This is a genomic window from Curtobacterium sp. MCLR17_043, assembly GCF_003224215.1.
GTDB classification, from domain to species: domain Bacteria; phylum Actinomycetota; class Actinomycetes; order Actinomycetales; family Microbacteriaceae; genus Curtobacterium; species Curtobacterium flaccumfaciens.
On record NZ_QKLH01000013.1, the window covers coordinates 1 to 57,186 of the forward strand.

Consider the following 57,186-nt stretch of genomic DNA (forward strand, 5'->3'; position numbering starts at 1 on the left):
AGATGTGTATAAGAGACAGGTGGGACTGGGGGTCATGGGTGCGCTTCCGGATCAGGCGCGGCGGGACCTCCGCTGCCGGACCACCATACGATATACCGGTACGACATATCAAGTGTGATAATTGCAAGTGCGATGAGTTCGCACCGCAGCCCCGCCGCCGGACGCCGGTAGTGTCGTCCCGTGCGATGGAGTCGAGTGAACTGGCCCTCCGTTGGCTACGTCTCCCTCGAGGACTTCGACGGCCAGCGCGAACACGTGACCCGGTTGCTCGAGGACGCCCCGCCCACGGTCGCCGCGCTCCTGACCGTCAAGTGGACCGACTCACGGATCGAACGCTGGGTCGTGGAGTCCGCCGACGCCGTCGTCGACCCGGACGCCGACGAGGACGACGTGACGACCCCCGTCGACCTGCCGGGACACGGTGTGCCCGACCCGGTCGTCGTGCGCGCCGACATCGTGGTCCGCAACGACGAGGTCCTCGACACCCCGAGCGGCCTGTGGCGCCGCTGGAACCACGCCAGGGTGTCGCTCCGGCTCCGGGACGCCGTCATCGACCCGCCGGGTGTCGACGCCGCAGCACTGCTCGCCGGTGACGCCCACGTCGCCCGGGGCGAGCTCGAGTACCTGAACGAGCACGACGCCTGGGAACTCCGCCTACTGGTCTCCCCCGTCGGCGAGGTCGCGATCCGGTTCCGGGGCGTCCGGGTGGCGATCCGGAGCGTCGCCGAGAGCGTGTACGCCGACCTCGAGGCACGCCCGGCACGCGGCTGGCACGGCCCGGTGCCGGACGGCTGGGTCGAGTGGACGACCGAGGTGGTGCGGGCAGCGGCCTACGGTGACCTCGGCGGACTGCACCTGGCCGACGACGCGAGCGACGTCGACGACGTCGATCCCCGCTGGGGCTTCGCCCCACTGCACGCCGCCGCGTGGTTCGACCACCCCGAGATGCTCGAGGAACTCCTGCGCCGCGGCGCGACCCTGCAGCTGGAGGACACCGAGGGGCGGACACCGCTGACGCTGGCGATCGACCGCGACGCGCGACGGGCGGTCGACGTGCTGGTCGGAGCGGGTGCCGACCTGGAGGCTCGTGACGGCGACGGCAACACACCGATCGTCCGCGCTGCGTGGGGTGGGCACGCCGCGATCGTGCGTGCGCTCGCCACCGCGGGTGCGGACACCAGGGCGCGCGGGTCACGGGGGGCGACGCTGCTGATCGCGGCCGTCGACTCCGGCGACCTCGACACGGTCCGGGTCGTGCTGTCGCTCGACGTCGACCGGGACGCCGTCGACGACGAGGGCTCGAGCGCCGTGGACCGCGCGGAGCTGCTCCGCGAGACGGCCGTCGCCGACCTGCTCGCCGCGGCCTGATCGCGGCCCGCACCACGGCCCGTGCCCCGGTCAGGTGCGGGGCGCACGGAAGCGCGGCGGACGGGAGCAGGGCCTCCCGTCCGCCGCGCGCCTGCGGTGTCGACCGTCCTAGACGGTGACCTGCTCGATGGCGTTCGCCTGCGCGACCCGCCCGTACCAGCGCGCGGAGTCCTTCGGCGTGCGCTCGAAGGTCTCGCGGTCCCACGCGACCAACCCGAACGTCGGGCGGAAGCCGGAGGCCCACTCGTAGTTGTCCAGGAGCGACCAGTGCTGGTAGCCCAGGACCTCGATACCGTCCTCGATGCAGCCGTGGATGCCCTCGAGGGCGCCCTGGGTGTACGCCTGCCGGCGGGAGTCGTCAGCGGTGGCGATGCCGTTCTCGGTGATCATCAGCGGGACGCCACCGGAGAGCTCCCACGCGCTGCGGAGCCCGTCGGCCGAGGCCTCGGGGTAGAACTCCCAGCCGGTCAGGGTCGTCTCGACGTCGTCGGCGACGGGCAGGGGCCCGTCCGGACCGATGAACGTGCGGGTGTAGGCCTGCACGCCCAGGAAGTCGTCGCCGGCGGCCTGCTCGAGGTACCAGTCGTCGCGCGGGTACCCGTACTCGCGGAGCATGGCGTCCGCCCCGGGCTCGCCGGACGACTTGAAGGCCTGCGTCGCGATGGTCCACCCCGACTGGAGGCCCGACACCTGTGACAGGACCTCGCGCGACCGCTTGTGGCTGGCCAGCAGGGCGTCGGCGACCCCCAGGTCCGGGTTCGGCAGGCCGAACGCCACCAGGTTGGCGGCGTCCTCGCCGCCGGCGAGCATCGCAGCGATGTTCGGCTCGTTGATCGTGCAGACGTAGCGGACGCCGTCCTGCACCACGGGGAGCGCGGCCTCGGTGTAGCGGGCGAACAGGTCGGCGGCGTCGGGTGCCCGCCAGAAGCCGTCGCGTTCGAACCAGCGCGGCACGGTGAAGTGCATGAGGGTGACGATCGGCTCGATGCCGAACTCGTGGCAGGCATCGACCATGCGGCGGTAGTGGTCGACCTCGGCACGGCTGACGAACCCGCGCTCGGGCTCGATGCGGGCCCACTCGATGCTGAACCGGTAGGAGTTCAGCCCGAGCTCGGCCGCGATGCGGATGTCCTCGCGGTACCGGTGGTAGCTGTCCGCCGCGTCACCCGAGGGCTCGACGATGGTGGTGTCCGGCTCGTGCTCGTGCACCCACCAGTTGCTGTTGACGTTGTTGCCCTCGATCTGGTGGGCGGCGGTGGCGGCACCCCAGAGGAAGCCGTCGGGGAACTGCAGCGTGGAGATGATGGTGCCTTTCAGTGCTTGTTCGAGTCAGTGCTTGCTCAGGAAGGCGTCGAAGACGGCGACCGTCCCGAGCGGGTTCTCGACCTGGGGGCCGTGGTAGCTCGCGGGGATGACGACGTACTCGGCGCCGGTCTGCTCGGCCATCGCCCGCTGCCACGGGATCGGCCAGGCGTTGTCCCACTCGCCGTGGGCGACGAGGACCGGCAGGCCCGTAGCGCGCAGGGCGTCGGAGGCGTCGGTGTGGTCCTCGAGGATGTGGCCACCGGCGACGACGCTGAGCGGGCTCGTCGCGTCGAAGCGGTCGCGCACCATCCGGACGTCGTCGGGCAGTTCCTCGTCGGGCCGGTACGCCCAGAGCGGGTTCGTCGAGTCGAACAGCTGCCGGAGGTTCCCGCCGGTGTCGTGCAGGATCGTCAGCTCGGCGACCTTGCGGTACGGCCACCCGTGCGGCCCGGAGCAGAACTGCACGACGTCGCGGAACGCCGACGGGTCCTGGAGCGCGGCGGCCCGGACGATCACACCGCCGAGCGAGTGCCCGACCAGGTGCACGGGGGCACCGTCGTCGAGCAGGCGCGCGACCCGGACGACGTCGGCGGCTTCTTCGTCGAGGGAGTAGTCACGGGGTTCGGTCGGCGCGGCCGAGTCGGCCTGACCGCGCCGGCTGATCGCGACCGCGGTCCACCCGGCGTCGCGGAGGACGGGCAGGAAGGTCCGCCAGTCCTCCTTCGAGCCGGTGTACCCGGGGACGATGAGCACGGTGCCCTTCGACACCCCCTCGGGCACGATCCGGTAGGCCGTGAGCCGCCCGACCGGGACGTCGATCCCGACGACGTCGACGCCGTCCGGGGTGGGCAGGTGTCCGAACGGCGGGACCGTCGGGAAGTCGTGCAGGTTCGTCATGCGCGCAGGGTCCTCCGCGGGTTGGGAACGGCGTCGAGGAGGGCGATCGTGTACGGGTCCTGCGGGTCCTGCAGCACCTGGGCCGTGTGCCCCCGCTCGACCACGGCACCCTCGTGGAGCACCATGATGTCGTCCGTGATGAGCCGCGCACTCAGCAGGTCGTGCGTGATGTAGAGGAGCGAGACGCCCCACTGCTCGCGGAGGTCCTCGAGCAGCGCGAGCACACCGGCACGCAGCGTCACGTCGAGCATGGACACCGGCTCGTCGGCGATGATCACCTGCGGGTCGCTCGCGAGCGCCCGGGCGATCACCACGCGCTGCCGCTGCCCGCCGGAGAGCTGGTGCGGGAGCTTCTGGGCGAACTGCTCGACCGGGGTGAGCCCGACCGTCTCGAGCAGCTCGAGGACCCGACGCCGGGCATCGCGCCCGGTGAGCCCGGTGTAGTTCGCGATCGGCCGGGACAGCGTGTACTCGACCGTGTGCAGCGGGTTGAGCGCCGAGTACGGGTCCTGGAACACCATCTGGACCTCGGAGCGGAGGTCTCGCAGGCCGCGCTTGCCGAGGCGGGCGACGTCGAGGTCCCCGAACCAGACGGTGCCGGTGGTCGGCTTCTCGACGCCGGTGAGCAGCTTCGCGATGGTCGACTTGCCCGAACCGGACTGGCCGACCAGGGCGAGCGACTGCCCGGGCTCGAGGGTGAACGACACGTCGCGCACGGCCTGCACCGGCTGCTCACCGCGTCGGGGAGCCGGGTAGGTCTTCACGATGTGGTCGACGACGATCGGGTTGCGGGCGGCACTGCGCTCGCGGGACCCGACGGTACTGAACGACGAGGTCGTCTCCTGCCGCTTCTCGCCGGCCTCGGCACGGAGCGAGCGGTCCGGGAAGCCCGGCAACGACACCACCTCGGCGCGGGGGTCGGCGTAGTGCGACAGGAGCATCTGCGTGTACTCGTCCTGCGGGTCGCGGAGGATCTCGCGGGAGCCGCCGTCCTCGACGATCCGGCCCTCGTGCATCACGAGGACGCGCTCGGTGGCCTCGAGGACGATGCCGAGGTCGTGGCTGATCAGGATCGCCGTGAAGCCCTCGGTGCGCTGCAGCTCGATGATCGTGTCCATCACGGCGTGCTGCACGAGGACGTCGAGCGCCGTCGTCGGCTCGTCGAACACCATGAGCTGCGGCTCGAGCGAGAGTGCCAGGGCGATGGAGACGCGCTGCCGCATGCCGCCGGAGAGCTCCCCGGGGAACCGGGCGAGCATCGACGTCGGCAGCTTCACCTTCTCGATGAGCTCCTTCATCCGGGCGTCCCAGCGGTCGCGCGACACGTGGCCGTGCGCCTTGAAGACGTCGATGAAGTGGTTCCGGATGGTGCGCACCGGGTTGAGCGCGTTCATGCCGGACTGCAGCACCATCGCGAAGCCGCCCTGCCGCTGCTGGCGCAGGGCTTCGTCGTCGAGGTCGCGGATGTCCTTGCCCGCGAAGACGATGCTGCCGCCGTTCGTGCGCGCCGGCGGCTTCTGCAGCCGGGTCAGCGCGTAACCGAGCGTCGACTTGCCGGAACCGGACTCGCCGACCAGGCCGACGAACTCGCCCTTCTTCAGCTGGAACGACACGTGGTCGACGGCCTGGACGGCGCTCTGGCCGGCCGATTCGTAGACGACCGACAGGTCGCGGACGTCGAGCAGGACGGAGGCGTCGCCCTGGTCGTGACGGGCGTCGGACTGGAGGCCCGTGGCGGCGCCGGTGGGCGCCTCCAGGCCGTCTGCCGGGTGCGTTTCTGGCAAGCCGCTCATGCGCGCTTCTCCTTACGGGGCCGTGCGCCGTCGCGCAGCCGCGGGTTGGACACGGCGTCGACGCCGAAGTTGATCAGGGTGAGGCTCATCGCGAGCAGCGCGATGCAGAGACCCGGCGCGAAGAGCAGGATCCACTGCCCGGTGAGGAGCGCGTTCGAGTTCTGCGCCCAGTACAGGATCGTGCCCCAGCTGACGATCGACGAGTCGCCGAGTCCGAGGAACTCGAGGCCCGCCTCGGCGAGGATGGCGCTGGTGGCGGCCCCGAAGAAGCTGCCGACGATGAGGCTCGTCATGTTCGGCAGGATCTCGCGGAACACGATGCGGGTCGCGCCCTCACCGGAGAACTGGGCGGCGGTGACGAAGTCCCGGCCGCGCAGCGACTGCGTCTGCGAGCGGAGCACGCGAGCGCCCCACGCCCAACCGGTCACGACGATGACCGCGATGATCACCGCGATGCCGCCGTTCTGCAGGTAGGCGGCGATGACGATCATCAGGGGCAGACCCGGGATGACGAGGAACAGGTTCACGATGAACCCGATGACCTCGGCGATCCAGCCGCGGACGTAGCCCCAGCTGAGGCCGATCGCGACGGCGACGAGCGTGGACAGGATGCCCGCGACCGCGCCGACCATGACCGAGATGCGGGCGCCGTAGATGATCTGGGACAGGACGTCCTCGCCGGCGGCGGTGGTGCCCATCCAGTGGTCGGGCGTCGCGTCGGCGGACCGGGCGAAGCCGTTCTGGCTGGCGCCGTACGGGGCCAGGAGCGGGGCGAAGACCGCGACGAACACGAAGACGCCGAGGATGATGATGCCGATCCGGGCCTTCTTGTTCGACCAGACGACGCCGAACTGGCGGGCGGCGGCGCGCCACTTGGACGGCGCTGCTTGTTCTTCCGTGTCTTGCGTTCGCACGGCGATGGTTGCGTTGTTGGTCATCGACGTGCCCCCGGGTGCTTGATGTGGGCGCAGCACGCCGCCTTCGTGATGTTGTTGGTCATCGGCGCGTCCTCGGGTCCAGGACGCCGTACATGACGTCCACGATGAAGTTGGCGATGAGCACCGACACGGTGATCATCAGGAAGAGGGCCTGCATGAGCGGGTAGTCCTGCCCGATGACGGCGTTGAACAGCAGGTAGCCGATGCCCGGGTAGCCGAAGACCTGCTCGACCAGGACGGAACCGCCGACCACGCCACCGAGCGCCAGCCCGAAGCCGGTCAGGTTCGGCAGGATCGCGTTGCGGGCCGCGTAGCGGATGGCGACGGTGCGTCCGCGGAGGCCGTTGGCCTCGGCGAAGGTCACGTAGTCGTCACCGAGGGTGTTGATCATCGCGTTGCGCATGCCGATGATCCAGCCGCCGAGGCTCGTCACCAGGATCGTGACCGCCGGCAGCACCGCGTGCTGCAGTGCGTCGCCGAAGAAGGCACCGTTCAGGCCGGGCGTCGTCGTCGCCGAGTAGGCGCCCGTGGTCGGGAACCAGTGCAGCACGTAGCCGAGGAAGAACAGCAGCAGCAGGGCGGTCCAGAAGTACGGGAACGTCGACATGAAGCTGCCCGACAGGGTGGGCAGTGAGTCGAGCCAGGTCCCGCGCTTCCACGCCGCCGCGACACCGATCAGGGTGCCGAGGACGAAGGCCAGGATCGTGACGACCCCGACGAGGATCAGCGTGTAGGGCAGGGCCTTCGACACGAGGTCACCGACGGGCTGCGGGTAGAACGTGTAGCTCGTGCCGAAGTCGAGGGTGATGACCTGGTGCAGGTAGCTGACGTACTGGTCCCAGAGGTTGCCGGTCGGCACCCCGAGCTGGGCCTCGATGGCCTTCTTGGTGGCGTCGGTGACCGGACCGTTCTGGCTGAGCTTCGCGAGTGCGGCGTCGGCCGGGCTGCCGGGCATCAGGCGCGGGAGCACGAAGTTCAGCGTGACCGCGGCCCAGAGGGTCAGGACGAAGAGGACGAGTTTCTGGAGGATGTACTTCACTTCTGGTCCTCCTGCTGCGCGGCGTCCTGCTCCTGCAGGATCTGCTTGCCGGCGGCGCTGTCGCGGAGCCGGAGCTTGGTGAAGATGAGCAGCGGTGCCGAGTCGTAGTTCTGCGGTGCCATGTAGGGGTCCTTCGCACTCGGCCAGCCGACGAACTTGCCGGTGTTGAACAGGCCCCAGAGCCCGCCGTAGTACATGCCGATGACGGGGAGCTCGTCGTAGACGGTCTGCTGCAGCTGGTCGAGGATCTCCTGCTGCTTCGCGGTGTCCGTCGTCGCCTTGTACTCGTCGAGGAGCTTCTGGGTGTCGGCGTCCTTGTACCGCTCGTAGTTGTTCACGGTCGACTTGCCGACGGGCTGGTAGAACTCGCTGCTGAGCAGGGAGTTGAACGCCTGGTAGACGTCGCCGTTGCCCATGCCGCCCATCGCCATGTCGAACGTGCCGTTGTTGATGTTCTGCTGGTACCCGGCGGGCTGCGGCGCCTGGATCGTCACCTTGATGCCGATGGCCGTCAGCTCGCGGCGGACCTCCTGCGCGGCGCGGAGCCAGTCGGAGTAACCGTTCGCGGTCATGATCGTGATGGCGAGCTGCTTGCCGTCCTTGACGACCTTGCCGCCCTGCACGGTGTAGCCGGACTTCCCGAGGTTGGCGAGCGCCGCCTTCGTGTCCTGCGTGATCATGCCCTTGTCGGGGATGTCCGGGTTGAGGTAGCGCTCCTGGTTCGGCAGGATCAGGCCGGTCTGGCCCGCCGCCGACAGGTTGCCCTCGGACGCGGTCTCGGCGATGGCGTCACGGTCCAGCGCGAGCGAGATGCCCCGGCGGACGTTGACGTCGTTGTACGGCGCCTTCGTGAGGTTCGGGATGAGGCCGATCACACCGCCGGCCGGGAACCACCACTCGTTCGTCTTCGACGCGGCGCCCCAGGTGCCCTTGACGTCGGAGATGAACGAGTACGCCCAGTCGTAGCCGCGGGTGACGGTGTCGAGCTGCGTGTTCGTCGCCGGCAGGATGAGGTGCTTGATGGCGATCTTGTCGGCCTGCCAGTACTTCGGGTTCTTGTTCATCGAGTACTGCTGGTCGGTGTAGTTGCCGAGGACGAACGGCCCGGTGCCGACCGGGTTCGGGTCGCGCCAGGTCGTCGGGTCCTTCACGCCGCCCCAGTGGTCCTCGCCGAGGATGTACGTCTGCCCGATGATCGTCAGGCTCGGGACGTCCTCGCTCTTGAGGTGGAAGACGACGTGGTCGCCGTCCTGCTCGATGCTCTTGATGTGCTGCCAGGCGCCCTTGACGTCCATGGCGGGGAACTTCTTGAGCAGGTCGAAGGTGAAGACGACGTCCTTCGCGCTGAACGGCGACCCGTCGGACCACTCGACACCCGAGCGGATCGTCATGTCGATCGTCTTCGCGTCGGGCTGGCTCCACGCGCTGGCGAGCCACGGGTTGCGCTTGCCGTCGAGGGGGTTCACCTCGATGAGGGGCTCGTACATCCACTTGGAGGCCGTGCGGGCGTTCGCGATGTACGGGTTGAAGTTGCGGTCGAACAGCGGGTTGCCGCGGTCCGCGTTGATGAGCATCGTGTCCTTGCCGATGGTGGGATCGGGTTCGGATCGGACCTGGATGCTGCAGCCGGTGGCCACGAGGGCCACTGCGGCGAGGCCTGCGATGGCCGCGACGAGGCGGCCTCGACGGCGGGGGCCTGGGTCACGCGTGCCGCGCGTGCGCTGTGGGGGAAGCGTCATTGCTCGGTCGACCTCCATGTCGATTCGGTACGTACTCAATGTATGCGCTTACATCGCGACGTGCAACTGCGGGTGTTGTTTCGCGGGGCGGCACGGTGCGAGGTGCGCCGACTGGTGCGAGGTTGCGGTCCTGAGGGAGGGCGGCGCACGGTGCAAGGTGCGCCGACTGGTGCGAGGTTGCCCGCTCTGTGCACTGCTACGGACTCGCATGGGGCGCGGAAGGTCGCACGGGATGCGGAAGGCTGCACGGTGCGGCCTCGCGACGGCACGCACGCCTACAGCGCGGGCGGGCAGCTCTCGCGCAGCAGCACCTCGACGGGCAGGCGCACGGCGCGCGGCGGCCCCTCGCGGCGTTCGAGCCGGTCGACGATCGCCAGGACGGCAGCACGGCCGAGCGCCCCCATCGGCTGGTGCACGGTCGTCAGGCGCGGCGACGAGAACCGACCGGCGTCGATGCCGTCGAACCCGGTCACGACGAGGTCCTCGGGCACGCGGAGCCCCCGAGCAGCGGCGGCGTCGAGCACCCCGAGCGCGGACTGGTCGTTCGAGCAGACGACGGCGCGTGGGACGTCGTCGGCCAGCAGCGACACCGCGAGCTCCCGCGCCCGAGCCCGCCCGAAGTCGCCGTGCACGGTGCGCACCGTCGAGGCCGGCACCCCGTGGTCGGCCAGCGCCGCGCGGAACCCCGCCGAGCGCTCCATGTCGTCGGGCGAGTCGATCGGCCCCGCCACGTACGCGAGGGACCGGATCCCCAGGCGCCCGATCACGTGCGACGCCAGGGTCCGCATGCCCGCGGCGTTGTCCACGCTCACCGAGTCGAACCCGTGCGAGCGCCGGTCGTCGGCGAGCACCACGACGGGGATGCGGCGGGCGACGTGCTCGAGCAGGTCGTCGGGCACGGTCTGCGCCAGCACGGCGAGCCCGTCGACCCGGCCGGCGACGTCGTTCACGATCACGTCGCGCGACGAGCCCCGCCCGGCGGCGACCATGAGCGCGAGCCCCCGCTGCCAGGCCTCGGTCTCGGCACCGCGCAGGACCTCGTCGAAGTACAGGTTGGACGAGAACGGCTGCGTCACGTGCCGCCGGTCGTCGACCACGCGGACGCCGCCGTCGGTGACCAGGTCCGGCCGCTCGTCGGGCACCACGTCGAACCCGGGCAGCAGCAGTCCGACGACGCCGGTGCGCTTGCCGGCGAGGGCACGGGCGTTGCCGGACGGGACGTAGCCGAGGCTCCGGATCGCCGCCTGCACGCGGTCCCGAGTGCCCTCGCGGACGGCGTCGGGTGTGCGGAGCACGCGCGAGACGGTGGCGATGGAGACGCCGGCCGCAGAGGCGACGTCGTAGACCGTGGGAGGTGCGGTGCGCTGGTCGGCCAACCCGTGCCTCCCCTTCGACGTCCGCTGGTGCCGCGCCTCGCGCTGTGCGGCCGGACCATCCTAGGCATGCCGTGTGCCGGGAGTTCTCCACACGGTGCCGGAAACGCTTGCGGGACAGCGGGGGTCGCGCGACACTGTTCCGACCTCAGTACGTCCCGTGAGGAAGCGCACCAGCGGGCCGCGTGCCCGCACCGATCAGGTTGCCCACACACAGGGGAAGGACACGACATGTCACAGTCGACACGTTCCGGGAGCAAGCTCGCACTCCGCGCGAGCCACGACGAGGCCGAGGTGCGCGACGCGCTGCTCGAACGCACGGATTCGATCCGCACGTTCGACGACCTCGACGCACCGCAGGAGACGACGGACCTGCGCTAGCGGCTCGCGCCCGGCCTCCCCCCGGACACGGCCAGGAGGCCCGGGCAGGCGCCCGCAGACCGCTCACGTCAGCGCGCACTCAGCGCTCGGCCGCGCCCACGATCGTCATGCCTGCCCCGCGCAGGCGTCGGCGCTCCTGCGCGATCCAGCTGAGGAGCCGGTCGTTCGTGCCGGCGACGTGGGCGGCGACGAGGTCCGCTGCGCGGTCCGCGTCACCGTCGCGCACGGCGTCGATGATGGCGCTGTGCTCGTCCCAGGCGGCGTCGCGCGCCTCGGGCGTGCGGACCTCGATCCAGCGCGTGCGCTCGAGCCGCGTCAGGGCGTCGGCGATGGCGTCGGTGACGAACCGGTTGCCCCCGAGCGCGGCGAGGTCGAGGTGGAACGTCGACCCCATGCGGATGCCGGCCTGCTGGTCGGGGGTGGGCTGGAGCGCGTCGAGGTGCCCGCGGACCTCGGCCAGCTGCTCGGGGGTGGCACGCTGGACGGCCAACCGGACGGCAGCGGGCTCGAGGATGCCGCGGAGTTCGGCGAGCGAGGCGATCTCGTCGAGGTCGATCGGGGTGACCGTCCACGAGCGGCCCTCGTGCAGGATGAGTCCCTCGCGCTCGAGCCGCGACAGTGCGGCGCGGACCGGCGTGCGCGAGGCGTGGAACCGTGCCTCGAGCCCCCGCTCCGAGATGCGCTCCCCCGGTGCGATGTCGAGGGTCAGGATGGCCGCGCGCAGGTTGTCGTAGAGCTGGGCCGTCTGCGACACGGGCGCGGCGTCGGTCGTGTCGGTCACGGCGGACAAGCCTAGCGGCGTGACGGCGGGAATGGTATACCGTTCTGGTATACCAATCCGTTCCGCGATGGAACGACGACGAACGGCCGAGACGCATGCCCACGACCGACGCCCCGCAGCGATCCACCACGACGACGCCGGTCTCCGCCCGCGCCTGGACGATGCTCGCCCTCGGGGTTGCGGCCCAGGCGGCGGGGACGCTCGTCGTGTCCGCGCCGGCGCTCCTCATCCCCCACCTGCTCAGCCGCGGCACGTCCCTGCCGGCCGCCGGGCTGCTCGCGGCCGCCCCGACCTTCGGCATGGTGCTGACGCTCATCGCCTGGGGCGCGATCACCGACCGGTTCGGCGAGCGCGTCGTCATCGCCGGCGGTCTCGTGCTCACCACGCTGGCCGTGGTGGGCGCCTGGCTCGCTGCGGGCGACCCGGTGCTGCTCGGGTTGGCGTTCCTGGCCGGTGGGATGACGAGTGCCTCGACGAACGCCGCGAGCGGTCGGGTCGTGGTGGGGTGGTTCCCGAAGGAGCGCCGGGGGCTCGCGATGGGCATCCGGCAGATGTCGCAGCCGCTCGGCGTGACGCTCGCGGCGGTCACGGTGCCGCAGCTCGCCGAGGGCTCCGGGATCCGCACGGCCCTGGTCCTGCCGATCGTGCTGTGCGCCGTGCTCGCCGTCTGCTGCGCGATCGGGATCACCGACCCGCCACGCCCTGCCCGGGCCACGGTGGCGACGACGGCGACCGCGAACCCCTACCGCTCGAGCGGCTTCCTGTGGCGGGTGCACGCGGTGTCGGTCCTGCTCGTGGTGCCGCAGTTCACCCTGTCGACGTACGGGCTCGTCTGGCTCGTCGGCCTCGGCTGGTCGACACCGGCGGCCGGGCTGCTCGTCGGCGCCGCGCAGTTCGTCGGGGCGATCGGCCGGATCCTGGTCGGTGGCTGGAGCGACCGTGCCGGATCGCGCGTCGGCCCCCTGCGCATCGTGGCGGTGAGCGCCGCGGTGGTGATGGCGGTGCTCGCGGTCGTCGACGCGACGCACCTGGCCGGGGCCGCGGTGTTCCTGGTGCTCGCGACGAGCGTGACGGTCGCCGACAACGGGCTGGCGTACACGTCGGTCGCCGAGGCGGCGGGGCCGTTCTGGTCCGGCCGGGCGCTCGGGGCGCAGAACACCGGGCAGTTCATCGCGGCGAGCGCCGTCGGTCCGGGCATCGGGGCGCTGGTCGGTGCGCTCGGGTTCGCGGCGTCGTTCGGCATCGTGGCGGTGCTCCCGCTGCTCGCGGTCCCGCTGGTGCCCCGACGCGACCGCTCGCACGACTGACCGTCCGCAGGACTGACTGCGAACGGCCCCGTCGGTCGGCTCCGCCCGTCGCGCCCGTCACCCCTGTTCGTGGTCCGCACGCTCGGGGTCGTCCTGGGAGTCCCGGCGGCGGTCCTGCATGAGCTCCTTCGTCCGGAGCAGGCGCAAGGCCGTCACGAGCACCAGCCCGCCGAGGACGTTGAACAGCAGCGTGTAGCCGAACCAGCCGAGCCACTGCCCGTAGGTGATGTCCGCGCCCGACTGGATCGCACCGAAGACGAGCAGCGAGTCGAGGATCGAGTGGAAGAGCTGCAGCCCGGCGAGCAGGAAGCCTCCGGCGACGGCGGCGACGAGCTTCGCGGGGTCCGAGTCGGTGCCCTGCTGCATCCGCGTCATCAGGGTGATGGTGCTGCCGCCCAGGACCGCCAGCACGATGCTCTGCAGTCCGAACGGCGCGTCGACGTAGTGGTGCGCCGACTCCGAGAGCGTGGCGTGCCACTGCGGGAACGCCTGGACGACGAGCCACATGAACACCCATCCCCCGGCCAGGTTCGCCACGAGGGTGCCGCCCCACAGTCGCACGAGCTGCAGCACGGTCCCCTCGCGGGCGACCACGGCCGCGACCGGCATCAGGAAGTTCTCGGTGAAGAGTTCGCTGTGCGCCAGGTGCAGTGCGATGAACCCGATGCCGAAGGCCAGCCCGGCGAGCAGGTGGCTGTCGGTCTCGGTGAGCACCGCGAGGTACGCCATCACCCCGAGACCGACCTCGAGGCCGCCGAAGAACCCCGTGACGATGACGGCCCGGGTCGTCCGTTGCAGCCGCTCCGCGCCCTCCTCGATGGTCGCGTCGAAGGACTCCGCGAGTTCGTCCTCCACGGGTGCGTCACTGGTGCCGAGCTCACGTCGGCGGTCGTCGGTCATGGCCGGGACGCTATACGCGGCCGTCGTGGCGGCCCGCAGGATCGCGCCGAGACGGACGGGAGGCCCGGTGCCAGCCGGCACCGGGCCTCCCGTCCGTCGTCCGGTCACCACTCAGGCGGCCGGCACCGCCGGTCCCACCGGCCACCGCAGCAACGCCGCGGCTGGCGCGCCGTTCGGGAGCGACGCGGCGTTCACGAGCAGCAGCTCCGCGTCGGTGAGGGCGACCGCCCGGACGATCGCGCACACGGCCGGGACCGGTCCGATGACCGGTGCACCCGCCGCCTGCTCGGGTGCCGTGGCGATCCACGGCACCGCGCCCAGCGCGAGCAGGGTGCGGTCGCCGATCGCGGCGGCGTCGATCGCGACGACCGAGGCCTGCGCCTGCTGCAGCGCCTCGACGACGGACCCGAGGCCGGTGACCGTCTGGTTGTCCCCGCGGCCGACGTGCGTGCGGAGCAGGTCCTCGAAGTCGTGCCGACGGGTCGCGATGACCCGGGCGAGCGCGATGTCGACGTGCTCGACGAGCGCGGTCTCCGACGCATCCGAAGCCCGGGTGTCGACCGGGACCTCGGAGACGACGGCGCGTGCCTCGGTGGACAGCTGGTCGAGCAGGAGCCCCCGTGCGCGGATGTCCCCCGCGACCACGATGAGCTTCGGCTGCAGCCGCCGGAACGCCTCGTCGACGGCCGTGGCGACCTCGTTCTGGTTGTCGCGCCAGATCTCCTCGGTGTGGTGCTGCCACCGCAGGTGCGACCAGCCGCCGCCCTGGAACTTGTGGAGCGTGTCGGTGCGGCCCTGCACGCGCTGCTCGTCGCGACGGTCCGGCACGTCGGCGTGGCCCAGGCGGTAGGCGCGGTAGCCACCACCTTCGCGACCGACCTCGACGATCAGGAACGGCAGGTCGAGCGGCCGGTGTGCCAGGAGCGGCAGCAGGTCGGGCACGGGGTCGTGGCCGATCGACGTCGGGGCGTGCATCGCCCCGGGCAGGACCTCGCTGAGCACGAGTTCGCCGTCGTGCACGAGCACGTACCGGCTGACCGGCGCCGGCACCCCGGGCGTCTCCTCGAGTTCGGCCATCACGGTGTCGATGACCTCGGCGTCCGCCCCGGCCGACCGCAGCACGTCCTCGGCCTTCCGGCGCTGCAGGGCGGCGAGGTGCTGCGGGTCCTCACGGTCACCGGACGCGTCGACGTAGGCCCACGTCCACGTGCCCCCGCGCTTCAGGCGTTCGGCGATGCCGGACTGCAGGTGCGGCGCGTCATTCTGCGTCAGAGCCATCGGTGCTGCCCTCCCCGGTCTCGGTGCGGTACACGGTCGCGTCGGCTCCGTCGCCGTCGCCGGTGGGCAACGGGTCGGCACGGTCGGCGTCGTCCTCGGGGAGCACGTCGGTGGTGTCGTCCTGCAGCTCGCCCTCGAGCTCGCCGTCGTAGCCCGACGCGGCGAGGGTCTCCGGGCCGTCGGTGTCGTCGGGGACCGGCTCGGACTGCCGGAACTCCTCGACGTGGGCGTTGCTGCCGTGCCCCTGGACGATGCTCTGCGCCTCGTGCGCCAGCTGCTCGTCGAGTTCGGGGCGATGGGTGGTGTTCCCGCGTTCGGTCATCGCTTCTCCTCCCGGTCGTGCCACCGGCGGCCTTCGCCGTCCGGGGCGTCGGTGTCTGCTCTGTGACCCCACGGTCCGCGCCCGGGCCTGGGGCCGTTCCAAGGTGCGCCGGGAACGCGCAGTGTCGGTACGGTCACGAAACCACAACGGCGTTCGGTTCTGTGATTGGGTGTCGACAACCCCGATCAACGACGAACGGAGTGCGGCAATGGCGCCACGACCACGACCCATCACGAGACGACACCTGTTGGGCTTCGGCCTCGGCACCGCGGCGGCGGGACTCCTCGCCGGCTGTGCGGTCCCGGGCTCGACCAACGTCAACAAGGCGGCCCTCGTGCCCGCCGCGGCCTCGGGTGAGACCGTCCAGCTCACCTACTGGGCCTGGCTCAAGGACCTGCAGAAGGTCTGCGACGTCTGGAACAGGACACATCCGGACATCCAGGTGTCGGCGAACTGGATCCCCGGCGGCAACAGCGGCGGGTACCAGAAGATGTACTCCGCGCTCGCGGCCGGCGGCGGCCCGGACATCGGGCAGGTCGAGCTCCGGCAGATCCCCGAGTTCATGCTCGCGAACGGCCTGGTCGACCTGGCCCGGTACGGCGCGAAGGACTTCGAGTCGAAGTACGACGAGGCTGCGTGGGCGCAGGTGTCGTTCGTCGACGGCATCTACGGCATCCCGCAGGACACCGGCCCGATGGGGTTCTACTACCAGACCGCGATCCTCGAGCAGGCCGGTGGCGAACCCCCGACGACCTGGGACGAGTGGCGTGACCTGGCCGACAAGGTCCGGAGCACCGGGAAGCAGAACTACCTCGAGGTGTTCCCGGTCGCCGACGCGTCGCCGTTCGCCGCGTACGCACAGCAGGCCGGCGCGCGCTGGTTCAAGGTCGACGGCGACGAGTGGGTCGTCGACATGACCGACGACAAGACCCTGATGGTCGCGGACTTCTTCGACGGCGTGATCGACGACAAGCTCGTCGACACGAGTGCCGGCGCGTACTCCCCCGGGTGGTACGCCGCGGCCGCGAGCGGCAAGATCGCCGCGGTCACGAGCGCGAGCTGGGGTGACGCCCTGATCGAGTCGGTGCAGGGCGGCGAGGGCAAGTGGAAGGTCGCCCCGATGCAGAAGTGGGGCGCCGACGGCTTCGGCTCGAGCGCCATCGGCGGTTCGACGGCCGCGGTGCTGGCGAACGCGAAGCACCCGAAGGAGGCGCTCGAGTTCATCACGTGGATGACCACCTCGAAGGAGGGCATCGACGCGATGATCAAGCACTGCGGCATCGGCTGGTCGCCCGCCGTCGACTACATCGGGGCGCAGCGCGAGAAGCCGTCGAAGTGGTTCTCCGGCCAGAACTACAACGAGCACGTCTTCGTGCCGGCCTCGAAGGAGCAGAACATCGACTGGTCGTGGTCCCCGGTGACCCAGTCGGCCTTCACCAGCCTGCAGAACCAGTTCCGCCGCAAGCTCACCTCGGGCCTGAAGCTCAGTGACGCCGTGGAGCTCGCACAGCGGGAGATCGTCCAGTCCTTCAAGGACAAGGGCCTCAGCGTCAGGACGGCACGATGACCCAGCAGACCACCACCAGGCAGTCCACCGGCCGACCGGCCGGCGGGACGCCCGCGTTCCGCACGAGCACGAAGGCCACGAGCGCGCAGAAGCGTGCCCCGTGGATCCTGCTCGCCCCGTTCCTGGCCCTGTTCCTGCTGACGTTCGTCATCCCGATCATCAGCGCCCTGTTCCAGTCGTTCACCACCGTCGACCGTGAGGGCCTGTTCGGCGAGGACGGTGTGGTCGGCCGGTTCGCCGGGTTCGACAACTACGCGATCGCCCTGCAGGACAGCGGGTTCGTCGCCTCGATCGGCCGCATGCTGCTGTTCGGCATCGTCCAGGTCCCGGTGATGATCATCGCCTGCACGATCCTCGCGCTGCTGCTCGAGTCGGCGAGCGCCCGCTGGCCGGGCTTCTTCCGGGCGATCTACTTCATGCCCTACGGCGTCCCGGGCGTCATCGCCACGATCCTGTGGTCGTTCCTGTACGTGCCCGGTCTGTCGCCGATCGTGTCGCTGCTGCAGTCGATGGGGCTGCAGCCGGACTTCCTCGGCGCCAACAGTGTGCTGTGGTCGATCGCGAACATCGTCACGTGGACGTACACCGGCTACAACATGCTCATCATCGTGGCGCAGCTGAAGTCCATCCCCGGCGAGGTCTACGAGGCCGCCAAGGTCGACGGCGCGAACGCGTTCCAGGTCGCGTGGCGGATCCAGATCCCGCTCATCGCGCCGGCCCTGGTGCTCACGACGGTGTTCTCGATCATCGGCACCCTGCAGCTCTTCGCGGAGCCGCAGATCCTGTCGACCGTCGCCCCGGCGATCGACACCGAGTACACGCCGAACTACGCCGCCTACACGAACGCGTTCGCGTTCAACGAGTACGGCGTCGCGAGTGCGCAGGCGGTCATCATCGCGCTGGCCGCGTTCATCCTGTCGTTCACGTTCCTCGCGCTGACGAACCGACCACCCAAGGACGAACGCGACCGCCGCAAGCGCGCACGGCGCGACGGCCGGGAGGCCCGCACCGCGCTCCAGACGCGCGCTGCGGCGGGCAGCACGGTCACCACCCAAGCCGACCCGGGCCTCTCCCCAACGGCACGGCCGGAACGTCGCTCCGCAAGCTCCGCGACGCTCCGGAACCGGCCACCGGGGGCCCAGGCCGGTCGCGTCGCGACCACCGAAGGGACTGACCGATGACCAGCGAAGCCATCGAAGCGCCGGCCACGGCGAAGACCGCCGTCCCCGTCGACACCACGTCGATCAGTGCGCACCAGCGCCGCAAGCTCGACCGGTCGACGCGCTCGCAGATCGTCGTCACGGGGATCCTCGTCGTCGTCGCGCTGTACTTCATCGTCCCGCTGTACTGGGTCGTCATCGCCGCGACGAAGACCACGGGCGCGCTGTTCTCGACCAACGGGTTCTGGTTCGGCGGCGAGTTCGCGCTCTGGAGCAACCTGCAGCAGGTGTTCACCTACGACGGCGGCATCTTCGTCCGGTGGATCGCGAACAGCATCCTGTACTCCGGCGTCGGTGCGGTCCTGGCCACCTACTTCGCCGCGGCCGGCGGGTACGCGCTGGCGAAGTACGACTTCCGGGGGCGCCAGTTCGTGTTCGGCACGATCCTCGGCGGCGTGCTCGTGCCCGGGACCGCGACGGCACTGCCGCTGTTCCTGCTGTTCTCGTCGATGGGCCTGACGGACACGTACTGGAGCGTGCTCATCCCGAGCCTGGTGTCGCCGTTCGGCCTGTTCCTGTGCCGGGTGTACGCCGCCGCGTCGGTGGACACCACCCTGCTCGAACAGGCTCGCATCGACGGTGCCGGTGAACTGCGGATCTTCCACACCGTGGTGCTCCGGCAGATGACCCCGGCGCTCGTCACCGTGTTCCTGTTCCAGGTGGTCGGGATCTGGAACAACTTCTTCCTGCCGCTCATCATGCTGGCAGACCAGAAGCTGTACCCGATAACACTGGGTCTGAACAACTGGCGCTCGCAGGTCGACCGCCTGCCGGAGTTCTACCAGCTCACCACCGGCGGGGTGCTCGTCTCGGTCATCCCGCTCGTCATCGCCATCATCGTCCTCCAGCGCTTCTGGCGTGGAGGCCTCACGGAAGGATCGGTCAAGGGTTGACCCGCTCCGCACTCTCGTCCACCGCACCCGGCTCCGACTCGCGGCTGGCACCTCGTGCCTGGCTGCACACCGATGCCCCGTCCCTGTCACTGAACGGGGACTGGCGGTTCCGGTGGTCGCCCGTCGCCTCGGTCTCCGAGGACTTCGCGACCGAGGGTGGGGAGGACGACGACCCGGCCTGGGGCGAGCTCCCGGTGCCGTCGCACTGGGTGCTGCACGGCCACGGCGCTCCGAGCTACACGAACCTGCAGTACCCGTTCCCGATCGACCCACCGCACCCGCCAGAGGAGAACCCGACCGGTGACCACCGCCGCACGTTCGAGCTGCCGTCGTCGTTCGACGGTGCCGGCCGGGTCCTGCTGCGGTTCGACGGGGTCGAGTCGCACTTCCGGGTGTGGCTGAACGGGACGCTCGTGGGGTGGTCGACGGGCTCCCGCCTGGCGACCGAGTTCGACGTCACCGAGCTGGTGCGCCCGGGAGCGAACGAGCTCGCGGTCCGGGTGCACCAGTGGTCGGCGGCGTCCTACCTGGAGGACCAGGACCAGTGGTGGCTGCCCGGCATCTTCCGCGACGTCACCCTGCTCGCCCGACCCACGGCGCCGATCGACGACGCGTTCGTGCGCGCCGGTTGGCGGGCGACGCTCGGCACGGCTGCCTCGTCCGGCACCGCGGCGTCGGGACGGCCGGAGACGGGGACCGGCACGATCACGTTCCCGACGCTCGACGCGGTGTTCCCGGTGCGGTTCGCGGTGCCCGACCTGGGCGTCGACGTGACCTGGGCCACGGCGGACGACGTCGCGCCGGTCGAGGTCGAGGGCGTCGAGCCGTGGAGCGCCGAGCTGCCGAAGCTGTACGACGCGACGCTGTCGACCGGCTCCGCGGCGGCCGGCGCGTCCGTTGGCTCCGACGGGGAGACCGTCTCGCTCCGGCTCGGGTTCCGCACCGTGTCGATCGTCGGCGACCGGTTCCTGGTGAACGGCGAGCGCGTGGTGTTCCACGGCGTGAACCGGCACGAGACCCACCCCGTGCGCGGCCGGGTGTTCGACGAGGAGCACGCCCGCGCCGACATGGCGCTGATGAAGCGCAACAACGTCAACGCCATCCGCACCTCGCACTACCCGCCGCACCCCCGTGTGCTCGACCTGGCCGACGAGCTCGGGTTCTGGGTGATCCTGGAGTGCGACCTGGAGACCCACGGGTTCCTGTTCACCGACTGGGTCGGCAACCCCTCCGACGACCCGGCGTGGGCCGAGGCCTACCTCGACCGCATCGCCCGCACCGTCGAGCGCGACAAGAACCACGCATCGATCGTGATGTGGTCGCTCGGCAACGAGTCCGGCACCGGCCGGAACCTCGCGGCGATGTCGCAGTGGGTGCACGACCGCGACGCCGAGCGCCCCGTGCACTACGAGGGCGACTACACGGGCGAGTACACCGACGTCTACTCGCGGATGTACCCGACGCTGCAGGAGACCGAGTCGATCGGCGGCGGCACCCCGACGCCCCTGCTCGGCTGCGGCCCGGCCGAGGCCGCACGGCAGCGGTCGAAGCCCTTCATCCACTGCGAGTACGTGCACGCGATGGGCAACGGCCCGGGGCAGATCGCCGAGTACGAGGCCCTGGTCGACCGGTACCCGCGGCTGCACGGCGGGTTCGTGTGGGAGTGGCGGGACCACGGCCTGCTCGCGAAGACGCCCGCCGGCGAGGACTACTACGCCTACGGCGGGGACTTCGGCGAGGTCGTGCACGACGGCAACTTCGTGATGGACGGCCTGGTGCTGCCCGACGACACCCCGACGCCGGGGCTCGCCGAGTTCGCCGCCGTCGTGGCCCCGATCCGGCTCGCGGTCTCGGACACCACGGTGCTGGTCGAGAACCGGTACCACTCGGCCTCGACCGCCGGGCTCCGGCTGTGCTGGACCCTGTCGCGGAACGGCGTCGTCGAGGCCTCGGGGCGCCTGTCCACGGGCATCGTCGCCGCCCGGGAGTCGGCGACGGTCCCGGTGCCCTCCGAGGTGCTCGCCGCGGCCACGTCCGAACTCGCACCCGGCGACGAGCTCTGGTTCGACCTGACCGTGGAACTGGCGGGGCCGACCGCGTGGGCGGACACCGGCCACGTCGTCGCCCGCACCCAGCGGCTCGTCGTAGCGCGCGCGGCGGACGCACCACGGGCCTCCCGGCAGGGGTGGGACGGCGACCACCTGGGTGACGGCACCTTCAGTGCCCGCGGTGACCTGGTGTCCTGGAAGGGCCACGAGGTCGCCGGGCCCCGTCTGGAGCTGTGGCGTGCACCGACGGACAACGACAGCCTGGCGTCACAGGGCGGCTACGAGACCGCGGACCCGGTGCTCACGCACGGGGTCGGCGACCCGACCGCTCCCCCGTCGGCGACGCGCTGGCGCGACCGAGGGCTGGACCGGCTGACGCACCGGCTGGTGTCGGTGTCGCGCACCGACTCCGGTCTGGAGCAGCGTGTCCGCGTCGCGGCGGCGAACAGCGGGTGGGGGCTCGAGGTCACGCACCGCTGGACCCTGACGTCCGACGGGCTCGTGCTGCAGACCGACGCCGTGCCGTTCGGCGCCTGGGACGTCACGTGGCCGCGGATCGGGGTGCGGTTCGACCTGCCTGCGTCGCTGGCGGATGCGGACGCGACCTGGTTCGGGACCGGACCGCTGGAGTCGTACGCCGATTCCTCGCACGCTGCCCGTGTCGGCCGGTTCACCGCGCCGGTGCGGTCGCTCGGGGTGGCGTACTCGCGGCCGCAGGAGACCGGGCACCGGCCCGACCTGCGGGAGCTGTCGGTCGGGCCGTTCACCGTGTCGACGGTCGGGTCGCACCGTGCCGGGTTCACCCTGTCGCCGTGGACCGCACAGCAGATCGACCGCTCGGAGCACCCGTACGAGCTGCCCATGTCGGACCACCTGTACCTGTACCTCGACGCCGCGCAGCACGGGCTCGGCAGCCGGGCGTGCGGGCTCGACGTCCTGCCGGAGCACCAGCTCTGGCCGCAGGCGTTCAGTTGGAGCGTCGCGCTGGCGTAGGTCGGGGCGAGCAGCCCGCGGGTCGGCTCCGCGAGCTGGCCCGCGGGCTGCGCCCCGCTGCGGTCATCGCGCCCCGTCTCTTCGGGGCGCGATGACCGGGGCGGGGCGCGGCGCGGGCCGCGGCGCGCCGTGCACAACCGAAGTGCTCCTGAACCGCGGATCAACGCGGTTCGAGGTGGCTTTGGTTGTGCGGAGCGCGACGCCTACGCGCCGGCGGCCAGGGCGCGCAGGGCCTCGGGGTCGCTCGCGTTCAGGAAGTCGGTCAGGCGCTCGGCCTCGCCCGGCTCCTCGATCGCCTCGGCCGCACGCCGCAGGGCGAACAGCGCCCGCAGCACGCCACGGTTGGGCTCGTGTGACCACGGCACCGGGCCGACACCGCGCCAGCCGGCCTTGCGCAGGGCATCGAGCCCACGGTGGTACCCGACACGGGCGTACGCGTACGACTCGAGGGTCGCGCCACGCGCCCACGCCTCGTCGGCGAGCAGCGCCCACGCCAGGCTCGACGACGGGTAGGACACCACCACGCTGGCGACGGGGGCCTCCGCCTCGATCGCGGCGGTCACCTCCGGCTCGGCGGGCAGCAGGGTCTCGGGGTTCGACGACGGGGTCGGCAACAGGTTCTCCGGCATGCCCCCAGCCTGTCATCCCTTGCGGGTGCCCGTGTCACGGGATTACCGTAGAGGTCACCTCGTCGTCATCGCGGGGCCGCCGGGGCGGGAGACCGACCGGCGGAACGGATGGCGGACACGGGGGTCCCCCGACGGAAGCAGACGGATTGCTGTCGATCACCGGTACCGCTCAGCCCACGCGCTGACACCGTGATCGCGCGCCCCGTCGGGCGCTCCACCGCACCGCGGTGGCCTCGGTGTCGTGCGCCCAGCATCGACACCGGGAGACACCCCCATGCCCACCAGTCCGTCCGTCGTCCTGCACGACGTCACCTTCGCCTGGCCCGACGGCACCGTCGCGCTCGACCACCTCACCGCCGCCTTCGGACGTGGCCGGACCGGGCTGGTCGGGAGGAACGGGGCCGGCAAGTCCACGCTGGTCCGGCTCGCGACCGGCCGGCTCCACCCCACGTCGGGCAGCATCGCGACGTCGGGTCCCGTCGACCACCTGCCGCAGCGCCTTGCAACGGGGATCGACGACACCGTCGCCGACCTGCTCGGCATCCGGCCCACGCTCACCGCGCTCCGGGCCGTCCTGGCCGGCGACGCCACGGCCGCACAGCTCGAGGCAGTCGGCGACGACTGGGACCTGGAGGAACGGGCCGCCGCGGTGCTCGACCGGGTCGGGCTCGACGGCACCGACCTCGACCGGCCGGTGTCGACGCTGTCCGGCGGGCAGTCGGTGCTCGTCGCCGTCGCCGGGGTGCGGTTGCGCGCCCGGCCGATCGTGTTCCTGGACGAGCCGACGAACAACCTGGACCGCCGGGCCCGCGGGCTGCTCCTCGACCTGGTCGACGACTGGCGCGGAACCCTGGTGGTCGTCAGCCACGACCGGGAACTCCTGGAGCACGTCGACGAGACCGTGGAGCTCCGCGCCGGGTCGATGACGGTGTTCGGTGGGACGTTCAGCGCGTTCGAGGAGCACCTGGCCGTACAGCAAGCGGCCGTCGAGCGCGAGGTCCGGGTCGCCGACCAGCGGCACCGCACCGAGAAGCGGCAGCGCATCGAGGCGGAGACGAAGATCGCCCGACGTGCGAAGGCCGGCGAGAAGGCGGGCCGCTCGATGCCGAAGATCCTGGCGAACGAGCAGCGGAAGAAGGCGCAGGAGACCGCCGGTCGACTGCGCGTCGGGTACGCGGACGACGAAGCCGCCGCACTCGCCACCAAGCGCGAGGCCGAGCTCCGCCTGCGCGACGACGAATCGATCCACGTCACCCTGCCCGACCCGGACGTGCCGGCATCGCGTCGGATCGCCACCGTGACCGTCCGCGGACGGGACGTCATCGTGCAGGGGCCGGAACGGATCGCCGTCACCGGGGACAACGGCGTCGGCAAGTCCACCCTGCTCGAGCAGCTCGTCGGCGACTCCGCCGCGCGGGAGCACCCGCTGCCCGAGACCACGGCCGTCGCCCACGTCGACCGGATCGCGTACCTGCCGCAGCGGAAGGACAGTCTGGACGACACCGCCACGGTGCTCGACAACATGCGCCGGGACGCCCCGCACGTGCCCGTCGCCGAGGTCCGCAACCGGCTGGCGAAGTTCCTGGTGCGCGGGGACACCGTCGACCGCCCGGCCGGGGACCTGTCCGGCGGGGAGCGGTTCCGGGTGGCGCTGGCGGCCCTGGTGCTCGCCGACCCACCACCGCAGCTGCTCGTGCTCGACGAGCCGACGAACGACCTCGACCTGACGAGCGTCGACCAGCTCGTGGACGCGCTGCGGGCCTACCGGGGAGCAGTCGTCGTGGTGAGCCACGACGAGACGTTCCTGGAACGGCTCGAGCTCGACGACCGGATCGAGCTGCGGTAGCCGATGGTCGCCGTCAGCGTGTCAGCGCCGTCCGAACATCAGCGCCGTCGGGTCGGTCGGATCGCGAGCGACTCGACGGTGCCGCGCTCGGGCATGTCGACGACGGTGCGGACCGCGGCGGCCACGTCCTCCGGCGCCAGGTAGTAGTCCGTGTCGTAGGACTCCCCGAGCTTCGCCACGAGCTGCCGCTGCATGTCCGAGTCGGTCCGGCCCGGGTGCACGCTCGACACCCGCACGCCGTTCGCCCGCTCCTCTTCGCGCAGGGCGTCGGCGAAGGCCCGCAGCGCGAACTTCGACGCCGCGTACACGCCACCGCCGGGGCCCGAGTGGAACCCGGAGCCGCTGTTGATCGGCACGACGATGCCCCGCGCCGCCCGCAGTGCCGGGAGCGCCAGCCGGGTGAGCTCGGCGACCGCGAACACGTTCGTCGCGAAGACCTGCTCCCACACCGCGCGCGGGGTGTCGGCGACGGTGGTGCCCTGCTCGACACCGGCCGAGTGCACCAGGACGTCGAGCCGATCCGGCAGCGCGGGGACCTCGCCCGCGCCCAGGTCACCGACGAACGGCGCCGCGCTCGGCAGCTCCTGGACGAGGGCGTCCACGGCGTCGGCGGACCGGCCGCCGACGAGCACGTGATGGGTGCGGCCGAGGTCGGCGGCGATCGCGCGCCCGATGCCGCGGGTGGCTCCGGTCACCAGGGCGACCGGACGGTTCTGGAGCTGGTCTGTCGTCACGGAGGCCAGCCTACGGAAGCCGAGCCGGGCCTCCTGTGCGGTCGCGGCGACGACGCAGGACCGTCAGCGCGACGCCGGCGACGACCACCAGGCCCACGAGCGCCGCGATGCCCCACGGCGAGCCGGCGAGCGCCGCGACGACCGCCCAGAACACGGCGAGCCCGACCGTCGCGTACAGGAACGCCCAGGCCACGCACCCCGGCACCATCGCGATCGTGTACCGCCACCAGGCGACCCGTGCCAGCCCCGCTGCGGCGTTCATCACCGTCTGCAGGCCGACCACGACGAAGCTCACCGTCACGACGGGTAGCCCCCAGCGATCGAGCAGTGCAGAACCGCGACGGACAGCCGGCGAGCGCAGCCAGCCGCCCCACCGCGATCGGGACGCCCCCGTCACCGCGAGCCGCGCGACCCAGTACGTGGCCTGCGCACGGCAGAACACGATCACGAAGAGCGCGAGGACGAGCCACCGGAACGGGAGCCCCTCGAGGAAGGACGGCACGCTCGCACCGTAGCGCCCCGACCCGGAGAGCGCCCGTCAGCGGTGGTCGGACGAACCGCGGTCAGTCGTTGTCGACGCCCTGGCGGATGCGGATGCCCTCGAGCACGTCCTGCGCCCGCTTCTCGTCCTGCTTCTCGATCTGGCGGGTGTCGCGCTCGGGGAGCTGGATGTCCTCCTCCGCGCGGATGCCGGCCTGCAGCTCGCGGCCCCGCTCGATCTCGGCGTCGAACTCGGCACCGAAGAGCAGGGCGTTGTTCGTGATCCAGATCCACAGCAGGAACACGATGACCCCACCCAGGGAGCCGTACGTGGCGTTGTAGTTCGAGAAGTTCCCGACGTAGAACCCGAAGCCGACGCTCGCGATGATCCAGATGAGGAGCGCCAGGATCGAGCCGCCGCTGACCCAGGTGAACTTCGGCTGCTTGACGTTCGGCGACCAGTAGTAGAGCACTGCGACGACGATGATCGCGATGACGAGCAGGATCGGCCACTGCACGATCGACAGGACGGTGACGGCCACGTCGCCGAGGCCGATGACGTCGCCGAAGCTGCGGGCGAGCGGAGCGCTCACCAGCACCAGCAGACCGACCACGAGCAGGACGACGGTGGTGACGGTCACGCCGAGCATGGTCGGGCGGAGCTTCCAGATCGGGCGGCCCTCGCGGACGTTGTAGATCCGGTTCATGGCACGGCCGAACGCGCCGACGTAGCCGGAGGCCGACCAGAGGGCACCGAGGATACCGACGATGAACGTGATGGGGGCGGCGGGCGAGCGGACGAGCCCCTCGACCGGGTCGCGGATCAGTTCGACGACCTGCTGCGACCCGATGTTGCCGATGATCTCGAGGAGCGTGTCGATCGTCTTCTTCGGATCCGACACCAGGCCGAGGATCGACACGACCGCCAGCAGCCCGGGGAACAGCGCGAGCACGGAGTAGTACGTCAGGCTCGCCGCCAGGTCGGTGCACTGGTCGCTCGTGAACTCGCGCAGCGTCTTCTTCAGCGTGTAGACGAGCGTCGGCTTCTTGAGGTCGGTGGGGCTGTCGGGCTTCCGGGCGTCGTCCGGGTCCGGCTTGTGCTCTTCGTGCGCCATGTGCCTACCCTCTCGCCTTCACGGCCTGCTTCGACCGCTTGACCGCCTGCTTGCGGTTCTTGTTCGCCCGTCGCTGCACCGCCGCGATGCCGACCTGCTGCTTCACGCGGGCGCGGTGCGCCGGGTCCTGCTCGAGGGCTTCCTCGGCCGCCTTGGCACGCGCCTTCCGGCCCTTGCGGCCTGCCTGCGCCTGCTCCTTCGCCGAGGGGGCGTCGCCACGCGCGCCGAACGGCAGCAACGCGGTGAAGGCCGAGTTCGCCGGCGGCTGGGCCAGGTGCCCGGCGGGGCGGTTCCGCAGTGCGATGCCGAGGACGATCGCCGCGACACCGGTCAGCCCGGTGATGCCCATCGCCACCAGCGGCGTGGGGTCGCGGTGCCACCGCTGCTTCGTCTTGGCGACCGCGAGCCGCGTGCGGGCGGGCAGGTCCGCGCGTCGCTTCAGCTCCGTCACGGTGTCCGTGATGCCCTCACGGGTGCGCACGTTGGCGAGTTCGAGCTCGGGCAGACTGTCCTTGGCCATTCCCCATTTCGTACACGTCCCACCCGGGATCGTGCCCAGCAGGCCGCGTCTACCGTGCCGCACATGCTCTTCCGGGACGCCGCCGAGGGGATCCACCGCCTCGAGATCGCACACACCAACACGTACCTCGTCGAGACCGGCGATCGGTTGCTCGTCGTCGACGCGGGGTTGCCCGCCGCGTGGCCGCACCTGCAGCTCGCCGTGCACGACCTGGGCTACACGCCCGACCAGGTCGAGGGGCTCCTGCTCACGCACGGGCACTTCGACCACGTCGGCACCGCAGCACGGATGCACCGCGACTGGGGCACGCCCGTGTTCGTCCACCCGGGCGATCGGCACCTCGCCGCGCACCCGTACTCGTACCGGCCGCAGACGAACCGGTTCGGGTTCGTCGCGCTCCACCCGGGTGGTCTGCGCCCCCTGGGCCGGATGCTGCTGGCCGGTGCGGTCACCGTCGACGGCATCGCGGACACCGAACCGATGGAGAGCCGCGCCGACGTGCCGGGCAACCCGTGGATCATCGAGACTCCGGGGCACACCGACGGCCACGTGGCACTGCACTTCGCCGACCGTGACGCCGTGATCGCCGGGGACGCGCTCGTCACCTTCGACCCGTACACGGGCGGGATCGGACCGCGGATCGTCGCACCCGCGGCGACCTCCGACGTCGACACTGCGGTCGCGTCGCTCGACCGGCTCGCGGACACCGAGGCGAAGCACGTGCTGCCCGGCCACGGGCCGGGCTGGTCGCTCGGCGTGCGGCGGGCCGTCGCGCAGGCGCGGCGGGCGGCCGGCACCGCCTGACGCGCGAGCGACAGATCAGGCGGACCGCACCGGGTCTGGTTCGCCAAAGCGACAGTATGCCGCGAACGTTCCGCAACCCACTGTCGCTTTGACGCGGTGGGCGCGACCAGAGCCGGCTTGGAGGCGCGGTGCGGGCCCGCCCCGCGCCTCCAGGCCGTGGGTGGGTGCGGTCAGGACGGGACGACGACGTCCTCGGGCAGGCCGGACGCCGCGGAGCGGCCGGCGGCCTCCATCAGCGCGAGGCTCCGCAGGTTGTCACGACCGCTCGTCTCGGGGGCGGGGCCGCCCTGCACCGAGCGGGCGAACGCCTGCAGCCCGCCCTGGCGGTCGGTGTGCGCGAGCACGGGGAGCTCGACCGGCTCGGCGACGTCGTCCTGCGTGCGGCGGACGGTGACCCGGTCGCCGTCGACCGCGTTCGGCTCACCGTCACGGCTCGTGAACCAGAGCTCGCCGTCCTCGCCCTCGATGCTCCACTCCCCGGCCCAGGCGGTGCGCGGGCCACGGCTCAGCCAGCTGCCGCGGTAGTTGACCACCGTGCCGCCGTCGAGCTCGATGATCATCGAGGCGACCGCTTCGTCCTGGTACTTGCTGTAGGCGGGGTAGCTGGCCTTGGCGAAGACCCGGACGGCCTCTTGCCCGGTGATCATCCGGAGCAGGTCGAAGTGGTGGATCGCCATGTCGTTGATCATCGCGTGCGGGAACCGGTAGTGCGGGTACGTCTCGGCGGGCTGGTCGTTGTCCCACTGCCGGAAGTCGACGTTGATCGCGGAGACCTCGCCGACGACGTCCGCCTCGAGCATCTCCTGCACGACCCGCGGTGCCGGGTACCAGCGGTAGTTCTGGCTGACCTGCAGCACCAGGCCGAGCTCCTCGGCGCGACGGACCGCGGTGACGGCCTCGTCGGTGGTGTTGGCGAACGGCTTCTCGACCAGGACGTGCTTGCCGGCGTCGAGGGCCTCGAGCGCGAGCGGCACGTGCGTCACGGCCGGGGCGGTGATGACGACGGCGTCGGCCTCGACCGCGGCGAGCGCCTCGGTCAGGGACCCGAACGCCGCGGAGGCCGGGAGCCCGAGGTCGGTCCGCACGGCCTCGAGCGTCGGCGCCGACGGGTCGACGATCCCGACCACCTGCACTTCCGACACCTCTGGGATGGCGGTGCGGGCCCAGTTGCCGCCCCACCCTCCGAGACCGACGTGGATGATCCGGACGCTCATGCGCGCACTCCTTCGTGACTGCCGTCGTGACTGGTGACGCACCACGGACGCCGCGGTGCGTGCGTCCAGTCTGTCAGTGCGTGAAGGCGTACGCGATGAGTGCCATCGTGACGATGAAGCCCGCCAGGTAGTTGATCCAGAGGAAGCGCTTCCACCCGGCGTTCGCGGCCTCGGCACCCTGGTCCGTGATGTTCCACCACGGCAGCACGTTGAGCGCGTACGGGATGACCACGATCGCGGCGATCGGCCCGGGGAACGCCGAGAACAGCAGCGCGACGCCGGCGACCAGGTAGGCGACGAAGGCCAGGCGGACGGTGGCCCGGGCGCCGATCACGGTCGCGACGGAGCCGATGCCACCGGCACGGTCGGCCAGGACGTCCTGCACGGCACCGAACGCGTGCGAGGCCACGCCCCACAGGAAGAACGCGATGCACACGGCGACGAGTTCACCGGTCCAGTGCGGACCGGCGAGGGCGAGGCCGTAGATCGCCGGCGAGACGAAGTGGGTGCTCGACGTGAGCGAGTCGAGGAACGGCTTCTCCTTGAACCGCAGCCCCGGTGCCGAGTACGCGATGACCGCGAAGACGCTGATCGCCAGGACGAGCCACGACCACGGCCCGTTGCCGCTGACGGCGCCGAGCACCACGAGCGCGACGAGGAAGGGGACGTTCGTGACGACGACGGCCCACAGCGTGGTGCGGTGGACGCTCTTGTCGAGCAGGGCGCCCTCGACGCCGCCCTTGCGCGGGTTGCGCAGGTCGGACTCGTAGTCGAAGACGTCGTTGATGCCGTACATCGCCAGGTTGTAGGGCACCAAGAAGTACACGACACCGACCAGGAACGCGACGAGCGAGAACCCGCCGCCGCCCTCGACGCCGACCCCGCTGCCGAGCAGGTACGCGGCGCCGAACGGGTAGGCGGTGTTCACCCAGCTGATCGGGCGCGACGACACGAACAGGGCGCGCAGGGTCGACGGCCTGGAGGCGGTGCTGGCGTTCACTTCATGTCCTCTGCTGGTGCTGTGGTCGGGCCGAGCGCGGGGCGCGCGCCGGTCCGGTCGAACAGGACCCACAGGCTGGGCAGCAGCACGATGGCGGACATCGCGTAGGCGAGGTCCTCGACCGGGATCGCACCGATCTTCACACCGCTGATGAGCGAGGGGTCGTAGGCGACGATCCGCAGCGTGACGATGACGTTGTCGAACACCATCGTCATCACCAGCAGCGCGACGCCGGCGATCACGGACGTGAGCACCGCGACCCGTCGCCCGACCGCAGGCCGTCGACCCGCCGCACGGGCCCGGCGTGCGGCGACGACGCCGGCGACCACGGCCACGACGGCCGTGACGCCGAAGAACGGCAGGGCCAGGAGCGCGTAGGCCCCGGTGCCGTTCACGCGCGCCGCCGATCGGTCGCCCGCTGCACCAGGGGCCGGACGAAGCCGATCAGGTCCATCGTCGAGTAGCAGAGCAGCAGCAGGAAGAAGAGCTCCTCGAGCGGGACCTCGGGCGCCAGGAGCACCCCGGTGAGCAGGTTCTGCGGCCCGATGAAGAAGATGCCGGCAGCGACACCGGCGACGTCCCACACCATGAAGAACGCGACGCCGACGACCATCACGGCTGCCGCCCGCCAGGGTGCCCGCCAGAAGAACAGCCGGAAGCGGGCGTCCAGCACGGTCATGCCGACCAGGGACACCACCAGGCCGGCGAGGTAGACCCCGGGCATCAGGCGGTCTCGGTCCGGTCCCGCGGAGCCCCGAGGGGCGTCGGCAGCGGCTCGGTGCTCCGGTCGCCGTGGATGCGCTTGAGCAGGACCTCGGCGCTGATCAGGCACATCGGCAGACCGATGCCCGGGATCGTCGAGGCGCCGACGTAGTACAGCCCCTCGACCTTCTTCGACGCGTTCTTCTCGCGGAAGAACGCGCTCTGCTTCAGGGTGTGCGCCGGGCCGAGCATCGAGCCGTTCCAGGCGTTCAGGTCGTCGGCGAAGTCGCGCGGTCCGATCGTGCGTCGGACCCGGATGCGGTCGCGCAGGTCCGGCACCCCGGCGCGCTCGGCCAGCACGTCGATGGCACGGTCGGCGATCTGCTCGACCTGGTAGTCACCGGCACCGTCGATGCCGCCCTTGCCGATCGACAGGTCGGCGGGCAGGGGCACCAGGATGAACAGGTTGCTGGTGCCAGGCGGGGAGACGCTCGGGTCGGTCTCGGACGGGGCGCAGACGTAGATCGAGGCGGGGTCCGGCACGTGCCGGTCGTCGCCGAAGATCGCGCCGAAGTTCGCCCTCCAGTCCGCGGTGAACATCAGGGTGTGGTGCAGCAGGCCCGGCGTCGGACCGTCGATGCCGAGGTACACGAGCACCGCGCTCGGCCCCGGGTCCCGCTTCTTCCAGTGGTCGGCGCCGTGGGTGCGGTGCTCACGCTCGAGCAGCTGCATCTCGGTGTGCTGCATGTCGGCAGCGCTGACCACGAGGTCGGCGGGGGCCGTGTGCTGCACGCCGTCGCGGTCGCGGTGGACGACCCCGGTGGCGACGCCGTCCTCGACGACGATCCGCTCGACCTTCGCACCGGCGATGATCTTCGCGCCCTCGGCCCGGGCGACCCGCTCGACGGCGGAGATCACCTCGGTGATGCCGCCCTTCGGGTAGAGCACGCCGTCGGCCAGGTCGAGGTGGCTCATCAGGTGGTACATGCTCGGTGCCGCGTACGGGCTCGTGCCGAGGAACACCGCCGGGTAGCCGAGGATCTGCCACAGGCGACGGTCCCGCACGGCGGTCTCGGCGAAGGTGGAGAGCGGCTCGAGCAGCAGGCGCGCGAGCTTGGGCAGACGACGCAGGACGTCGGGTGCGGCGAGCTTCGTGAGGTCCTGGAAGCTCGTGTAGAGGAACCGGCGCACGGCCATCGTGTAGGTGTCCTCGGCCGACGCGAGGTACTTCCGCATCCGCTCGCCGGCACCGGGCTCGATGGACTCGAACAACGCGATGTTGGCCTCGGCGTCGGCGCGCAGGTCGATCGGCTCGTCGTGGCCCTCGCTGTAGACGCGGTAACCGGGGTCGAGCTTCACCAGGTCGAGTTCGGCCTCGGCCGACGTTCCCAGCAGCTGGAAGAAGTGGTCGAAGACCTCGGGCATGAGGTACCACGACGGCCCGGTGTCGAACCGGAACCCGTCCTGCTCCCACGAGCCGGCACGGCCGCCGAGCTGCGTGCGCTGCTCGAGCACCGTCACCGAGAAGCCGTCGCGTGCGAGCAGCGCGGCGGCCGCCAGGCCGCTGATGCCGCCGCCGATGACGACCGCGCGGCGCGCGGGCACCTTGCGCCGGGTGGTGGTGGCGACCGTCGTCGGTCGGGAGGCGCGGGGCGGGGTCATGAGGAGCCTCCCGGCCGGTGGGTGGTGACGCGCGACCGGAGCGGTGCGCGTCCGGCGAGGACCTGCGCCGCGAGGCGCACCTTCACCGGGTTGGGGACGCGCACGCGCGTCGTGACGAGGCGGCTCGCCGGGGTGCGCGCGAGTCGGTCGTTGAGTTCCTGGAACAGCGCGTGTGCGAGTCCGACGGCGTTGCGGGCGTCGGCCGGCAGCAGCCGGATCGTGCGTGCTGCGTGGTCGAGGTCGGCCTGCACGTCGGCGACCAGGCGGTCCTTCGTGGCCTCGTCGAACGACCGGATGTCGACGCCCGGGAAGTACGAGCGACCGAGCACCTCGAAGTCGGCGTGCAGGTCACGCAGGAAGTTCACCTTCTGGAACGCGGCACCGAGCGCACGTGCACCGGCGACGAGTTCGGCCTGGTCGAACGTCGGCCGACCGGCGCGGTACACGAACGCGCGCAGGCACATCAGGCCGACGACCTCGGCTGAGCCGTACACGTACGCGTCGAACGAGGCGTCGTCGTGCTCGGTGCGGTCGAGGTCCATGCGCATCGAGGCGAAGAACGGGGCGGTGAGCTCGGCGCCGAAGCCGGTGACGCGGGCGGTGCGGGCGAAGGCGTGGACGACCGGGTTCACCGAGAAGCCGAGCGCGATGGCCCGTTCGGTGTCGGCCTCGAGCTCGTCGAGCACCGTGCGGGCGAGCTCGCGGTCGAGCCCGGCCTCGGTCGCGGGGCCGTCGACGACCTCGTCGGCGACGCGGACCAGCGCGTAGACGTTCCGGATGTGCTCGCGCGTGTCGCGGGCGAGCATGCGGCTCGCCAGTCCGAACGACGTGGAGTACCGGTCGATGACGACACCCGAGGCAGCCTCGGCCGTGGCGTCGTAGAGCTGGAGGCGAGCCGGACGGGATCCGGTCGCCGTGGTGGTGCTGTGGGTCACCGGGCGCGCTCCACGAGTTCGGTCACGAGGGCCTCCAGGCGGTCGGCGAGGTCGTACGGCAGCCGGGCGAGCTCGGCCCGGGCGAGTGCGGTGTGGTCGGCGACGCGTTCTTCCGCGGCGCCGCGCGCACCGCAGGACACCAGGGTCGCACGGACCTCGTCCGCGCGGGCCTCGGTCAGGTCCGGGTCGCCCAGGTACGGCTCGAGGTCCGGCCAGCAGTCCGTGGTCGCCGCGTAGGCGATGAGCATCGTGCGCTTGCCCTCGCGCAGGTCGCCCAGCACGGTCTTGCCGGTCATGGTCTCGTCGCCGAACACCCCGAGCAGGTCGTCGACGATCTGGTAGGCGATGCCGATCTCGCGACCGAAGGCCCCGAGGGCGGTGACGATCTCCTCGTCGGCGCCGGCCAGCACGGCCCCGGACTGCAGCGGCGCCTCGAACGAGTACACGCTCGTCTTCGCCCGCTCCATCGCCAGGACCTCGTCCACCGTCGGCATCACGCCGAGTGCCAGGTCGACGTCGGTCATCTCGCCGGCAGCGCTCGCGAACACGGCCTCGTCGAGCAGTTCGAGCAGACGCTCGCGCCGGATGCCGTCGACGCCCGCGGCCTCGATGAACCGGGGCGCACCGGCGAGCGCCAAGTCACCGGCGATCACGGCGGCACTCATCCCCCGGTGCTCGGCGGTCGGCAGCGGCAGGCCGCCCGTCGTCCCGTTGTCACGGAAGGACCCGGCGACGTTCGGCTGACCACGGCGCGACCAGTCGCGGTCGATGACGTCGTCGTGCACCACGAGTGCGGTGTGCAGGAGTTCGTACGCTGCCGCGACGTTGGCTGCGGCGTGCACGTCGGTGCCGCCCATGCCGGCGTACGCGGTCATGACCATGCGGGGCCGGAAGCGCTTGCCGCCCATGCTCGCCTTGCGGAGCACGCGCCACAGTTCTTCGGACGGTCGGCCGTAGCGCTCGGCGCGTGCCGACGACACGGCGAAGAAGCGCTCGAGGCAGTCGTCGACGAGCGCGAGGTCGATGTGCGGCACGGTGGTCGCTTCCTCGCTCATTGGCCTAACCTATCGACACAGATGAACGCTTTCCCTGAATCCGTGGTGCTCCTGGCCGACGACCGTACCCCGATCGGCACGGCGGACAAGTTCACGGTGCACACAGCCCACACGCCCCTGCACCTGGCGTTCTCGTGCCACGTCCGGAACACCGACGGTGACGTCCTGGTGACCCGACGAGCACTGTCGAAGAAGACCTGGCCGGGGGTGTGGACGAACACCTTCTGCGGCCACCCCGGTCCGGACGAGTCCTTCGAGGACGCCATCGGCCGTCGGGCCTCTCGCGAGCTCGGCATCACCGTGCGCGACGTCGAGGTCGTGCTGCCGGAGTTCCGGTACCGCGCGGTCGACGCCTCGGGCATCGTGGAGAACGAGGTCTGCCCCGTCTTCCGTGCCGTCACCGACGACACCCCGGCACCCGCCGACGACGAGGTCGCCGAGTGGGCCTGGGTGTCCGAGGACTCTCTCAGGCAGGCCGTCGCCGGTGCTCCGTTCGCCTGGAGCCCGTGGCTCGGGTGGCAGCTCGCCGAGCTCGAGACCGCCGGGCTGCACGTCACGCGCTGACGCGCCTGCTCCTGCGCCTGTCGCGACGGGTTGTCCGACCCGCGCCTCGTCCGACCCGCGCCTCGTCCGACCCGCGTCTTGTCCGACCCGCGTCTTGTCCGACCCGCGCCTTGTCCGACCCGCGCCGCAGGCGTACGCTCGACGGTCGGCAGCGCTCTGGGCGCCGCCAGGACGAGACGAGAAGGGCAGGTGAGGCGCGATGTCGGGTGACCATCCTCGATCGGGCCGGCCGCCCGTGTCGGTCGTCGCGCCCGCTCGCTGACCCTTCCCCGCCCCGGATCGTCTTCGGAGCGCCATCGCGCCCGCCTGCTCCCCACCGAAGGAGCACGCACATGGCACTGATCGACAACGCGATCTACGTCCGGGGACGCCGCGTGGAGTCTCCGTCGACCCTGTCGCGCCCGGCTCGTGGCGACCTGACGTGGATCGGGCTGCTCCGGCCCGACCCGCACGAGCTCGAGGCCGTCGCCACCGAGTTCGACCTGCACGAGAACGCCGTCGAGGACGCCCGCAAGGGACACCAGCGCGCCAAGCTCGAGCGCTACGGCGACACCCTGTTCCTGGTGCTCCGGCCGGCCTGGTTCGACCAGGCCTCGGGCACCGTGGAGTTCGGCGAGGTGCACCTGTTCGTCGGCGACCACTTCGTGGTGAGCGTCCGGCACGCCGCCCGACCCGACCTGGCGGCGCTGCGGGCACAGGTCGAGGCGGACCCGGAGTTCCTGGCGAAGGGGTCCGAGGCCGTGACCGCAGCCGTGCTCGACGAGGTCGTGGACGGGTACGGCCCCGTCGTCCAGGTCCTGCAGGAGCAGATCGACGCCATCGAGGACCAGCTGTTCGCCGGGCACGTCGACCCCGGGGTCTCGAAGCGCATCTACCAGCTGCTCAGCGAGGTCCTGGCGTTCCAGCGGGCCACCACCCCGGTGCCGGCGATGGTCACGGGGCTGCTCCGCGGTGCCGACAAGTACGGCGTGGACGACGACGTGCAGCACCGCCTCCGCAACGTGCACGACCACGCGCTCCGTGTCACCGAGCGGGTCGACTCGTTCCGCGCCCTGCTCGAGAACGCCCTGACCCTGCACACCACCCTGGTGTCGCAGGAGCAGAACGAGGCGATGCGCCGGATGACGAGCGCGAGCCTGGCCCAGGGCGAGGAGAGCCGGCAACTCGCCCGGGCAGCACACCGCCAGGGCGAGGAGGTCAAGAAGATCTCGTCGTGGGCGGCGATCCTGTTCGCACCCGGCCTGATCGCCGGTGTCTACGGGATGAACTTCGACCACATGCCCGAGCTGCACTGGCACTACGGCTACCCGGTCGCGATCCTCGGCATGCTCCTGCTGATGGGCGTGCTCTGGGCGATCTTCCGCAAGCGCAACTGGCTCTGAGCGGACGGCGGATCGGCGCACAGGTGGCGTCGATCCGCCGGACGTGCATAATGATCTGGCCCGGAATGTGAACGTGCACATCGATGTGCCACGACGCCCGGGCGGAAACGAGCAGCAATGGCGTCATCGCGGACACAGCAACCGCGTTCGCCCAGCATCCGTGACGTCGCACGGATCGCGGGCGTCTCGCACCAGACCGTCTCGCGGGTGCTGAACAACTCGGATGCGATCCGGGCCGAGACACGCGACAAGGTCCTGGCGGCCATGGAGCAGCTGCAGTACCGGCCGAACCGGGCCGCACGCGCCCTGGTCACGAGCCGGACCCACACGATCGGCGTCCTGACGGCCCGCCGCGCCCACTACGGTCCCGCCGTCGCGCTGCAGGCGATCGAGGACGCCGCGATGCTCCGGGGCTACTCGGTCACGACGGCGAACATCGCCGAGGCGACCGACGCCGCCGTGCGTGAAGGACTCGGACACCTGCTCGACCTCGACGTCGAGGGCATCGTCGTCATCGCACCCCAGCAGCGGGTCTTCGACCTGATCGCGGAACTCGGCATCCGCACCCCCTACGTCACCATGCGCGCCAGTGTCGGCGAGGACCCGACGGCCCTGTGGGTGGACCAGATGGAGGGCGCCCGGCTCGCGACCGCACACCTGCTCGACCTGGGGCACGAGTACGTGCGGCACATCGCCGGACCACAGGACTGGATCGAGGCCGACGCCCGCATGCAGGGGTTCCTGCGCGAGATGTCCGACCGCGACATGGCCGTCGCGCCGCCGATCCTGGGCGACTGGACCGCCGACTTCGGCTACCACGCCGGCCGTGAGCTGCTGCGGTGGCGGGACTGCACCGCGATCTTCTGCTCGAACGACCAGATGGCGCTCGGCGTGATGCACGCAGCGCGCTCGTACGGGCTCGACGTCCCGGGTGACCTGTCCGTGGTCGGCTACGACGACATCCCCGAGGCGAAGCACTTCTGGCCGCCGCTCACCACGGTGCAGGTCGACTTCGCCGAGCTCGGGCGTCGCTGCGTGGACCTGCTGCTGCCGAGTGAGGGCGAGCTGCTCCGCCCGATCGACATCGTCCCGCAGCTGGTCGTGCGGGCCTCCACGAGCGCGCCCCGCACGCGCTGACGGACCTCCGGCCTCGGCGCCCCCGGAGTACCTGCCACGAACTTCCGACCAGGTACGCCCGGAACCACCCGGTATGCCCGGAACCACCCGGCACCCCCGGAACCACCCGGCCGCCCCGGAGTACCTGCCACGAACGGGCGTACCTGCCACGAAGTTCCGACCAGGTACGCCCGGAACCACCCGGTACGCCCGGAACCACCCGGCCGCCCCGGAGTACCTGCCACGAACGGGCGTACCTGCCACGAAGTTCCGACCAGGTACGCCCGGAACCACCCGGTACGCCCGGAACCACCCGGCCGCCCCGGAGTACCTGCCACGAACGGGCGTACCTGCCACGAAGTTCCGACCAGGTACGCCCGAAACGTCCCGGTACGCCCGGAACCACCCGGCCGCCCCGGAGTACCTGTCACGAACGGGCGTACCTGGCACGAAGTTCCGACCAGGTACGCCCGGAACGACCAGGTATGCCCGGCACCACCCGGCGACCCGGGAGTATCTGCCACGAACTTCCGACCAGGTACGCCCGAAGACACCCGGTACGCCCGGAACCACCCGGCCGCCCCGGAGTACCTGCCAGGAACGGGCATACCTGCCACGAACTTCCGACCAGGTACGCCCGGAAGCACCAGCCAAGCCCGCTCCGACAAGGCGAGCGCGGCTCCGGACGCGACCACGAGGCGGACGGGAGGCCCGTGGCGGGCCTGCCACGGGCCTCCCGTCCGCGCATGCGGTTCCGCGCAACGAAACGCGCGCTCCGGAGTCCCCTGGCCCCAACCCGGGGGACGTTCCCTCCGGATCACGCACGCCGTTACGAAAACGCGACCAATCCGAATTGACAGCCGCACCGAGGCTGTGCGTAAATTGCCTCCGTCCAGCCGATGTGACCGTTCACATGAGCGTCACACCGAGCCGGATCCGGACGCGACAACGAAGTCCACACAGGCCCCCTGTGCTTTCGCTGCCGCAGCAGAACCACCCGAACACACTGCCGCACCGAAGCGGCAGAAGGAGATGCACTGTGGCGTCAACCCCGATCGACACCGGCCTCGAGACCCGGTCGATCACCGCACCCGAGACGATCCTCGAGATGCGCTCGATCACCAAGGAGTTCCCTGGTGTGAAGGCGCTGGCCGACGTCTCCCTCAGCGTCCGCGCCGGCGAGATCCACGCGATCTGCGGCGAGAACGGCGCCGGCAAGTCGACCCTGATGAAGGTCCTGTCGGGCGTCTACCCGTACGGCACCTACAGCGGCGAGATCGTCTACGAGGGCGAGGAAGTCCGCTTCTCGAACATCAAGCAGTCCGAGCAGGCCGGCATCGTCATCATCCACCAGGAGCTGGCGCTCGTCCCGGAGCTCTCGATCACCGAGAACCTGTTCCTGGGCAACGAGCCGAGCCGCGGTGGCGTCATCAACTGGACCGCCGCACAGCTCCGTGCGCAGGACCTGCTCGCCCGCGTCGGCCTGGCCGACGACCCGGACACGCAGATCAAGAACATCGGTGTCGGCAAGCAGCAGCTCGTCGAGATCGCGAAGGCCCTGCACAAGGACGTCAAGCTCCTGATCCTCGACGAGCCGACCGCCGCGCTCAACGAGAACGACTCGCAGCACCTGCTCGACCTGATCGTCGGGCTGAAGGCCAAGGGCATCGCGAGCATCATCATCAGCCACAAGCTCAACGAGATCGAGCAGATCGCGGACGAGATCACGATCATCCGCGACGGCAAGGCCATCGAGACGCTCAACGTCAAGGCGGACGGCGTCAACGAGGACCGCATCATCCGCGGCATGGTGGGCCGCTCGCTCGAGTCGCGCTTCCCGGACCGCACCCCGAAGATCGGCGAGACCTTCTTCGAGGTCCGCAACTGGACGGTGCAGCACCCGATCGACCCGTCGCGTCTGGTCTGCAAGGCATCGAACTTCCACGTCCGCAAGGGCGAGATCGTCGGCTTCGCCGGCCTGATGGGCGCCGGACGCACCGAGCTGGCGATGAGCCTGTTCGGTCGCTCCTACGGCACCTGGCTCGACGGCCAGATCATCAAGGACGGCCGCGAGATCAAGGTCACGAACGTCCAGCAGGCGATCGAGAACGGCATGGGCTACGTCTCCGAGGACCGCAAGGCACTCGGCCTGAACCTCCTCGACACCGTGAAGCGCTCGACGGTCGCCGCCGACCTGCAGAAGATCTCGAAGGCCGGCGTCGTCGACTCGCTCGAGGAGTACTCGGTCGCCGAGAAGTACCGCAAGATGCTCCGCACGAAGGTGCCGAGCGTCGAGGACAACGTCGGCAAGCTGTCCGGAGGCAACCAGCAGAAGGTCGTCCTGTCCAAGTGGATGTTCACCGACCCGGACATCCTGATCCTCGACGAGCCCACCCGCGGCATCGACGTGGGCGCCAAGTTCGAGATCTACGGGATCATCCAGCAGCTCGCCGCCGAGGGGAAGGGCATCATCCTCATCTCGTCCGAGCTCCCCGAACTCCTCGGTCTCTCCGACCGGATCTACACCATCTTCGAGGGCCAGATCACCGCTGACCTCCCGGCCGACCAGGCCGATCCCGAATCGCTCATGCGCAGCATGACCTCCGCGCGGAAGGGCGCCACCGCCTCATGAACAACCTGAAACTGCTCTTCGGCAAGGGCAACAGCATCGGCCAGTACGGCATGATCATCGCGCTCATCGTGCTGCTGATCTTCTTCTCGGTCACGACGAACGGGCTCATCCTCGAGCCGACCAACGTCATCAACCTGTTCCTGCAGTACTCCTACATCCTGATCCTGGCGCTCGGCATGGTCATGGTCATCATCGCGGGGCACATCGACCTGTCGGTGGGGTCGGTCGCAGCGGTCGTCGGCATCGTCGTGGCGCAGTCCATGGCCGTGTGGGACTTCCCGGTGTGGGCAGCCATCATCCTGGGTCTCGCGTGCGGTGCCCTGATCGGCGCGTGGCAGGGCTTCTGGGTTGCGTTCGTGAAGGTCCCGGCCTTCATCGTGACGCTGGCCGGTCAGCTCATCTTCCGTGGTGTGAACCAGATCATCGGCAACTCGACGTCGGTCCCCGTCCCGGACGCCTTCACCCCGATCGGCGCCGGCTTCCTCGGTGACTTCGGCCCCGACTTCGGCTTCAGCAACGGCACGCTGCTCATCGGCCTCGTCACGATCCTCGCGCTCATCATCATCGAGGCCCGTGGCCGTGCCCGCCGTCGGAAGATGCAGGCCGAGGTCCCGCCGCTGTGGGTCTCGATCGTCCGCACCGGCATCCTGGTCGCCGTCACGCTCGTCGCCACGTACCTGTTCGGTGCCGGCCCGGTCGGCACCTCGGTCCCGATCGTCGCGATCATCCTCGGTGTCCTGACCATCGTCTACGGCTTCGTCACGAAGAACACGATCTTCGGTCGCCAGGTCTACGCCGTCGGTGGCAACGCGAACGCCGCCGTCCTGTCCGGTGTCTCCGCGAAGAAGGTCAACTTCTTCGTCATGATGAACATGTCGGTCCTCGCCGCGATCGCCGGCATGGTGTTCGTCGCCTACTCCGGTGCCTCGGGCCCCGCGGACGGCACCGGCTGGGAGCTCGACGCGATCGCCGCCGTGTTCGTCGGTGGTGCAGCGGTCGCCGGTGGTGTCGGCACGATCTCCGGCTCGATCATCGGTGGTCTCGTGATGGCGCTGCTGTCGAACGGCCTGCAGCTGATGGGCCTCGAGTCCAACCAGGTGCAGATCATCCGCGGTCTCGTCCTGCTCGTCGCCGTCGCCTTCGACGTCTACTCGAAGTCGCAGGGACGCCCGTCGCTGATCGGCGGCATGATGCGGCAGTTCCAGCGGAAGGACACCGAGCAGAACACGGTGGCCGCCCAGCAGCCGCGGTCCATCGAGGACCAGCCGGACAAGATCACCCTCCCCTAGTCCCAACTCCCCACACCGGGGCCTCGGCCCCACACCTCCTCAACGAAGAGAAAGCAATCACATGCGCAAGAAGATCGTCGCCGGCCTCAGCCTGGCGCTCATCGCGGGCCTCGCCCTCAGCGGTTGCTCGGCACGCGGCTCGTCCGACGACGCCGGCAGCACCAGCACCATCAAGAAGGGCGACCTCATCGGCGTCGCCCTGCCGGCCAAGACCTCGCAGAACTGGGTCCTCGCGGGCGCCGCGTTCAAGAAGTCGATCGAGGACGCCGGCTTCAAGGCCGACATCCAGTACGCCAACGCCGGCAACCCGGTCCCCGACCAGCAGTCGCAGATCTCGGGCATGATCACCAAGGGCGCCAAGGCCGTCATCATCGGTGCCGCCGACGGTTCGCAGCTGACCGCGCAGGTCAAGTCCGCCAAGGACCGCGGCGCCGTCGTCATCGCCTGGGACCGCAACATCCTGAACACGAAGAACGTCGACTACTACGTGGCGTTCAACAACTTCAAGGTCGGCCAGCTCCAGGCCGAGGCGCTGCTCAAGGGCCTCGAGGAGAAGAAGGGCGACAAGCCGTACAACGTCGAGCTCTTCGCCGGTTCGCCGGACGACGCCAACGCGACCGTGTTCTTCAACGGTGCGATGGACGTCCTCCAGCCGAAGATCGACGACGGCACCATCAAGGTCGTCTCCGGTCAGACCACGTTCCAGAAGGTCGTCACGCAGGGCTGGCTCGCGCAGAAGGCCCAGTCGCGCATGACCGACCTGCTCTCGCAGTACTACACGGGTGACACCGAGCTCGACGGCGTCCTGTCGCCGAACGACACCCTCGCCCGTGCGATCCTCACCGCGACCAAGGCCGCCGGCAAGGACAACCCCGTCGTGACGGGCCAGGACTCGGAGACCGCGTCCATCCCGCTCATCATGCAGGGCACGCAGTACTCGACGATCTTCAAGGACACGTCGAAGGAGGCCCAGGCGGCCGTCGACCTCGTCTCCACGCTGTCGAAGGGCGACAAGCCCGACACGAAGATGGACAAGACGAACAACTACAACGGCAAGAAGACGGTCCCCGCGATCGAGCTCACGCCGGTCCTGGTCACCAAGGACAACGCCGTCGAGGCCTACAAGGGCAACGACACCCTCGAGGAGCTCGCCAAGAAGGGCTGATCTCCCCAGCACCACGGACGGCCCCGTCTCGCCTCGGCGAGACGGGGCCGTCCTGCGTCGTCCGGGGGCCGGCCACACGGCGGACGGGAGGCTCGGTGCACGTCGTGATCCGTGCCTCCAGTCCGCCGTGTGGTCCGCCCAGGGCACGTGGCCGCGCCCGGTCCGTGCCCGCGTCCGTCAGGGGTGGGCAGCGCGCAACCGGCGCGCGGCGTCGGCGAGGTGCGGGACGTCGGTGCGGGCGGTGCCGAACACCAGCGCACGCGTCGTGTCGAAGTACCGCCGGGTCAGCCGCTCCCCCAGGTCGGACACGCGCGACCACGGGATGCCGGGCTCGCTCGCGGTGACCCCGGCGGGGAGCACCCGGACCGCCTCACCGATCTCGACCAGGCGCATCCGGACCGCGTCGTGCACCAGGTCCTCGGGCACCCGCTCGTCGTCGATGTAGCGCCGGATCGCCTCGCACGCCCGGATGACGTCGTCGAGGCGGTCGGCCACGGCACGGCGGATGCCGGGCTGCCCACTCACAGCGGCACCGCGGTCCGGACGACCCCGGGGCGCATGCCCGCGGCGTCGACGACGTCGACGCGGACTCCGAGCAACCGTTCGGCGGCGTCCTGGATGCGCATCAGCGCGAAGATGCCGAGCCCCGCGTCGACGTCGACCATCAGGTCGACGTCACTGTCCGGACCGTCCTCACCCCGCGCGACGCTGCCGAAGATCCGGGGGTTCCGCCCGCCGAACCGCTGCACGATCTCGATGAGGTCCTGCCGGGCCGCGACCACACGCTCGAGGAGCGGCGGGGGTTCCTCGACCGGCTGCAGGTCGATCGTCGTCGTGAAGCCCGCCGCGCGGAGCATCCGCTGCAGGGCTGCGAGCGACGGTTCGCGCCGACCGTTCTCGTAGGTGCTGATGACGCTCTGCGTGACGCCGGCGCGCTGGGCGAGCTGGACCTGGGTCAGTTCGGCGCGTTCACGGGCGTCGCGGATGAGCACCGCGGCCGACAGCGGCGGGGCGGACCGTGGGGGAACAGCGGACATGCTGCAACGATACACAGCATGCGACATTTCGTCCGCCGGTGGAACCGACGGGTCTGTGCAGGCCCGGACGGAACGGGACGGTCCAGCGCTCGTCAGCGCGGGTTGGAGACGTCCGCCCGGTGGAAGTTCTGCGCCGAGCGGGACGCGGTCGGGCCACGCTGACCCTGGTAGCGGGACTGGTACTCGGCGGAACCGTAGGGCTTCTCGGCGGGGCTCGAGAGCTGGAAGAAGCAGAGCTGCCCGATCTTCATCCCCGGCCACAGCTTGATCGGCAGCGTCGCCACGTTCGACAGCTCGAGCGTCACGTGCCCGGAGAACCCGGGGTCGATGAAGCCCGCGGTCGAGTGGGTCAGGAGGCCGAGGCGACCGAGCGAGCTCTTGCCCTCGAGCCGCGCCGCGATGTCGTCGGGCAGCGTCACGACCTCGAACGTGGAGCCGAGGACGAACTCACCCGGGTGCAGCACGAACGCTTCGTCCGGGTCGGTCTCGACCAGGCGGGTCAGGTCGGGCTGGTCCACCGCGGGGTCGATGTGCGGGTACTTGTGGTTGTCGAACAGCCGGAAGAACTTGTCGAGCCGGACGTCGATGCTCGACGGCTGCACGAGCGAGGCGTCGTACGGGTCGAGGCCGATCCGGCCTTCGGCGAGCTGGGCGGTGATGTCGCGGTCGGAGAGCAGCACGGAGGAAGCCTAGCGGCAGCGGGCGTCGCGCCGGTATGCTGCCAGGCTGCCCACCTCCCGGGCGGGCGGCGTTCGGAGCAGTGATGACCACGTACACCGTCGACGAGATCACGGTGCCCGCCACCATGGACGACGACCCGGCGGTCGTCGCGACCTTCGCCGAGTGGCTCGCTGTGTCCGACGCGGCCGAAGCCGCCGTGCACGGGCTGCACGAGTTGGCGTGGACACCAGAGGAGTACCTGCCGCTCTGCCGCGAGCCGGGCGCTCCGAGCCGGCTCGTCGTCGCCCGTGACGATCGCGGCTCCGTGGTCGGTGCGGGCTCGTACGACACGAAGCAGGAGCCCGGGACCACCAACTGCTGGCTGTCGGTCGGCGTCGTTCCCGGCCATCAGCGCCGCGGTGTCGGGACGCTGCTCGCCGATCACCTGGAGTCGATGGCTCGCGCTGACGGCCGCACGCAGTGGAAGACGTACGCCGTCTCGCGGCAGGTCGGTAGCGCCTCCGGGCCGGGGTTCGTGCAGGCCCCGACGGGGTTCGGCGCCGTCCCGGAGGACGAGGCCGGGGTGCGGTTCCTGACCGCCCGCGGCTGGCACTTCGGCCAGGTGAACCGGATCAGCCGGCTCCCGCTGCCCGCCGACGCATCCGTGGTGCGCGGACTGCACGAGCGGGCATCTGCTGCCGCCGGTCCGGAGTACCGCGTGCACGCCTGGACCGGCCGCACGCCGGAGCAGTGGCTCGACGGCATCGCCCTGCTCGAGACCCGGATGAGCACCGACGCGCCCGCCGGGGACATGGAGGAGCCCGAGGACGTCTGGACCGCCGAACGACTCCGGGAGCACGAGGACGAGCTCGCCCGGGCACCGCGCACCCTGCTCACCGTGGCCGTCGAGCACGTGCCGACGACCACCCTGGCCGGTTTCACGCAGCTGTCCGTGCCGGACGACCCCGCACGGCCGGCACAGCAGTGGGACACCCTGGTGCTCCGCGAGCACCGCGGCCACCGGCTCGGATGGCTGCTCAAGGTCGTCGGGATCCGAGAGCTCGAGCGGCGGTTCCCCGGGCGCCCGTCGGTCATCACGTTCAACGCGGAGGAGAACCGCCACATGCTCGACGTGAACGAGGCCGTCGGGTTCGTCGGCGTCGGCTGCGAGGGCATCTGGGAACGGCGGGTCTGAGCGCGCATCCGAGGGGCCGCCGTCCAGCCGACACGCCTACGATTGGACGGTCATGACCGTCACGTCACCCGAAACCCAGCCCACGGGGTCAGCGCCGGACGCCGCCCCCACCACCGGGCGCTCGTCCACCGTCGCGACGGTCCTCGTCATCGCGATCCCGCTGGCCGTCGCGTGCTCGATCCTCGGGCTGACGATCACCGGTGCCTTCAGCGCGAGTCAGCAGCTGGTGTCCGCCGGCGACGTCGTCGAGTACGGCCTGCCGATCGCCCGCGTCGTGCACGACACGATGGCAGCGCTGACCATCGGCCTCCTCATCGTCGCGGCGTTCGCGCTGCCCGCGCAGAAGAAGGACCACGGCGCCCTGTCCAGCGTGCAGCACCGTGCGACCCGGTGGGCTGCAGCGACCGGCGCCGTCTGGTTCCTGGCCGCCGCGGTGAGCATCGTCCTGACCGGCGCGAACACCCTCGGTGTCCCGCTCACCAGCCCGGTGTTCGCCCGCAACTTCATGCTCTTCGCGTTCCAGGTCGAGATCGGCCAGGCGCTCGTGGTGTCGGCAGCCGCGATCCTGGTCGCCACGGTGGTCGCCGCTTTCGCCACCCGGGTGACGACCCTGGCGTTCGCCACCGTGATCGGCCTGTTCGCCCTGCTCCCCCTGGCCCTGTCCGGCCACGCGGCCGGGTCGCTCGAGCACGCGAACGCGGTGAACTCGCTCGCGATCCACCTGGTCGGGGTGTGCGTGTGGGCCGGTGGCCTGGTCGCCGTGGTCCTGCTCCGCACCCGCACCAAGGGCGCGACCGGACGCGTGATCGCCCGGTACTCGACGCTCGCCGGCTGGTCGTTCGGGGCCGTCGCGTTCTCCGGCATCGTCAACGCGTCGCTCCGCCTGACCGGCCCGCTCGACCTGTTCACGACCACGTACGGCTGGCTCATCACCGTCAAGGCGCTCATCCTCGTGCTGCTCGGCGCCGCGGGGATCGTGCAGCGCCGGAAGCTCGTGCCCGGGCTCCTCCGCGCGCCGCTCGACCGCCGCCTGTTCACCCGGTTCGCCCTGGCCGAGATCGTGTTCATGGCCGTGGCCATCGGTGTCTCGGTCGCCGTGTCCCGCTCGCAGCCGCCGATCCCGCAGACCCCGGCGACGGGCGAGGACACCCGCTCCGGCCTGATCGGGTTCCCGTTCCCGCCGGCACAGACCACGCAGACGTACCTGACCCAGTGGCACATCGACTGGGTGTGGCTCGGCCTGGCCGTCGTCGGGGCCGTCTGGTACCTGCTGGCGGTGCGCAAGCTCCGGAAGCGCGGCGACGCCTGGCCCGTCGGGCGCACCATCGCCTGGCTGATCGGCTGCGCCCTGTTCATCTGGACCACGTCGGCCGGCCCCGCCGTGTACGGCATGATCCACTTCTCGTCGCACATGCTCCAGCACATGCTGCTGATGATGTTCGTCCCGCTGCCGCTCGTGCTCGGTGGCCCGGTGCTGCTCGCGCTCCGCACCCTGCCGGTCCGGAACGACGGCTCACGCGGCGCCCGCGAGTGGCTCATGCTCTTCGTGCACTCCCGCTGGATGCAGTTCCTCGGCAAGCCCGCCGTCGCGGGGATCATCTTCGCCGGGTCCCTCGTGGTGTTCTACTTCACGCCGGCGTACCAGGCCGCGATGCAGTCGCACGAGTGGCACGTCGCGATGATCATCCACTTCGTCCTGAGCGGCTACCTGTTCTTCTGGGTCTTCGTCGGCGTCGATCCGGGCCCCCAGCGCCCGCCGTACCCGATGCTCATCATCACCCTGCTGGCCACCCTGGCGTTCCACGCGTTCTTCGGCGTCGCGGTCATGACGTCGCAGTCGGTGTTCGCGATCGACTGGTTCCACGCGCTGGGCCAGACGAACGACGCCGCACTGCTCGACGACCAGCACACCGGCGGCGGCATCGCCTGGGGGGCGTCGGAGCTCCCGATGGTGTTCGTGGCCCTGCTCGTCGTCCGGAACTGGATGCGCTCGGACAAGCGCGACGCGAAGCGCCTCGACCGCAAGGCCGACCGCGACGGTGACGCCGACCTCAAGGCGTACAACGAGCGCCTGGCGGCGATGAGCAAGCGGGACTGACCCGCAGCACGGGTCACACGGCGGGCGTTGCCCCGGTCAGTCCCCGTGGACGATGCAGACCGCGTCGAGGTCCATCGCGGCCTCGAGCGCGGCCGAGATCCCCGATTCCCCGTCGGGGCCGGCGGGGGTCACGGTGTCGACCCACCACAGCGGCGTCGCCAGGGTCGGGGCGTCCGGCAGGATCCGCTCGACCTCGTCGGAGGAGTCCACCCGCCGCACGCCGAGCACGGTGATCACCGGGTGGGTGGCGTCCCGGCAGACCTGCATCATCGGGCCGTCGTCGAGCGCCCGGACACCCCAGGTCTCGTCGTGCAGCAGGAGCGCCTCCGCCACCTCGCGCGTCTCCACCGGCTGGCGGCAGAGGATGGTGACGTCACGCGGCACCCTGACCGCCCACCATCCGGTCGTCGCGGACGTGTCCGTCGAGCGTGCCCTCGTCGTGCGCGGGGTCGAGCGGTGCGCCGCCGACCAGCTGCAGGAAGCGGTCCTCGTCGATGCGGTCGAGGAACGACTCGAGCGCTTCCCAGCCGTCCTCGAAGCGGACGATCATCCCGCCGTCGTCAGCGGCGTCGGCATCCGGACGGGCGGCCGAGCCGGAGCCGGCTGCGAAGGTCGCGGTGGTGGTGCGCGGTGGCGGCCAGACGCCGTCGCGGTCCAGGAAGCCGGCGGCCTCGGGGCCCACGACGACGGCGAGCGGCGACGGCTCCCCGTGCGAGACGGCCCGGACCAGGTGGTCCGCGTCGCCGCGGCGCTGCATGACGACGCCGAACACGGGGACGACCTGGTCGGCGACCCGCTGCACGGCGTCGAACATCCGGTTCGCCAGGCCCGGGTCGGTGTTCTCCTCGGGCACGGTGAGCACGGCGGACATCGTCTCGACGACGACCCCGCCGACCAGGTGCGCGGTCATCGTCGCGGAGAACCCCTCACCGACGGCGTACGAGGTCGAGATGCCGGGTGCCTCGTGCTTCGCGTACTGCGTGACGACCCAGCGGTCCCACGGCACGGTGAGCGGTTCGGCGGTGCCCCACCGGGTCGGGCAGGTGCCGACGGTGTGGCACAGCGCCTCGATCGCGGAGCCCATGTCGACCGCACGGCCGGGGTGGTGGCGGAGGGTCAGGTCGATGCTGATCTGTCGCACCGAGTCGGCCGAGACGGGGTGCTCGGGCGACGGGGTGCCCACGAGTTCGGGGCCGCGGTGCACGAAGTCCTCGATGTCGGATGCGGCGACGCCGGTCCGGCCGTCACGCAGCGTGCCGTCGAAGTCGGACACCGCCCACGCGGCGCCGTACGCGCCGAGCGCGTGCCGGAGTGCCGGGGTGATCGCCGCGGCCCGGCCGGTGCGGAGCACGACCGTCCGTCCGGCGTCCGCCGACCGACGGAGCAGCGAGGCGAGCGCGTCCGTCAGCCACACGACGGGCGAGGCGGACTCGACCACGATCGCCGAGCCGACCACGTCGTCGATGAGGGGATGCCTGACCATCCGGGTCCTCCTCGGTTCGGGGCTGGAACTCCCTGGACGGTACACACGGGGGCGACACCTGTCCGTCAGGCTCGCACCCTCACAGCGGAGACTCGGGAGGCGCGACACGCGCCCGCGAGACGGCGTACGGTGCGCGGTCGGCTGGCTTCCAGGCGAGAATCCGCTAGGCTTGCCGAGTCCCGTTCTGCGGGGCGCGCGAGTGTAGTTCAATGGTAGAACTCCAGCTTCCCAAGCTGGTAGCGCGGGTTCGATTCCCGTCACTCGCTCCGTCGGACGTACGCTCGCCGCATGTCCTCCTCCTCCTCCGGTTCCCCCGAACACACCGCACCCGTGGTCGTCATCGGTGCCGGAGTCGTCGGCGCCGCGACCGCGTACGCCCTCACCGCCCGCGGCGAGCGCGTCCTGCTCGTGGAACAGCACGCTCGCGGCCACCACCTCGGTTCCTCGCACGGTGCGACCCGGATCTTCCGGCAGGGCTACGCCGACCCGGAGTACGTCGCGCTGACCACCCGCGCACTGGCGCTGTGGGAAGCGCTCGAGGCCGCTGCCGGCGAAGAGCTCATCGTCCGCACGGGTGCCGTCGACCACGGTCGGCCCGAGGTCGTCGACGCGATCGCCGCGGCCCTCGCCGACGCGGACATCCCGCACGAGTCGCTCACGCCGGACCAGGCGGCGGCGCGCTGGCCCGGCATCGCGTTCGAGGGGCACGTGCTGACCCACCCCTCGGCCGGGCGCATCCGCTCCGACCGGACGATCGAGGTGTTCCTCACGCTGGCCGAAGCGACCGGTCTCGCCGACCTGCGGTTCGACACGCGGGTCACCGGGCTCGAGGGCCACGGTGACGACGTCACCGTGACGCTGTCCGACGGCAGCGCCGTCCGCACCGCGTCCGTGGTGGCCGCGGTGGGCTCGTGGGCCCCCACGCTGGTCGGCGAGCTGCTCGCCGGACGCGGGGCGGGCCTCCCGGCCATCCGCGTCACCCAGGAGCAGCCGGCCCACTTCCCCAGCCACCTGCCGGACGCGGCCTGGCCGAGCTTCGTGCACTGGGCCGACGGCGACGACGTGTACGGGCTGCTGACGCCGGGCGAAGGCGTCAAGGTCGGGTTCCACGGCACGGGGCCGGTCGTCGACCCGGACCACCGGGACTTCACTCCCGTGCCGGCCGAGGCCGAGCGACTGCAGGCGTACGTCGCGCGGTACGTGCCGGGGGTCGACGCGACGAAGCCTGAGTTCATCAGCTGCCTGTACGACAACTCCCCCGACGAGGACTTCGTCATCGACCGGGTCGGGCCGCTGACCGTGGCGACGGGGTTCTCCGGGCACGGCTTCAAGTTCGCGCCGCTGCTCGGCGAGATGCTCGCGGACCTCGCGACGGGCGGCGTGCCGCTCCCGCGCTTCGCCCTGCCGGAGCCGGTGCCCGCGCCCTGACGCCAGCGCGCGGTCGTTCGCGAGACGCCGGCGTGTTCGTTCGACGCCGTCATGTCGTCGAGACGCCGCCGAATCCGGAGGCGTCTCGCGGACAACGAGGCGTCCTGCGCACACACCGGCGTCTCACACCCGCGCACACGCCGGCGTGTTCTGCACACGCCGTCGTCTGGCGACCGGCCGCTACGGTGGGAACCGTGCGCATCATCGTGGCTCCGGACTCGTTCAAGGGCACCGCGACGGCGGCGTCGATCGCAGCGGCGGTCCGTGCCGGCTGGCTGACCGAACGCCCCGACGACGACGTGGTGCTCGTCCCGATGGCCGACGGCGGCGAGGGCACGCTCGACGCCTTCGAGACCGCCGTCCCCGGATCAGTCTGGGTCCCCGTCACCGTCACCGGGCCGGCCGGCACGCCGGTCGACACCCACTGGCTCCGGCTGCCCGACGGCCGCGCGGTGGTGGAACTCGCGGCGACGAGCGGCCTCCCCCTGCTCGACGCACCGATGCCGGACGCGGCGACGAGCCGCGGGTTCGGCGAGGCGATCGCCGCCGCGCTCGACGCCGGCGCCACGGGACTCGTGCTCGGCATCGGGGGCAGCGCGTCCACCGACGGCGGGCGTCCGGTGCTCGAGGCGCTCGGACTCGACAGCGACGGAGCCGGCACCGACGGCCTCCGCGCACTCCCCCCGCTCGGCGTCACGGTGCTCACCGACGTGACCTCTCCGCTGCTCGGTCCGACCGGTGCCGCCGCCGTCTTCGGCCCGCAGAAGGGCATCACGCCCGACCGTGTGGCGTCCTTCGACGGCCGACTCGGCACCTGGGCCGCGCGCTTCCCCGACGTCGACCCGGACACCCCGGGCGCCGGAGCCGCCGGCGGTGTCGGGTTCGGCCTGCTGGTGTGGGGCGCCACGCTCGCTGGCGGAGCCGCGGCCGTCGCCGAGGTCCTCGGGCTGCCGGCGATGCTCGAGGGGTCCGACGTGAGCGGTGCCGACGTCGTGATCAGCGGCGAAGGGTGCTTCGACGGCCAGAGCGCCGTCGGCAAGGTGCCCTCGGTGGTCCGCGACCTGACCGCGGCGCACGCTCCCGGAGCCCGCTCGATGCTGGTCGCCGGCGCGATCGAGGCCCCGCTCCACGACTACGCGGCCGCCGCGTCGCTCACCGTGCTCGCGACGCAGACCACCGGCGAGCCCGACGACGCCCTCGCCGACCCGCTGCGCTTCGCCACGATCGCCGGGCAGCGGCTGGCCCGGCTCGCCTGAGCGAGCAGAACGACGCGAGCACCACGCGCGGACGCGCCGGGCAGCCACGGCGACGCGCCCGTCCGCGCGCACAGGGGTGTCCTGGTTGTACCTCCCACCCGGCCGCGGCTGCGCGCACACTGGTTCCGGGCCGGAACCGGCCCGCAACGCACCACCCCCACGAGGAGATCATTGCGCACCGTCAACGCGTACGCGGCACCGTCAGCGACCGAGCCGCTCGTCAAGACCACCATCACCCGTCGGGACGTCGGCCCGGACGACGTCGCGATCGACATCGCCTACGCCGGCATCTGCCACTCGGACATCCACACCGTCCGCGGTGAGTGGGGCCCCATCCAGTACCCGCAGGTCGTCGGCCACGAGATCGTCGGCCACGTCACCGAGGTCGGCGAGAACGTCACCAAGCACAAGGTCGGCGACCGCGTCGGCGTCGGCTGCATGGTGAACTCGTGCGGCGAGTGCGAGAACTGCGTCGCCGGCCAGGAGCAGTACTGCCTCAAGGGCAACATCGGCACCTACGCCAGCGTCGACCCGGCCGACGGCTCGATCACCCAGGGCGGCTACTCGCAGGCCGTCGTGGTGAACGAGGACTTCGTCCTCCGTGTCCCCGAGTCGCTCGACATCGAGAAGGTCGCGCCGCTGCTCTGCGCCGGCATCACCACCTACTCGCCGCTGCACCACTGGAACGCCGGCCCCGGCACCAAGGTCGCCGTCGTCGGCATGGGCGGGCTCGGTCACATGGCCGTCAAGATCGCCGTCGCGCTCGGCGCCGAGGTCACCGTCCTGTCGCAGACCACCTCGAAGCAGGAGGACTCGCTCCGCTACGGCGCGAAGGCCCACTACGCGACGAAGGACCCGGAGACGTTCGAGAAGCTCGCGAACTCCTTCGAGCTGATCATCAACACCGTCTCGGCGAAGATCCCGATGGGCGCCTACCTCGGCCTGCTCAAGGTCGACGGCACGCTCGTCAACGTGGGCGCTCCGTCCGAGCCGCTCGAGGTGCCGGCCTTCGCGCTCATCCCGCGTCGGCTCAGCTGGGCGGGTTCCGCCATCGGCGGCATCCAGGAGACCCAGGAGATGCTCGACTTCTGCGCCGAGCACGGGATCCTCCCGGAGACCGAGCTCATCAGCGCCGACCAGATCAACGAGGCCTACGAGCGCGTGCTGTCCTCGGACGTCCGCTACCGCTTCGTGATCGACACGGCCACGCTGGCGTAGTCGTCACCACCTGACAGACGGAAGGCCCGTTGCCGGCTGGCACCGCCCTCCCTCGCAGGCTCGGTCGGCGCGCCCCGCGCAACGCTTCGCGTTGCCACGGAGCGGGGCGCGCCCGTCTGTGGTCTCGGTGCCGTCAGCCGACCTCGTCACCGGACGGCAGCGCGCCGCACCAGTCGACGGAGCCCGCGTCGATGCTCGCCTCGAGCGCGCCGGAGGCCGCGTCGACGATGCTCACGAGCTCGCCGGTCGCCGACTTCGTCGCGACCGCGACGAACTGACTGTTCGGGGACGGGCAGACCGCGGTGACGCTCGCGTCGTCCGGGATCGTCACGGGCAGCCGGGAGGCCCGTCCCCCGTCCACACGCACGATCCGTGCCGCGATGGTGCCGTCCGACCGCACGTCCCCCAGCACCCGCAGGTACGTGTCGTCGGACAGCTGGGCGATGCGGCCGAGGACGGCCGCATCGGTGCTCGCAGCGGGTGCCTGCAGCGCCGACTTCGACCCATCGGTCAGGTCCAGCCGCTCGATGCCGGTGCCCGTCTCGACGACGGCCGTGGTGCCGGTACCGACGAAGCCGTGCAGGTAGGTGGCGCTGCCGAGCCGGACGGGGTCGGCACGCCCGCTCATGTCGACGAGCACCAGGTCGTCGCCGCCCGTCCGGACCAGCGCGCTCTCGGTCCGCGGCACGTAGGCCCACTGGGCGACCGTCATCGGCACCGCGCCCGTCTTCGGCTTGCCGTTCGCCGCGATCGCCGTGGGCATGTGGGTGCCCGTCATGTCGACCACGTACAGGCCGGTGTTCCGGGACTGCCCGGTCGAGGTGTCGGCGTACTCGAACCCGAACGAGGCACCGTCGTCGGCGACGTGGAGCGCCGTGACGCGGCCCTCGGCGGTCGGCAGGGTGAGGTGTTCGACGGGGGCATCGGCGTCCTGCACGCCACCGCTCAGCGCCACGATGTCCACGGACGAGCTGGCGTCCGTGCCGCTCACGACGACCAGGGAACGGCCGAGCCGGGCGTACTCGGAGATCGCGGTGCCCTCGTAGACGGTGGTGGCGCCGCCCGCGTCGAGGGATCGCCGGACGATGCGGTCCTTCGCCCCGGCCTGCCCCGGCACGAGTGCGAGCACGTCGGTGCTGCCGGTGCGGATCGCCGCGGTCAGGTCGGACGTGGCGCGCTGCCCGGGTGCCCGGACGTCCGCGACCGTCACGGTGTACTCGCGGTCGTAGGCCAGGGGTCCGGCGAACTCGACGGCGATGGTGTTGCCGCTCGAGGTCACGGTGTGCGCCGCAGCCGGGCTGACCCGGACGTCGGCGGCGGCGACCTTCTGCAGCGCCTGGTTCGCCGTGAGGATCACCCGCTGGGCCGGACGGGTGACGAGACCGGTCGCGTCGTAGGACACGTCGCGGAGCCGCGGGCCCTGCTGCGAGCCGACGACCGCGGCGAGCGCGGCGACCACGGCGAGGACCACCACGACGGCGACGTACCGGCGGTGGAAGCGGTGTGCGACGGGGCGGCGCTCAGAACTCATACGGGTCCTCGGGCTGCGCGATGTCGGTGATCTTCGCGGCCTTGACGACGATGCGGGCGTCGGCGGACTGGTCCGGGTTGGCGGCCAGGGCTCCGCGGACGGTGACCCACTGGCCCTCGTCGGGTACGGTCCCGGTGCCGGCGCCGTCGCCGGTCACGACACCGAGGCCGACCGGTTGCGCGTCCACGGCGCAGCAGCTGATCACGAAGCGGGTGAGGGTGAAGGACCCGTCGTCGCCGGGCACCACGAAGCCGGTCAGTTCGACCTGCTTGCCGACCAGCGCAGTGGTGTCGGTGGTCTGCCGGATCAGCGCGGCCCAGTCCTTGACGCCGTACTCCGAGGTGTCGACGCCCTCGCTGCCGAGCAGCTGCACCGCGGACTCCGAGCCGGTGGCGTTGGACAGGGTCGCGGAGTCCACGCTCCGCTGCTGGGCGGTGCGGGCGGACAGGGTCGTCGGGGGCAGGACGAGCATCGCGACGGTGACGCCGATCGTGACGACGGCGGCGGCTCCGCCGAGGGCGAGGCGGACGGCGCGACGGCGGCCTCCCGTCCGCTGCTGCTGGTGCAGATCGAGGTCGTCCTCGTCGTCGCCGTGGGTGTGGCCGTGGCCCCGGGCGATGACGACGAGTGCGGCGATCGACGCGGGCACCCCGACGGCGGCGAGCACGACCGTGAACACCGAGTACCGCGGGTTGATGTACAGGTCGAGGTGCCCGACCAGCGCGAGCCACAGCGTGCAGAGGGCGGCGGCCAGCACCGACCCGAGACCCAGGTACGCGGCGGCGTTGCTGCGTGCATCAGACGAGGACATTCATCACCAACCCGACGGCTCCGGAGAACAGGACGCACACGACGGACAGCAGCACCAGGAAGCGGACCCGGAACGTCGTGCGCAGCAGGGCGATCATCTTGACGTCGATGATCGGCCCGATGATCAGGAAGGCCGTGATCGACCCGGGCAGGAACGTCGACGCGAAGGACAGCGCGAAGAAGGCGTCGACGTTCGAGCAGAGCGACACCGTCATCGCCAGCAGCATCATCGCCGCGACGGACAGCACCGGGTTCGAGCCGACGGCCACCAGGGTCGATCGGGGCACGGCGACCTGGATCGCCGCGGCGAGGCCGGCACCGACGAACAGCGCCGGCATCATCGTCGCCGTCTCGCCGCCGAACTGCGCGGCGCTCTGCCGCCAGCGGTGCAGGCCGCGGGGCGCTCCGACGGCCGCACGGCACCGGGCCTCGAAGGCGGGGAGCAGCAGGTCGGCCGGACGGCGGTGCGCGGCGACGATCCAGCCGACGAGGTTCGCGATGACGAACCCGCCGACGATGCGCACCGGCAGGATCCACCCGGACCAGCCGAACGCCTGCGCGGTGCTGATGATGACGAGCGGGTTGAGGATCGGGGCCGCGACGAGGAACGTGACGGCCTCGGCCGGCGTGAACCCGCGCATCATCAGGCCACGGGCGAGCGGGACGTTGCCGCACTCGCACACCGGGAAGAGCATGCCGATCAGGGAGATCACGGCGCGACGACCGAAGGCGTTCTGCGGCAGGACCTTCTCGAGCGCGCCGACCGGCACCCAGACCTCGACGACGATCGACAGCACGATGCCGAGCACCACGAACGGCAGGGACTCGACGACGACGCTGATCGCCAGTGTGAGGAAGTCCTGCACGACGTCCGGCAGCCCGGTCGACCCGATGCTCGGGGAGAACAGCCGGATGCCCAGCAGGACGACGACGGCGAGCAGCACCAGGCCGGGGCCGGTGAGGCTCCGGGTGCGCTGCGGCGGCCGCGTGGTCGTCGTCACCGGGACAGGATAGGTGACGCCTCCTGCCCGGGGCTGCGCACGGGGCGGCTCAACCCGCGGTGACGCCGTCGAGGTGCCGGTCGAGCACGTCGATCGCCCAGTCGCCGGACTCCCCCGGAGCCAGTCGGACGACCTGCATCGCGAGTCCGTCCAGGAGCGCGTGGAGGCGGCAGGCCTCGTACTCCCGGTCGTCCGCCGGTACCCCGAGCAGCCCGAGGACCTCCTCGCACCACGTCCGCATCGCCGCGACGGTCCGGTCGAGCGTCGGCCGGAGCCCGACGTCGGTGAGCGCGGCGTTGCCGAGCGCCAGGTAGACCTCGAGCTCGACGACCCGCTCCTCGTCGAGGGGCAGCAGCTCGAGCACGATCCGGCGTGCGCGTCGGGCCGGCGTCAGGTCAGCGGGGATGGCGTCGATGCGCTCGCGGATCCGGTCGAACACGAGCGTGATGGTGTGCTCGCGGACGCTCGCCTGGGTCGGGAACG

General features: G+C 71.1%; 51 protein-coding genes, 1 tRNA gene and 1 pseudogene (1 of these 53 only partly in view). 21 read left to right on the forward strand and 32 right to left on the reverse strand.

All coding sequences use genetic code 11. From position 1 onward, the window contains the following. Window positions 1–180 precede the first annotated feature (180 nt). Window positions 181–1,368: an ankyrin repeat domain-containing protein gene (locus tag DEJ03_RS12970; protein ID WP_146237728.1), complete on the forward strand. Its 1,188-nt coding sequence runs from the start codon at window positions 181–183 to the stop codon at window positions 1,366–1,368. A 108-nt stretch (window positions 1,369–1,476) separates the two neighbouring features. Here DEJ03_RS12970 and DEJ03_RS12975 read toward each other — a convergent pair whose 3' ends face one another. The 7 genes from DEJ03_RS12975 to DEJ03_RS13005 form a co-directional block, all read right to left on the reverse strand. Further along, complete coding sequence (locus tag DEJ03_RS12975; protein WP_110864918.1) at window positions 1,477–2,673, reverse strand: glycoside hydrolase family 1 protein; 1,197 nt, start codon at window positions 2,671–2,673, stop codon at window positions 1,477–1,479. A 24-nt stretch (window positions 2,674–2,697) separates the two neighbouring features. After that, window positions 2,698–3,570: an alpha/beta fold hydrolase gene (locus tag DEJ03_RS12980; RefSeq protein ID WP_110864919.1), complete on the reverse strand. Its 873-nt coding sequence runs from the start codon at window positions 3,568–3,570 to the stop codon at window positions 2,698–2,700. Next, complete coding sequence (locus DEJ03_RS12985) at window positions 3,567–5,363, reverse strand: ABC transporter ATP-binding protein (RefSeq protein ID WP_110864920.1); 1,797 nt, start codon at window positions 5,361–5,363, stop codon at window positions 3,567–3,569. Before DEJ03_RS12985 ends, DEJ03_RS12980 begins: the two co-directional genes overlap by 4 nt. Beyond that, the gene (locus DEJ03_RS12990) at window positions 5,360–6,301 is read right to left on the reverse strand and encodes an ABC transporter permease (RefSeq protein ID WP_110858726.1); all 942 of its coding nucleotides are present in this window, start codon (window positions 6,299–6,301) and stop codon (window positions 5,360–5,362) included. The genes DEJ03_RS12985 and DEJ03_RS12990 overlap by 4 nt, the downstream gene beginning before the upstream one ends. Before the next feature lie 58 nt (window positions 6,302–6,359). After that, window positions 6,360–7,340 carry an ABC transporter permease gene (locus DEJ03_RS12995; RefSeq protein WP_017886395.1) on the reverse strand — a complete coding sequence of 327 codons (981 nt, stop codon included), beginning with the start codon at window positions 7,338–7,340 and terminating at the stop codon, window positions 6,360–6,362. After that, window positions 7,337–8,986: an ABC transporter substrate-binding protein gene (locus DEJ03_RS13000; protein WP_110864921.1), complete on the reverse strand. Its 1,650-nt coding sequence runs from the start codon at window positions 8,984–8,986 to the stop codon at window positions 7,337–7,339. The genes DEJ03_RS12995 and DEJ03_RS13000 overlap by 4 nt, the downstream gene beginning before the upstream one ends. Window positions 8,987–9,354: 368 nt before the next feature. Beyond that, a complete protein-coding gene (locus tag DEJ03_RS13005) occupies window positions 9,355–10,455 on the reverse strand; it encodes a LacI family DNA-binding transcriptional regulator (RefSeq protein ID WP_071246163.1) in 1,101 nt (366 codons plus the stop codon). A 228-nt stretch (window positions 10,456–10,683) separates the two neighbouring features. Here DEJ03_RS13005 and DEJ03_RS18005 point away from each other — a divergent pair, with 228 nt between their 5' ends. Then, on the forward strand, window positions 10,684–10,833 hold the full coding sequence (locus DEJ03_RS18005) for a hypothetical protein (RefSeq protein ID WP_155896754.1): 150 nt from the start codon (window positions 10,684–10,686) through the stop codon (window positions 10,831–10,833). Window positions 10,834–10,912: 79 nt separating this feature from the next. On the opposite strand, the gene DEJ03_RS13010 is transcribed toward DEJ03_RS18005, so the two are convergent. After that, entirely contained in the window at window positions 10,913–11,614 is a 702-nt protein-coding gene (locus tag DEJ03_RS13010; RefSeq protein WP_258370819.1) for a GntR family transcriptional regulator, read from the reverse strand. A 95-nt stretch (window positions 11,615–11,709) separates the two neighbouring features. Here DEJ03_RS13010 and DEJ03_RS13015 point away from each other — a divergent pair, with 95 nt between their 5' ends. Continuing rightward, entirely contained in the window at window positions 11,710–12,921 is a 1,212-nt protein-coding gene (locus DEJ03_RS13015) for an MFS transporter (RefSeq protein WP_110864923.1), read from the forward strand. 57 nt (window positions 12,922–12,978) lie between these two features. Here the strand turns inward: DEJ03_RS13015 and DEJ03_RS13020 are convergent, their stop codons facing one another. From DEJ03_RS13020 to DEJ03_RS13030, 3 genes are all read right to left on the reverse strand, one after another. Then, window positions 12,979–13,821, reverse strand: coding sequence for a formate/nitrite transporter family protein (locus DEJ03_RS13020; protein WP_110864924.1), 843 nt, complete (start codon window positions 13,819–13,821; stop codon window positions 12,979–12,981). A gap of 111 nt (window positions 13,822–13,932) precedes the next feature. Beyond that, entirely contained in the window at window positions 13,933–15,099 is a 1,167-nt protein-coding gene (locus DEJ03_RS13025; protein ID WP_110864925.1) for a Vms1/Ankzf1 family peptidyl-tRNA hydrolase, read from the reverse strand. After that, on the reverse strand, window positions 15,080–15,421 hold the full coding sequence (locus DEJ03_RS13030) for a hypothetical protein (protein ID WP_110864926.1): 342 nt from the start codon (window positions 15,419–15,421) through the stop codon (window positions 15,080–15,082). Before DEJ03_RS13030 ends, DEJ03_RS13025 begins: the two co-directional genes overlap by 20 nt. Before the next feature lie 208 nt (window positions 15,422–15,629). Between DEJ03_RS13030 and DEJ03_RS13035 the strand changes: the two genes are divergently transcribed. From DEJ03_RS13035 to DEJ03_RS13050, 4 genes and pseudogenes are all read left to right on the forward strand, one after another. After that, the gene (locus DEJ03_RS13035) at window positions 15,630–16,988 is read left to right on the forward strand and encodes an extracellular solute-binding protein (protein ID WP_110864927.1); all 1,359 of its coding nucleotides are present in this window, start codon (window positions 15,630–15,632) and stop codon (window positions 16,986–16,988) included. Then, a pseudogene (locus DEJ03_RS13040) lies at window positions 16,985–17,935 on the forward strand (carbohydrate ABC transporter permease); the annotation flags it as partial. The gene DEJ03_RS13035 and the pseudogene DEJ03_RS13040, both read left to right, overlap by 4 nt. 230 nt (window positions 17,936–18,165) lie before the next feature. Beyond that, on the forward strand, window positions 18,166–19,101 hold the full coding sequence (locus tag DEJ03_RS13045; protein WP_110864928.1) for a carbohydrate ABC transporter permease: 936 nt from the start codon (window positions 18,166–18,168) through the stop codon (window positions 19,099–19,101). Beyond that, window positions 19,098–22,142, forward strand: a complete 3,045-nt coding sequence (locus DEJ03_RS13050; RefSeq protein ID WP_110864929.1) for a glycoside hydrolase family 2 TIM barrel-domain containing protein — start codon at window positions 19,098–19,100, stop codon at window positions 22,140–22,142. Before DEJ03_RS13045 ends, DEJ03_RS13050 begins: the two co-directional genes overlap by 4 nt. Before the next feature lie 203 nt (window positions 22,143–22,345). Here DEJ03_RS13050 and DEJ03_RS13055 read toward each other — a convergent pair whose 3' ends face one another. After that, entirely contained in the window at window positions 22,346–22,771 is a 426-nt protein-coding gene (locus tag DEJ03_RS13055) for a DUF3151 domain-containing protein (RefSeq protein WP_110864930.1), read from the reverse strand. Window positions 22,772–23,045: 274 nt separating this feature from the next. Here DEJ03_RS13055 and DEJ03_RS13060 point away from each other — a divergent pair, with 274 nt between their 5' ends. Continuing rightward, entirely contained in the window at window positions 23,046–24,617 is a 1,572-nt protein-coding gene (locus DEJ03_RS13060; protein WP_110864931.1) for an ABC-F family ATP-binding cassette domain-containing protein, read from the forward strand. 38 nt (window positions 24,618–24,655) lie between these two features. Here the strand turns inward: DEJ03_RS13060 and DEJ03_RS13065 are convergent, their stop codons facing one another. The 4 genes from DEJ03_RS13065 to DEJ03_RS13080 form a co-directional block, all read right to left on the reverse strand. Next, entirely contained in the window at window positions 24,656–25,351 is a 696-nt protein-coding gene (locus DEJ03_RS13065) for an SDR family oxidoreductase (RefSeq protein WP_071404940.1), read from the reverse strand. 10 nt (window positions 25,352–25,361) lie between these two features. Continuing rightward, complete coding sequence (locus tag DEJ03_RS13070; protein ID WP_027464919.1) at window positions 25,362–25,853, reverse strand: VTT domain-containing protein; 492 nt, start codon at window positions 25,851–25,853, stop codon at window positions 25,362–25,364. 61 nt (window positions 25,854–25,914) lie between these two features. Next, complete coding sequence (locus DEJ03_RS13075) at window positions 25,915–26,946, reverse strand: YihY/virulence factor BrkB family protein (RefSeq protein WP_110864932.1); 1,032 nt, start codon at window positions 26,944–26,946, stop codon at window positions 25,915–25,917. 4 nt (window positions 26,947–26,950) lie between these two features. After that, window positions 26,951–27,466, reverse strand: a complete 516-nt coding sequence (locus DEJ03_RS13080) for a hypothetical protein (RefSeq protein ID WP_110864933.1) — start codon at window positions 27,464–27,466, stop codon at window positions 26,951–26,953. Window positions 27,467–27,529: 63 nt separating this feature from the next. On the opposite strand from DEJ03_RS13080, the gene DEJ03_RS13085 reads away from it, so the two are divergent. Further along, window positions 27,530–28,270 carry an MBL fold metallo-hydrolase gene (locus DEJ03_RS13085; RefSeq protein ID WP_110864934.1) on the forward strand — a complete coding sequence of 247 codons (741 nt, stop codon included), beginning with the start codon at window positions 27,530–27,532 and terminating at the stop codon, window positions 28,268–28,270. Window positions 28,271–28,440: 170 nt separating this feature from the next. Here DEJ03_RS13085 and DEJ03_RS13090 read toward each other — a convergent pair whose 3' ends face one another. The 7 genes from DEJ03_RS13090 to DEJ03_RS13120 form a co-directional block, all read right to left on the reverse strand. Then, complete coding sequence (locus tag DEJ03_RS13090; RefSeq protein ID WP_027464923.1) at window positions 28,441–29,484, reverse strand: Gfo/Idh/MocA family protein; 1,044 nt, start codon at window positions 29,482–29,484, stop codon at window positions 28,441–28,443. Between the two features lie 73 nt (window positions 29,485–29,557). Next, window positions 29,558–30,484 (reverse strand): prenyltransferase, encoded by a 927-nt coding sequence (locus DEJ03_RS13095; RefSeq protein WP_071404934.1) that lies wholly within the window; start codon window positions 30,482–30,484, stop codon window positions 29,558–29,560. Continuing rightward, window positions 30,481–30,879 carry a lycopene cyclase domain-containing protein gene (locus DEJ03_RS13100; RefSeq protein ID WP_181422713.1) on the reverse strand — a complete coding sequence of 133 codons (399 nt, stop codon included), beginning with the start codon at window positions 30,877–30,879 and terminating at the stop codon, window positions 30,481–30,483. The genes DEJ03_RS13095 and DEJ03_RS13100 overlap by 4 nt, the downstream gene beginning before the upstream one ends. Further along, window positions 30,876–31,208, reverse strand: coding sequence for a lycopene cyclase domain-containing protein (locus DEJ03_RS13105; RefSeq protein ID WP_110864936.1), 333 nt, complete (start codon window positions 31,206–31,208; stop codon window positions 30,876–30,878). The genes DEJ03_RS13100 and DEJ03_RS13105 overlap by 4 nt, the downstream gene beginning before the upstream one ends. Further along, a complete protein-coding gene (gene crtI, locus DEJ03_RS13110) occupies window positions 31,208–32,848 on the reverse strand; it encodes a phytoene desaturase family protein (RefSeq protein WP_110864937.1) in 1,641 nt (546 codons plus the stop codon). Before crtI ends, DEJ03_RS13105 begins: the two co-directional genes overlap by 1 nt. Beyond that, window positions 32,845–33,783, reverse strand: a complete 939-nt coding sequence (locus DEJ03_RS13115) for a squalene/phytoene synthase family protein (RefSeq protein ID WP_110864938.1) — start codon at window positions 33,781–33,783, stop codon at window positions 32,845–32,847. Before DEJ03_RS13115 ends, crtI begins: the two co-directional genes overlap by 4 nt. Continuing rightward, window positions 33,780–34,838: a polyprenyl synthetase family protein gene (locus DEJ03_RS13120; protein ID WP_181422714.1), complete on the reverse strand. Its 1,059-nt coding sequence runs from the start codon at window positions 34,836–34,838 to the stop codon at window positions 33,780–33,782. The genes DEJ03_RS13115 and DEJ03_RS13120 overlap by 4 nt, the downstream gene beginning before the upstream one ends. A gap of 21 nt (window positions 34,839–34,859) precedes the next feature. Here DEJ03_RS13120 and idi point away from each other — a divergent pair, with 21 nt between their 5' ends. From idi to DEJ03_RS13150, 6 genes are all read left to right on the forward strand, one after another. Further along, a complete protein-coding gene (gene idi / locus DEJ03_RS13125) occupies window positions 34,860–35,402 on the forward strand; it encodes an isopentenyl-diphosphate Delta-isomerase (protein WP_110864939.1) in 543 nt (180 codons plus the stop codon). A gap of 332 nt (window positions 35,403–35,734) precedes the next feature. Next, window positions 35,735–36,784, forward strand: coding sequence for a magnesium and cobalt transport protein CorA (locus DEJ03_RS13130; protein WP_110864940.1), 1,050 nt, complete (start codon window positions 35,735–35,737; stop codon window positions 36,782–36,784). Window positions 36,785–36,901: 117 nt separating this feature from the next. Next, a complete protein-coding gene (locus DEJ03_RS13135; protein ID WP_017886425.1) occupies window positions 36,902–37,921 on the forward strand; it encodes a LacI family DNA-binding transcriptional regulator in 1,020 nt (339 codons plus the stop codon). A gap of 1,087 nt (window positions 37,922–39,008) precedes the next feature. After that, window positions 39,009–40,532: a multiple monosaccharide ABC transporter ATP-binding protein gene (gene mmsA, locus DEJ03_RS13140; protein WP_110864992.1), complete on the forward strand. Its 1,524-nt coding sequence runs from the start codon at window positions 39,009–39,011 to the stop codon at window positions 40,530–40,532. Beyond that, entirely contained in the window at window positions 40,529–41,821 is a 1,293-nt protein-coding gene (mmsB, locus tag DEJ03_RS13145) for a multiple monosaccharide ABC transporter permease (protein ID WP_110864941.1), read from the forward strand. Before mmsA ends, mmsB begins: the two co-directional genes overlap by 4 nt. 61 nt (window positions 41,822–41,882) lie before the next feature. Next, on the forward strand, window positions 41,883–42,986 hold the full coding sequence (locus tag DEJ03_RS13150) for a sugar-binding protein (RefSeq protein WP_110864942.1): 1,104 nt from the start codon (window positions 41,883–41,885) through the stop codon (window positions 42,984–42,986). A 177-nt stretch (window positions 42,987–43,163) separates the two neighbouring features. Here the strand turns inward: DEJ03_RS13150 and DEJ03_RS13155 are convergent, their stop codons facing one another. From DEJ03_RS13155 to dcd, 3 genes are all read right to left on the reverse strand, one after another. Further along, on the reverse strand, window positions 43,164–43,511 hold the full coding sequence (locus DEJ03_RS13155; protein WP_084740843.1) for a DUF86 domain-containing protein: 348 nt from the start codon (window positions 43,509–43,511) through the stop codon (window positions 43,164–43,166). Next, window positions 43,508–44,023 (reverse strand): helix-turn-helix domain-containing protein, encoded by a 516-nt coding sequence (locus DEJ03_RS13160; RefSeq protein WP_110864943.1) that lies wholly within the window; start codon window positions 44,021–44,023, stop codon window positions 43,508–43,510. The genes DEJ03_RS13155 and DEJ03_RS13160 overlap by 4 nt, the downstream gene beginning before the upstream one ends. Before the next feature lie 92 nt (window positions 44,024–44,115). Beyond that, window positions 44,116–44,703, reverse strand: a complete 588-nt coding sequence (dcd, locus tag DEJ03_RS13165) for a dCTP deaminase (protein WP_110864944.1) — start codon at window positions 44,701–44,703, stop codon at window positions 44,116–44,118. Window positions 44,704–44,786: 83 nt separating this feature from the next. On the opposite strand from dcd, the gene DEJ03_RS13170 reads away from it, so the two are divergent. Together DEJ03_RS13170 and DEJ03_RS13175 are read left to right on the forward strand one after the other, a co-directional pair. Then, a complete protein-coding gene (locus tag DEJ03_RS13170) occupies window positions 44,787–45,878 on the forward strand; it encodes a GNAT family N-acetyltransferase (protein WP_181422715.1) in 1,092 nt (363 codons plus the stop codon). A gap of 52 nt (window positions 45,879–45,930) precedes the next feature. After that, window positions 45,931–47,976, forward strand: a complete 2,046-nt coding sequence (locus DEJ03_RS13175; RefSeq protein WP_110864946.1) for a cytochrome c oxidase assembly protein — start codon at window positions 45,931–45,933, stop codon at window positions 47,974–47,976. Window positions 47,977–48,012: 36 nt separating this feature from the next. Here DEJ03_RS13175 and DEJ03_RS13180 read toward each other — a convergent pair whose 3' ends face one another. Both DEJ03_RS13180 and DEJ03_RS13185 read right to left on the reverse strand, forming a co-directional pair. Further along, window positions 48,013–48,360 (reverse strand): hypothetical protein, encoded by a 348-nt coding sequence (locus tag DEJ03_RS13180; protein ID WP_110864947.1) that lies wholly within the window; start codon window positions 48,358–48,360, stop codon window positions 48,013–48,015. Then, window positions 48,350–49,459: a DUF6177 family protein gene (locus tag DEJ03_RS13185; RefSeq protein ID WP_071404923.1), complete on the reverse strand. Its 1,110-nt coding sequence runs from the start codon at window positions 49,457–49,459 to the stop codon at window positions 48,350–48,352. Before DEJ03_RS13185 ends, DEJ03_RS13180 begins: the two co-directional genes overlap by 11 nt. 195 nt (window positions 49,460–49,654) lie before the next feature. On the opposite strand from DEJ03_RS13185, the gene DEJ03_RS13190 reads away from it, so the two are divergent. The 4 genes from DEJ03_RS13190 (at window position 49,655) to DEJ03_RS13205 (ending at window position 53,361) form a co-directional block, all read left to right on the forward strand. Then, window positions 49,655–49,725: transfer RNA gene (locus DEJ03_RS13190), tRNA-Gly, on the forward strand. Window positions 49,726–49,747: 22 nt separating this feature from the next. Then, the gene (locus tag DEJ03_RS13195) at window positions 49,748–50,887 is read left to right on the forward strand and encodes an FAD-dependent oxidoreductase (protein WP_110864948.1); all 1,140 of its coding nucleotides are present in this window, start codon (window positions 49,748–49,750) and stop codon (window positions 50,885–50,887) included. A gap of 194 nt (window positions 50,888–51,081) precedes the next feature. Continuing rightward, on the forward strand, window positions 51,082–52,143 hold the full coding sequence (locus tag DEJ03_RS13200) for a glycerate kinase (RefSeq protein WP_110864949.1): 1,062 nt from the start codon (window positions 51,082–51,084) through the stop codon (window positions 52,141–52,143). Window positions 52,144–52,314: 171 nt separating this feature from the next. Further along, window positions 52,315–53,361: an NAD(P)-dependent alcohol dehydrogenase gene (locus DEJ03_RS13205; RefSeq protein WP_110864950.1), complete on the forward strand. Its 1,047-nt coding sequence runs from the start codon at window positions 52,315–52,317 to the stop codon at window positions 53,359–53,361. 133 nt (window positions 53,362–53,494) lie between these two features. On the opposite strand, the gene DEJ03_RS13210 is transcribed toward DEJ03_RS13205, so the two are convergent. The 4 genes in view from DEJ03_RS13210 to DEJ03_RS13225 are tightly spaced (at most 49 nt apart) and all read right to left on the reverse strand, a layout consistent with a single transcriptional unit that may run on beyond the window. Continuing rightward, the gene (locus DEJ03_RS13210) at window positions 53,495–54,892 is read right to left on the reverse strand and encodes a hypothetical protein (protein ID WP_110864951.1); all 1,398 of its coding nucleotides are present in this window, start codon (window positions 54,890–54,892) and stop codon (window positions 53,495–53,497) included. After that, window positions 54,882–55,703 (reverse strand): TIGR03943 family putative permease subunit, encoded by an 822-nt coding sequence (locus DEJ03_RS13215; RefSeq protein ID WP_110864952.1) that lies wholly within the window; start codon window positions 55,701–55,703, stop codon window positions 54,882–54,884. The genes DEJ03_RS13210 and DEJ03_RS13215 overlap by 11 nt, the downstream gene beginning before the upstream one ends. Next, the gene (locus DEJ03_RS13220) at window positions 55,690–56,703 is read right to left on the reverse strand and encodes a permease (RefSeq protein WP_110864953.1); all 1,014 of its coding nucleotides are present in this window, start codon (window positions 56,701–56,703) and stop codon (window positions 55,690–55,692) included. Before DEJ03_RS13220 ends, DEJ03_RS13215 begins: the two co-directional genes overlap by 14 nt. Window positions 56,704–56,752: 49 nt before the next feature. After that, window positions 56,753–57,186 carry the 3' portion of a TetR/AcrR family transcriptional regulator gene (locus tag DEJ03_RS13225; protein ID WP_258366991.1) on the reverse strand. 145 nt of this gene lie beyond the right edge of the window, so only the last 434 of its 579 coding nucleotides appear in the window; its start codon lies off the right edge, out of view; it ends in the stop codon at window positions 56,753–56,755.

Excerpts from the sequence above, each read along its gene's own strand:
- DEJ03_RS12980 (WP_110864919.1), bottom strand. The coding sequence starts at position 3,570 with ATGACGAACCTGCACGACTTCCCGACGGTCCCGCCGTTCGGACACCTG.
- DEJ03_RS12985 (WP_110864920.1), bottom strand. The coding sequence starts at position 5,363 with ATGAGCGGCTTGCCAGAAACGCACCCGGCAGACGGCCTGGAGGCGCCC.
- DEJ03_RS12990 (WP_110858726.1), bottom strand. The coding sequence starts at position 6,301 with ATGACCAACAACGCAACCATCGCCGTGCGAACGCAAGACACGGAAGAA.
- DEJ03_RS18005 (WP_155896754.1), top strand. The coding sequence starts at position 10,684 with ATGTCACAGTCGACACGTTCCGGGAGCAAGCTCGCACTCCGCGCGAGC.
- DEJ03_RS13015 (WP_110864923.1), top strand. The coding sequence starts at position 11,710 with ATGCCCACGACCGACGCCCCGCAGCGATCCACCACGACGACGCCGGTC.
- DEJ03_RS13020 (WP_110864924.1), bottom strand. The coding sequence starts at position 13,821 with ATGACCGACGACCGCCGACGTGAGCTCGGCACCAGTGACGCACCCGTG.
- DEJ03_RS13025 (WP_110864925.1), bottom strand. The coding sequence starts at position 15,099 with ATGGCTCTGACGCAGAATGACGCGCCGCACCTGCAGTCCGGCATCGCC.
- DEJ03_RS13030 (WP_110864926.1), bottom strand. The coding sequence starts at position 15,421 with ATGACCGAACGCGGGAACACCACCCATCGCCCCGAACTCGACGAGCAG.
- DEJ03_RS13035 (WP_110864927.1), top strand. The coding sequence starts at position 15,630 with ATGGCGCCACGACCACGACCCATCACGAGACGACACCTGTTGGGCTTC.
- DEJ03_RS13045 (WP_110864928.1), top strand. The coding sequence starts at position 18,166 with ATGACCAGCGAAGCCATCGAAGCGCCGGCCACGGCGAAGACCGCCGTC.
- DEJ03_RS13055 (WP_110864930.1), bottom strand. The coding sequence starts at position 22,771 with ATGCCGGAGAACCTGTTGCCGACCCCGTCGTCGAACCCCGAGACCCTG.
- DEJ03_RS13060 (WP_110864931.1), top strand. The coding sequence starts at position 23,046 with ATGCCCACCAGTCCGTCCGTCGTCCTGCACGACGTCACCTTCGCCTGG.
- DEJ03_RS13075 (WP_110864932.1), bottom strand. The coding sequence starts at position 26,946 with ATGGCGCACGAAGAGCACAAGCCGGACCCGGACGACGCCCGGAAGCCC.
- DEJ03_RS13080 (WP_110864933.1), bottom strand. The coding sequence starts at position 27,466 with ATGGCCAAGGACAGTCTGCCCGAGCTCGAACTCGCCAACGTGCGCACC.
- DEJ03_RS13085 (WP_110864934.1), top strand. The coding sequence starts at position 27,530 with ATGCTCTTCCGGGACGCCGCCGAGGGGATCCACCGCCTCGAGATCGCA.
- DEJ03_RS13090 (WP_027464923.1), bottom strand. The coding sequence starts at position 29,484 with ATGAGCGTCCGGATCATCCACGTCGGTCTCGGAGGGTGGGGCGGCAAC.
- DEJ03_RS13105 (WP_110864936.1), bottom strand. The coding sequence starts at position 31,208 with ATGCCCGGGGTCTACCTCGCCGGCCTGGTGGTGTCCCTGGTCGGCATG.
- crtI (WP_110864937.1), bottom strand. The coding sequence starts at position 32,848 with ATGACCCCGCCCCGCGCCTCCCGACCGACGACGGTCGCCACCACCACC.
- DEJ03_RS13120 (WP_181422714.1), bottom strand. The coding sequence starts at position 34,838 with ATGAGCGAGGAAGCGACCACCGTGCCGCACATCGACCTCGCGCTCGTC.
- idi (WP_110864939.1), top strand. The coding sequence starts at position 34,860 with ATGAACGCTTTCCCTGAATCCGTGGTGCTCCTGGCCGACGACCGTACC.
- DEJ03_RS13130 (WP_110864940.1), top strand. The coding sequence starts at position 35,735 with ATGGCACTGATCGACAACGCGATCTACGTCCGGGGACGCCGCGTGGAG.
- DEJ03_RS13135 (WP_017886425.1), top strand. The coding sequence starts at position 36,902 with ATGGCGTCATCGCGGACACAGCAACCGCGTTCGCCCAGCATCCGTGAC.
- mmsA (WP_110864992.1), top strand. The coding sequence starts at position 39,009 with ATGCGCTCGATCACCAAGGAGTTCCCTGGTGTGAAGGCGCTGGCCGAC.
- mmsB (WP_110864941.1), top strand. The coding sequence starts at position 40,529 with ATGAACAACCTGAAACTGCTCTTCGGCAAGGGCAACAGCATCGGCCAG.
- DEJ03_RS13150 (WP_110864942.1), top strand. The coding sequence starts at position 41,883 with ATGCGCAAGAAGATCGTCGCCGGCCTCAGCCTGGCGCTCATCGCGGGC.
- DEJ03_RS13160 (WP_110864943.1), bottom strand. The coding sequence starts at position 44,023 with ATGTCCGCTGTTCCCCCACGGTCCGCCCCGCCGCTGTCGGCCGCGGTG.
- DEJ03_RS13170 (WP_181422715.1), top strand. The coding sequence starts at position 44,787 with ATGACCACGTACACCGTCGACGAGATCACGGTGCCCGCCACCATGGAC.
- DEJ03_RS13175 (WP_110864946.1), top strand. The coding sequence starts at position 45,931 with ATGACCGTCACGTCACCCGAAACCCAGCCCACGGGGTCAGCGCCGGAC.
- DEJ03_RS13185 (WP_071404923.1), bottom strand. The coding sequence starts at position 49,459 with ATGGTCAGGCATCCCCTCATCGACGACGTGGTCGGCTCGGCGATCGTG.
- DEJ03_RS13195 (WP_110864948.1), top strand. The coding sequence starts at position 49,748 with ATGTCCTCCTCCTCCTCCGGTTCCCCCGAACACACCGCACCCGTGGTC.
- DEJ03_RS13210 (WP_110864951.1), bottom strand. The coding sequence starts at position 54,892 with ATGAGTTCTGAGCGCCGCCCCGTCGCACACCGCTTCCACCGCCGGTAC.
- DEJ03_RS13215 (WP_110864952.1), bottom strand. The coding sequence starts at position 55,703 with ATGTCCTCGTCTGATGCACGCAGCAACGCCGCCGCGTACCTGGGTCTC.